The 52,886-nt window shown below is 70.0% G+C and carries 59 protein-coding genes and 5 pseudogenes (2 of these 64 only partly in view); 35 read left to right on the top strand and 29 right to left on the bottom strand.

Annotation, left to right across the window (positions count from 1 at the left end; translation table 11 throughout):
- The 5 genes from ACIOHP_RS30380 to ACIOHP_RS30360 all read right to left on the bottom strand — a co-directional run.
- Positions 1–358, bottom strand: partial view of a RidA family protein gene (locus ACIOHP_RS30380; RefSeq protein WP_401892395.1) — the 5' portion only. It extends 23 nt beyond the left edge of the window; 358 of the gene's 381 nt are visible here — the first part of the coding sequence; its start codon is at positions 356–358; the stop codon falls past the left edge of the window.
- A 545-nt stretch (positions 359–903) separates the two neighbouring features.
- Positions 904–1,950 carry a LacI family DNA-binding transcriptional regulator gene (locus tag ACIOHP_RS30375; protein ID WP_401892393.1) on the bottom strand — a complete coding sequence of 349 codons (1,047 nt, stop codon included), beginning with the start codon at positions 1,948–1,950 and terminating at the stop codon, positions 904–906.
- Positions 1,951–2,013: 63 nt separating this feature from the next.
- Positions 2,014–2,850 carry an ATP-binding cassette domain-containing protein gene (locus ACIOHP_RS30370; RefSeq protein ID WP_361546331.1) on the bottom strand — a complete coding sequence of 279 codons (837 nt, stop codon included), beginning with the start codon at positions 2,848–2,850 and terminating at the stop codon, positions 2,014–2,016.
- Entirely contained in the window at positions 2,847–3,860 is a 1,014-nt protein-coding gene (locus tag ACIOHP_RS30365) for an ABC transporter permease (protein WP_401892390.1), read from the bottom strand. Before ACIOHP_RS30365 ends, ACIOHP_RS30370 begins: the two co-directional genes overlap by 4 nt.
- Before the next feature lie 146 nt (positions 3,861–4,006).
- Positions 4,007–5,023, bottom strand: a complete 1,017-nt coding sequence (locus ACIOHP_RS30360) for a sugar ABC transporter substrate-binding protein (protein ID WP_361546336.1) — start codon at positions 5,021–5,023, stop codon at positions 4,007–4,009.
- A gap of 255 nt (positions 5,024–5,278) precedes the next feature.
- Between ACIOHP_RS30360 and ACIOHP_RS30355 the strand changes: the two genes are divergently transcribed.
- From ACIOHP_RS30355 to ACIOHP_RS30340, 4 genes are all read left to right on the top strand, one after another.
- Positions 5,279–6,241, top strand: a complete 963-nt coding sequence (locus tag ACIOHP_RS30355) for a carbohydrate kinase (protein WP_401892388.1) — start codon at positions 5,279–5,281, stop codon at positions 6,239–6,241.
- Between the two features lie 222 nt (positions 6,242–6,463).
- Positions 6,464–9,025: a GH32 C-terminal domain-containing protein gene (locus ACIOHP_RS30350; protein ID WP_401892385.1), complete on the top strand. Its 2,562-nt coding sequence runs from the start codon at positions 6,464–6,466 to the stop codon at positions 9,023–9,025.
- Positions 9,026–9,089: 64 nt separating this feature from the next.
- On the top strand, positions 9,090–9,383 hold the full coding sequence (locus ACIOHP_RS30345; RefSeq protein WP_401892383.1) for a putative quinol monooxygenase: 294 nt from the start codon (positions 9,090–9,092) through the stop codon (positions 9,381–9,383).
- A 64-nt stretch (positions 9,384–9,447) separates the two neighbouring features.
- The gene (locus ACIOHP_RS30340; protein ID WP_401892382.1) at positions 9,448–10,209 is read left to right on the top strand and encodes a PIG-L deacetylase family protein; all 762 of its coding nucleotides are present in this window, start codon (positions 9,448–9,450) and stop codon (positions 10,207–10,209) included.
- A 41-nt stretch (positions 10,210–10,250) separates the two neighbouring features.
- Here ACIOHP_RS30340 and ACIOHP_RS30335 read toward each other — a convergent pair whose 3' ends face one another.
- Both ACIOHP_RS30335 and ACIOHP_RS30330 read right to left on the bottom strand, forming a co-directional pair.
- The gene (locus ACIOHP_RS30335) at positions 10,251–10,703 is read right to left on the bottom strand and encodes a nitroreductase family deazaflavin-dependent oxidoreductase (protein ID WP_401892380.1); all 453 of its coding nucleotides are present in this window, start codon (positions 10,701–10,703) and stop codon (positions 10,251–10,253) included.
- Positions 10,704–10,904: 201 nt separating this feature from the next.
- Positions 10,905–11,159 carry a hypothetical protein gene (locus tag ACIOHP_RS30330; RefSeq protein WP_401892378.1) on the bottom strand — a complete coding sequence of 85 codons (255 nt, stop codon included), beginning with the start codon at positions 11,157–11,159 and terminating at the stop codon, positions 10,905–10,907.
- 149 nt (positions 11,160–11,308) lie between these two features.
- On the opposite strand from ACIOHP_RS30330, the gene ACIOHP_RS30325 reads away from it, so the two are divergent.
- A complete protein-coding gene (locus ACIOHP_RS30325; RefSeq protein ID WP_401892420.1) occupies positions 11,309–11,602 on the top strand; it encodes a hypothetical protein in 294 nt (97 codons plus the stop codon).
- A 180-nt stretch (positions 11,603–11,782) separates the two neighbouring features.
- On the opposite strand, the gene ACIOHP_RS30320 is transcribed toward ACIOHP_RS30325, so the two are convergent.
- Positions 11,783–12,460, bottom strand: a complete 678-nt coding sequence (locus ACIOHP_RS30320) for a type III effector protein (protein ID WP_401892377.1) — start codon at positions 12,458–12,460, stop codon at positions 11,783–11,785.
- A 127-nt stretch (positions 12,461–12,587) separates the two neighbouring features.
- Here ACIOHP_RS30320 and ACIOHP_RS30315 point away from each other — a divergent pair, with 127 nt between their 5' ends.
- From ACIOHP_RS30315 to ACIOHP_RS30305, 3 genes are all read left to right on the top strand, one after another.
- Positions 12,588–13,022, top strand: a complete 435-nt coding sequence (locus ACIOHP_RS30315) for an Hsp20/alpha crystallin family protein (protein ID WP_401892375.1) — start codon at positions 12,588–12,590, stop codon at positions 13,020–13,022.
- A gap of 91 nt (positions 13,023–13,113) precedes the next feature.
- A complete protein-coding gene (locus ACIOHP_RS30310; RefSeq protein ID WP_361492023.1) occupies positions 13,114–13,509 on the top strand; it encodes a DUF2267 domain-containing protein in 396 nt (131 codons plus the stop codon).
- Positions 13,510–13,621: 112 nt separating this feature from the next.
- The gene (locus ACIOHP_RS30305) at positions 13,622–14,074 is read left to right on the top strand and encodes a DUF2267 domain-containing protein (RefSeq protein WP_401892373.1); all 453 of its coding nucleotides are present in this window, start codon (positions 13,622–13,624) and stop codon (positions 14,072–14,074) included.
- A 509-nt stretch (positions 14,075–14,583) separates the two neighbouring features.
- On the opposite strand, the gene ACIOHP_RS30300 is transcribed toward ACIOHP_RS30305, so the two are convergent.
- The 3 genes from ACIOHP_RS30300 to ACIOHP_RS30290 all read right to left on the bottom strand — a co-directional run bounded on the left by ACIOHP_RS30300 (position 14,584) and on the right by ACIOHP_RS30290 (position 16,494).
- Positions 14,584–15,369, bottom strand: coding sequence for a sulfite exporter TauE/SafE family protein (locus ACIOHP_RS30300; RefSeq protein WP_401892371.1), 786 nt, complete (start codon positions 15,367–15,369; stop codon positions 14,584–14,586).
- Between the two features lie 76 nt (positions 15,370–15,445).
- Complete coding sequence (locus ACIOHP_RS30295) at positions 15,446–16,159, bottom strand: cation transporter (RefSeq protein ID WP_401892370.1); 714 nt, start codon at positions 16,157–16,159, stop codon at positions 15,446–15,448.
- Positions 16,159–16,494, bottom strand: coding sequence for a metalloregulator ArsR/SmtB family transcription factor (locus ACIOHP_RS30290; RefSeq protein ID WP_361546504.1), 336 nt, complete (start codon positions 16,492–16,494; stop codon positions 16,159–16,161). Before ACIOHP_RS30290 ends, ACIOHP_RS30295 begins: the two co-directional genes overlap by 1 nt.
- 109 nt (positions 16,495–16,603) lie before the next feature.
- Between ACIOHP_RS30290 and ACIOHP_RS30285 the strand changes: the two are divergent.
- A pseudogene (locus ACIOHP_RS30285) lies at positions 16,604–16,942 on the top strand (aromatic acid exporter family protein); the annotation flags it as partial.
- Between the two features lie 126 nt (positions 16,943–17,068).
- Here ACIOHP_RS30285 and ACIOHP_RS30280 read toward each other — a convergent pair.
- A pseudogene (locus ACIOHP_RS30280) lies at positions 17,069–17,467 on the bottom strand (beta-galactosidase trimerization domain-containing protein); the annotation flags it as partial.
- Positions 17,468–17,473: 6 nt separating this feature from the next.
- Here ACIOHP_RS30280 and ACIOHP_RS30275 point away from each other — a divergent pair.
- The 5 genes and pseudogenes from ACIOHP_RS30275 to ACIOHP_RS30255 all read left to right on the top strand — a co-directional run.
- Positions 17,474–17,896: pseudogene (locus ACIOHP_RS30275) on the top strand (MarR family winged helix-turn-helix transcriptional regulator); the annotation flags it as partial.
- Between the two features lie 152 nt (positions 17,897–18,048).
- Positions 18,049–18,657 carry a DsbA family protein gene (locus ACIOHP_RS30270; RefSeq protein ID WP_401892368.1) on the top strand — a complete coding sequence of 203 codons (609 nt, stop codon included), beginning with the start codon at positions 18,049–18,051 and terminating at the stop codon, positions 18,655–18,657.
- Between the two features lie 48 nt (positions 18,658–18,705).
- Positions 18,706–19,512 carry an MBL fold metallo-hydrolase gene (locus ACIOHP_RS30265; protein WP_401892367.1) on the top strand — a complete coding sequence of 269 codons (807 nt, stop codon included), beginning with the start codon at positions 18,706–18,708 and terminating at the stop codon, positions 19,510–19,512.
- A 2-nt stretch (positions 19,513–19,514) separates the two neighbouring features.
- Positions 19,515–19,925 carry a nuclear transport factor 2 family protein gene (locus ACIOHP_RS30260; protein WP_401892366.1) on the top strand — a complete coding sequence of 137 codons (411 nt, stop codon included), beginning with the start codon at positions 19,515–19,517 and terminating at the stop codon, positions 19,923–19,925.
- Between the two features lie 227 nt (positions 19,926–20,152).
- A pseudogene (locus ACIOHP_RS30255) lies at positions 20,153–20,270 on the top strand (ABC transporter substrate-binding protein); the annotation flags it as partial.
- A 163-nt stretch (positions 20,271–20,433) separates the two neighbouring features.
- On the opposite strand, the gene ACIOHP_RS30250 reads toward ACIOHP_RS30255, so the two are convergent.
- Complete coding sequence (locus ACIOHP_RS30250) at positions 20,434–21,150, bottom strand: TetR/AcrR family transcriptional regulator (RefSeq protein WP_361546525.1); 717 nt, start codon at positions 21,148–21,150, stop codon at positions 20,434–20,436.
- A gap of 101 nt (positions 21,151–21,251) precedes the next feature.
- Between ACIOHP_RS30250 and ACIOHP_RS30245 the strand changes: the two genes are divergently transcribed.
- The 5 genes from ACIOHP_RS30245 to ACIOHP_RS30225 all read left to right on the top strand — a co-directional run bounded on the left by ACIOHP_RS30245 (position 21,252) and on the right by ACIOHP_RS30225 (position 24,953).
- Positions 21,252–22,187 carry an NADP-dependent oxidoreductase gene (locus ACIOHP_RS30245; protein ID WP_401892365.1) on the top strand — a complete coding sequence of 312 codons (936 nt, stop codon included), beginning with the start codon at positions 21,252–21,254 and terminating at the stop codon, positions 22,185–22,187.
- A gap of 27 nt (positions 22,188–22,214) precedes the next feature.
- Entirely contained in the window at positions 22,215–22,895 is a 681-nt protein-coding gene (locus tag ACIOHP_RS30240) for an SDR family NAD(P)-dependent oxidoreductase (protein WP_401892363.1), read from the top strand.
- Between the two features lie 81 nt (positions 22,896–22,976).
- Complete coding sequence (locus ACIOHP_RS30235; protein WP_401892362.1) at positions 22,977–23,207, top strand: DoxX family protein; 231 nt, start codon at positions 22,977–22,979, stop codon at positions 23,205–23,207.
- 51 nt (positions 23,208–23,258) lie between these two features.
- Complete coding sequence (locus ACIOHP_RS30230) at positions 23,259–23,897, top strand: NAD(P)-dependent oxidoreductase (RefSeq protein ID WP_401892361.1); 639 nt, start codon at positions 23,259–23,261, stop codon at positions 23,895–23,897.
- Positions 23,898–23,912: 15 nt separating this feature from the next.
- Complete coding sequence (locus tag ACIOHP_RS30225; RefSeq protein ID WP_401892360.1) at positions 23,913–24,953, top strand: LLM class flavin-dependent oxidoreductase; 1,041 nt, start codon at positions 23,913–23,915, stop codon at positions 24,951–24,953.
- 119 nt (positions 24,954–25,072) lie between these two features.
- Here ACIOHP_RS30225 and ACIOHP_RS30220 read toward each other — a convergent pair whose 3' ends face one another.
- Entirely contained in the window at positions 25,073–25,972 is a 900-nt protein-coding gene (locus tag ACIOHP_RS30220) for an aminoglycoside phosphotransferase family protein (RefSeq protein ID WP_401892358.1), read from the bottom strand.
- A 183-nt stretch (positions 25,973–26,155) separates the two neighbouring features.
- Between ACIOHP_RS30220 and ACIOHP_RS30215 the strand changes: the two genes are divergently transcribed.
- Positions 26,156–26,809, top strand: coding sequence for a class I SAM-dependent methyltransferase (locus ACIOHP_RS30215; protein WP_401892357.1), 654 nt, complete (start codon positions 26,156–26,158; stop codon positions 26,807–26,809).
- 434 nt (positions 26,810–27,243) lie between these two features.
- On the opposite strand, the gene ACIOHP_RS30210 is transcribed toward ACIOHP_RS30215, so the two are convergent.
- Entirely contained in the window at positions 27,244–27,921 is a 678-nt protein-coding gene (locus tag ACIOHP_RS30210) for an SDR family NAD(P)-dependent oxidoreductase (protein WP_401892356.1), read from the bottom strand.
- Between the two features lie 142 nt (positions 27,922–28,063).
- On the opposite strand from ACIOHP_RS30210, the gene ACIOHP_RS30205 reads away from it, so the two are divergent.
- The 4 genes from ACIOHP_RS30205 (at position 28,064) to ACIOHP_RS30190 (ending at position 31,982) form a co-directional block, all read left to right on the top strand.
- The gene (locus tag ACIOHP_RS30205) at positions 28,064–28,765 is read left to right on the top strand and encodes a helix-turn-helix domain-containing protein (protein ID WP_361546552.1); all 702 of its coding nucleotides are present in this window, start codon (positions 28,064–28,066) and stop codon (positions 28,763–28,765) included.
- A 173-nt stretch (positions 28,766–28,938) separates the two neighbouring features.
- On the top strand, positions 28,939–29,685 hold the full coding sequence (locus tag ACIOHP_RS30200; protein ID WP_401892354.1) for an IclR family transcriptional regulator: 747 nt from the start codon (positions 28,939–28,941) through the stop codon (positions 29,683–29,685).
- Between the two features lie 82 nt (positions 29,686–29,767).
- On the top strand, positions 29,768–30,727 hold the full coding sequence (locus tag ACIOHP_RS30195) for a PDR/VanB family oxidoreductase (protein WP_401892353.1): 960 nt from the start codon (positions 29,768–29,770) through the stop codon (positions 30,725–30,727).
- A gap of 34 nt (positions 30,728–30,761) precedes the next feature.
- Entirely contained in the window at positions 30,762–31,982 is a 1,221-nt protein-coding gene (locus tag ACIOHP_RS30190; RefSeq protein WP_401892352.1) for a cytochrome P450, read from the top strand.
- On the opposite strand, the gene ACIOHP_RS30185 is transcribed toward ACIOHP_RS30190, so the two are convergent.
- The 4 genes from ACIOHP_RS30185 to ACIOHP_RS30170 form a co-directional block, all read right to left on the bottom strand.
- A complete protein-coding gene (locus ACIOHP_RS30185) occupies positions 31,949–32,197 on the bottom strand; it encodes a CocE/NonD family hydrolase C-terminal non-catalytic domain-containing protein (RefSeq protein WP_401892350.1) in 249 nt (82 codons plus the stop codon). The two genes, ACIOHP_RS30190 and ACIOHP_RS30185, sit on opposite strands and share 34 nt — an antisense overlap.
- 34 nt (positions 32,198–32,231) lie before the next feature.
- Positions 32,232–32,924, bottom strand: a complete 693-nt coding sequence (locus ACIOHP_RS30180) for a DedA family protein (RefSeq protein ID WP_401892349.1) — start codon at positions 32,922–32,924, stop codon at positions 32,232–32,234.
- A 5-nt stretch (positions 32,925–32,929) separates the two neighbouring features.
- Positions 32,930–33,625, bottom strand: a complete 696-nt coding sequence (locus ACIOHP_RS30175; protein WP_401892347.1) for a hypothetical protein — start codon at positions 33,623–33,625, stop codon at positions 32,930–32,932.
- Positions 33,626–34,080: 455 nt separating this feature from the next.
- Complete coding sequence (locus ACIOHP_RS30170) at positions 34,081–34,539, bottom strand: SRPBCC family protein (protein ID WP_401892345.1); 459 nt, start codon at positions 34,537–34,539, stop codon at positions 34,081–34,083.
- A 309-nt stretch (positions 34,540–34,848) separates the two neighbouring features.
- Here ACIOHP_RS30170 and ACIOHP_RS30165 point away from each other — a divergent pair, with 309 nt between their 5' ends.
- Complete coding sequence (locus ACIOHP_RS30165) at positions 34,849–37,782, top strand: AAA family ATPase (protein WP_401892343.1); 2,934 nt, start codon at positions 34,849–34,851, stop codon at positions 37,780–37,782.
- 98 nt (positions 37,783–37,880) lie between these two features.
- Here the strand turns inward: ACIOHP_RS30165 and ACIOHP_RS30160 are convergent, their stop codons facing one another.
- From ACIOHP_RS30160 to ACIOHP_RS30150, 3 genes are all read right to left on the bottom strand, one after another.
- Complete coding sequence (locus ACIOHP_RS30160) at positions 37,881–38,738, bottom strand: hypothetical protein (RefSeq protein WP_401892341.1); 858 nt, start codon at positions 38,736–38,738, stop codon at positions 37,881–37,883.
- Between the two features lie 109 nt (positions 38,739–38,847).
- A complete protein-coding gene (locus tag ACIOHP_RS30155) occupies positions 38,848–39,678 on the bottom strand; it encodes a hypothetical protein (RefSeq protein ID WP_401892340.1) in 831 nt (276 codons plus the stop codon).
- Positions 39,679–39,719: 41 nt separating this feature from the next.
- Positions 39,720–39,848 carry a hypothetical protein gene (locus tag ACIOHP_RS30150; protein ID WP_401892339.1) on the bottom strand — a complete coding sequence of 43 codons (129 nt, stop codon included), beginning with the start codon at positions 39,846–39,848 and terminating at the stop codon, positions 39,720–39,722.
- Positions 39,849–40,108: 260 nt separating this feature from the next.
- Between ACIOHP_RS30150 and ACIOHP_RS30145 the strand changes: the two genes are divergently transcribed.
- The 5 genes and pseudogenes from ACIOHP_RS30145 (at position 40,109) to ACIOHP_RS30125 (ending at position 44,696) form a co-directional block, all read left to right on the top strand.
- The gene (locus tag ACIOHP_RS30145; RefSeq protein WP_401892338.1) at positions 40,109–40,858 is read left to right on the top strand and encodes an SDR family oxidoreductase; all 750 of its coding nucleotides are present in this window, start codon (positions 40,109–40,111) and stop codon (positions 40,856–40,858) included.
- Positions 40,859–41,159: 301 nt separating this feature from the next.
- Positions 41,160–42,000: pseudogene (locus ACIOHP_RS30140) on the top strand (helix-turn-helix transcriptional regulator).
- A 294-nt stretch (positions 42,001–42,294) separates the two neighbouring features.
- Positions 42,295–42,888 (top strand): TetR/AcrR family transcriptional regulator, encoded by a 594-nt coding sequence (locus tag ACIOHP_RS30135; RefSeq protein ID WP_401892336.1) that lies wholly within the window; start codon positions 42,295–42,297, stop codon positions 42,886–42,888.
- Positions 42,889–42,994: 106 nt separating this feature from the next.
- Positions 42,995–43,732 carry an NADPH-dependent F420 reductase gene (locus ACIOHP_RS30130; protein WP_401892335.1) on the top strand — a complete coding sequence of 246 codons (738 nt, stop codon included), beginning with the start codon at positions 42,995–42,997 and terminating at the stop codon, positions 43,730–43,732.
- A 262-nt stretch (positions 43,733–43,994) separates the two neighbouring features.
- Positions 43,995–44,696: a nitroreductase gene (locus ACIOHP_RS30125; protein ID WP_401892333.1), complete on the top strand. Its 702-nt coding sequence runs from the start codon at positions 43,995–43,997 to the stop codon at positions 44,694–44,696.
- An 84-nt stretch (positions 44,697–44,780) separates the two neighbouring features.
- Here the strand turns inward: ACIOHP_RS30125 and ACIOHP_RS30120 are convergent, their stop codons facing one another.
- From ACIOHP_RS30120 to ACIOHP_RS30100, 5 genes are all read right to left on the bottom strand, one after another.
- Complete coding sequence (locus ACIOHP_RS30120) at positions 44,781–45,386, bottom strand: dihydrofolate reductase family protein (RefSeq protein WP_401892331.1); 606 nt, start codon at positions 45,384–45,386, stop codon at positions 44,781–44,783.
- An 87-nt stretch (positions 45,387–45,473) separates the two neighbouring features.
- Positions 45,474–45,914, bottom strand: coding sequence for an META domain-containing protein (locus tag ACIOHP_RS30115; RefSeq protein WP_401892329.1), 441 nt, complete (start codon positions 45,912–45,914; stop codon positions 45,474–45,476).
- A gap of 154 nt (positions 45,915–46,068) precedes the next feature.
- Positions 46,069–47,046, bottom strand: a complete 978-nt coding sequence (trxB, locus tag ACIOHP_RS30110) for a thioredoxin-disulfide reductase (protein WP_401892328.1) — start codon at positions 47,044–47,046, stop codon at positions 46,069–46,071.
- A 5-nt stretch (positions 47,047–47,051) separates the two neighbouring features.
- Entirely contained in the window at positions 47,052–47,471 is a 420-nt protein-coding gene (locus ACIOHP_RS30105) for an arsenate reductase ArsC (protein ID WP_401892326.1), read from the bottom strand.
- 10 nt (positions 47,472–47,481) lie between these two features.
- Positions 47,482–47,895 (bottom strand): low molecular weight phosphatase family protein, encoded by a 414-nt coding sequence (locus ACIOHP_RS30100; protein ID WP_401892325.1) that lies wholly within the window; start codon positions 47,893–47,895, stop codon positions 47,482–47,484.
- 102 nt (positions 47,896–47,997) lie between these two features.
- Between ACIOHP_RS30100 and ACIOHP_RS30095 the strand changes: the two genes are divergently transcribed.
- Genes ACIOHP_RS30095 through ACIOHP_RS30085 form a run of 3 tightly spaced genes read left to right on the top strand, consistent with a single transcriptional unit; the run spans position 47,998 to position 50,193 of the window.
- Entirely contained in the window at positions 47,998–48,312 is a 315-nt protein-coding gene (locus ACIOHP_RS30095) for an ArsR/SmtB family transcription factor (RefSeq protein WP_401892323.1), read from the top strand.
- A gap of 37 nt (positions 48,313–48,349) precedes the next feature.
- Positions 48,350–49,126, top strand: coding sequence for an aquaporin (locus ACIOHP_RS30090; protein WP_401892321.1), 777 nt, complete (start codon positions 48,350–48,352; stop codon positions 49,124–49,126).
- Entirely contained in the window at positions 49,123–50,193 is a 1,071-nt protein-coding gene (locus ACIOHP_RS30085; protein ID WP_401892319.1) for an ArsO family NAD(P)H-dependent flavin-containing monooxygenase, read from the top strand. Before ACIOHP_RS30090 ends, ACIOHP_RS30085 begins: the two co-directional genes overlap by 4 nt.
- Here the strand turns inward: ACIOHP_RS30085 and ACIOHP_RS30080 are convergent.
- Positions 50,159–50,707 (bottom strand): DinB family protein, encoded by a 549-nt coding sequence (locus ACIOHP_RS30080; RefSeq protein ID WP_401892317.1) that lies wholly within the window; start codon positions 50,705–50,707, stop codon positions 50,159–50,161. The two genes, ACIOHP_RS30085 and ACIOHP_RS30080, sit on opposite strands and share 35 nt — an antisense overlap.
- 29 nt (positions 50,708–50,736) lie before the next feature.
- Complete coding sequence (locus tag ACIOHP_RS30075; protein WP_351687039.1) at positions 50,737–51,096, bottom strand: metalloregulator ArsR/SmtB family transcription factor; 360 nt, start codon at positions 51,094–51,096, stop codon at positions 50,737–50,739.
- A gap of 83 nt (positions 51,097–51,179) precedes the next feature.
- Between ACIOHP_RS30075 and ACIOHP_RS30070 the strand changes: the two genes are divergently transcribed.
- Entirely contained in the window at positions 51,180–51,536 is a 357-nt protein-coding gene (locus tag ACIOHP_RS30070; RefSeq protein WP_401892315.1) for an ArsR/SmtB family transcription factor, read from the top strand.
- Between the two features lie 123 nt (positions 51,537–51,659).
- On the top strand, positions 51,660–52,886 hold the 5' portion of the coding sequence (locus ACIOHP_RS30065; RefSeq protein ID WP_401892313.1) for an NAD(P)-binding domain-containing protein. 153 nt of this gene lie beyond the right edge of the window; only the first 1,227 of its 1,380 coding nucleotides appear in the window; the start codon lies at positions 51,660–51,662; its stop codon lies beyond the right edge, outside the window.

Below are 52,886 nucleotides of genomic sequence, written 5' to 3'. Positions count from 1 at the left end.
CGATCGACACCAGGATCCCTGGCCGGTCGACACCCAGCTTGCTCACGCAGCGCGGCGGCCGTACGTCAGGGAAGAACTCGTCGAAGACCTCCATGACGCCGTCGGCGTCCTCGGGGTGCATGAGCAGGGTGTGAACCATGACGGCGTCGCTCAGCTCGGCGCGGCCGGCGCGCAGGATGGCCTGGCAGTTGAGCAACGACTGGCGGGTCTGCTCATGGATCGTGGGTCCCGCGAGTTCACCGGTCGCCACGTCGACTCCGACTGTTCCCGCGACGTAGATCGTGTCGCCGACCTTGACCGCCTGGCTGTAGCCGGAGAATTCCGGCGCTTCAGGGGTGGAGATGATCTCTCGGGGCATCGCATGGGCTCCTGCCTGGAAGGCTTCTGTTCGCTGAGTACAGATCGACCTTGGACTTCGGTGGGGCCATCGCACCCTCATCGCGCAGGGCGCCCTCAGGCTCCCACCGCAGGACCCTCGGTGTTGCCAGAACCGAGATGACGGCACGTGTCCGGCGGCGCGCCGTGTCAGGACCTGTTGCGTGCCGTGTCCAGGGCGGTACGAATCTCCTGGGCATCGGCCGGCTTTCCCGGGTCCCGGGGTCAGGGCAGTCGGGGGTCGGACAGGCAAGGGAGGACGTAGGCGGGGCTGCCGTCCTGGACGCGCCAACTCTGCGCGGTGGTGCCTGCGTCGACGGTGTCGTAGCCGAGACGGTCGAGCAGCGCGGTGACGGACTTTTTGGCCGCGTCGTCGTCGCCGGAGGCGGGCAGCGCGCTGCGGCTGTTCTTCCTGATTAGTGAGGGCCTCGATGCGCTTCACAAGTCGGCGGCCAGGATCCACGGCCGAGAGCTCAGAGAATCCCGAGCGGTCTGTTCGCCACGTCGGTCATGCCCGACCAGGGCATCTCAACGAGATCCTGTGACGAACTCTGCTCGCTTGGGCGCGGGTTGCTCTCCCGAGCCTCGGATGATCAGCCGGGTGGGGACGGAGATGGTGCGAGCGCGGGAGCGGTCGCCGTCGAGGCGGGCCAGGGCGGTGGCCGCGGCGCTGCGGCCGAGTGCCTCGGGGTCCTGCGCTACGACGGTCAGGGCCGGTTCGAGGGCCTCGGCGAGTGACAGGTCGTCGAAGGCGACGACCGCCACGTCCTTGCGCTTGCTGCGTGCGAGTTCGGCGACGATGCCGAGCGCCATGATGTTGTTGCCGGCGAACAGGGCGGTGGGGGGATCGGCCAGGTCGAGGAGTTGGGCGGTCGCGGCCTGGGCGCCGGGCTGGTCGTGGGCGTTGGCGACGAGCGAGCGGTCGTAGGGGATGTCGGCTTCCTGCAGGGCTGCGCGGTATCCGGCGAGGCGTTCGCGGCGGGTGTACAGCTTTACGGGCAGGTCGCCGACGAAGCCGACGCGGTGGTGCCCGTGGGAGATGAGGTGGGCGACGCCGTCCTGGGCCCCGGCGCGGTTGGAGCTGACGATGCTGTCGGCGGGCAGGCCGACTCCGGGGCGGTCGAGGAAGATGATGGGCAGTCCTGCCGTGCGGTGCGACTTGAGGTGGGAGTGGTCGGCGCCGACGGACGGTACGACGATGAGGATGCTGACGCGCCGGGCGAGGAACTTGTCCGTCAGGGCACGTTCGCGTTCGGGGTCGTCCGCGGAGGAGCCCATGAGCAGGGTCAGTCCGCGTTCGCCGACGACATCCTCGATGGCGCGGGCCACGGCTCCGAAGAAGGGGTTGGCGAGGTCGGGGATGACCAGGCCGACGGTGGTGTCCGGGCCGCCGACGCGGATGTTGCGGGCCATGAGGTTCGGCTGGAAGCCGAGCTTGGCGACGGCGGCGAGTACCTGTTCCCTGGTCTCGGCGGAGGCGGGCCCGTCCTCGTTGAGGACGCGGGAGACGGTCTTGGCGCTGACGCCCACTTCTCGGGCGACGTCTGCCAGGGTCGGGCGGCGGTTCGCTGCCATGGAGGAAACAGTCTCCTGTGCTCGTCGGTCCGGCCGCGGCCTCGGCCGGAACCTGTGAGTGCTTCAGTTGGCCTGGACTCCCGCGGCCTTCGCGGCCTTGGAATCCGCCACGACAGTACCTCCGGCCTCGTCCACCGTGAGCGCGCCGGTCATGATGGCGACGACCTCCGCCATGGAGTAGTCGGAGGGCTTGATCACGGCGGCGCGCCTGCCCAGGCGGTGGACGTGGATCCGGTCGGCGATCTCGAAGACGTGGGGCATGTTGTGGCTGATCAGGACGACCGGCATGCCCTTGTCGCGAACCCGGCGGATGAGGTCGAGGACCTGGCCGGACTCCTTGACGCCGAGGGCGGCGGTGGGTTCGTCCATGACGACGACGGAGCGGGCCCAGGCGACGGCGCGGGCGACCGCGACGGCCTGCCGCTGTCCGCCGGAGAGGGTCTCGACCGACTGCGTGAGGGAGCGCAGGCCGATCTTCAGGTCGGCCATGTGCTCGGCGGCCTCCTGACGCATCCGCTTCTTGTCGAGCATGCGGAAGGTAGTGCCGAGGATGCCGGGGCGGCGCAGTTCGCGGCCGAGGAACACATTCGACGCGATGTCCATGGAGGCCGCCACCGCGAGGTCCTGATACACCGTCTCGATGCCGTGGGCGCGGGCGCTCTGCGGGCCGGAGAAGCTGATGGGTTCGCCGTTGAGCCGTATCTCGCCCGCGTCAGGGGTCACCGCGCCGGTGAGGGCCTTGATGAGGCTGGTCTTGCCGGCGCCGTTGTCGCCGATGACGGCGAGGACCTCGCCGGGCAGCAGGTCGAAGTCGGCGCCGTCGATGGCGGTGACGTGGCCGTAGCGCTTGACCAGGCCGCGGGCCTGAAGCACGGGGGTGGGGGAGGACGTGGCGGTCATCGGGCCTTCTTCCGGGAGATCTGGTCGACGGTCACCGCGAGGATCACGAGGACGCCGGTGATCAGGGTCTGGTAGATGGAGGCGACGCCCATCAACTGCAGGCCGTTGCGGAAGACGCCGACGATGAGGACGCCGATGAACGTGCCCAGGACCGAGCCGCGGCCCCCGAAGAGGCTGGTGCCGCCGAGGACCACGGCGGTGATGCTGTCGAGGTTGTCGGTCTGTCCGGCCTGCGGGTCGCCGACGCCGGTGCGGGAGATGAGCAGCAGGGCGGCGATGCCGTAGAGGATGCCCGCGACGGTGTAGACGCCGATGGTCAGCCGGGAGGTGCGGATGCCGTTCAGCCGGGCCGCTTCCGGGCTGTTGCCCAGGGCGTAGACGTGCCTGCCCCAGCCGGTGTTGCTCAACGCGTAGGCGAGGAGGAGGAACAGGGCGATGGTGACCAGGGAGCCGTAGGTGATGTCGGTGTGGCCGAGCGGGAAGGTCTCACCGAGGGCCGTCAGCGGTCCCGGCAGATTGGTGACCGTCTGCTCTTCGGAGTAGATGTGCGTCAGCGCGAACGCCACGTTGAGCATGCCGAGGGTGACGATGAACGGCGGCAGCGGGATCTTCTGCACCAGGGTCCCGTTGAGCAGGCCGAAGCCGCCGCAGACGACCAGGCCCAGCGCGATCGCGACCAGCGGGGGCAGGGAGCCCTCGGCCGCCATCTTCGCGATCACGATGCTGCCGAACGCCATCACCGCACCGCAGGACAGGTCGATACCCGCGGTGAGGATGATCAGGGTCTGGCCGATGGCGAGGGTGCCGACCACCATGACCTGCTGCACGATCAGGGAGAAGTTCCCGCCGGTGAGGAACTGGTCGGTCGAGAAGGAGAAGAAGACACAGGCCAGAAGGAGGGCGGCCAGCGGGCCGGTGGTCGGTGCCGTGAGCAGTCGGCGGGCCGTGGTCGGTGCTTTGAGGTCGGCGTACGGCGAGGACGTGTCCGGGGGTGTGGTCGTGGCTGTCATGGGAAGTCCTTGTCGGAAGACAGAAGTCGTTGTCCGCTCTGGCCGCGGGAGAAGCGGACAAGCGGGCGGCCGTCCCCTGGTCAGGGAGGAAGGGACGGCCGCCCCGCTGAGGGACGGGCTGAGTCGTGGGGTCCTCAGGGGTCGGCTCAGCCCCAGCAGTTCTCCAGGCCGTAGCCGGTGTCCTTGGACGTGACCCCGTCCTGTGCCTTGTCGGTGATCAGGGTGACGCCGGTGTCGGTGTAACCGGACGCCTTCTTGCCGTCCTTGGCGTACGTGGCGACCGCCTTGACGCCCTCGGCGGCCATCTTCAGCGGATACTGCTGCGAGGTCGCGGCGATCTTGCCGTCCTTGACGGCCTGCGTGCCGGTGCAGCCGCCGTCGACGGAGACGATGAGCACGTCCTTCTCCCGGCCCTTGGCCTTGAGCGCGGTGTACGCGCCCAGCGCGGCCGGCTCGTTGATCGTGTAGACGACGTTGATGCCCGGCTCCTTCTGGAGGCAGTTCTCCATCGCCGTCTGGCCCTTGGCCTGGTCGCCGCCGGTGTCCTGGGCGCAGGCGACGTCCTTGTCGGTGGCGCCGAAGCCCTTCAGGAAGCCCTCGTGCCGCTGGACGCCGACGGAGACGCCCGGCGCGAGGTCGAGGGCGGCTATCTTCGCCGTCTTGCCCTTCATGGCGGCCTTGGCGTACTCGCCGATCAGCTCGCCCGCTTTGACGTTGTCGGTGGCGAACAGGGCGTCGACGGCGCTCTCCGGCTCGGTCGGGGTGTCCAGGGCGATGACCAGAACGCCCTTGGCCTTGGCCTTCTCGATCGCCGGCACGATCGCCTTGGAGTCGCTCGGCGTGATCAGAATGCCCTTCACCCCGGCGGCGACCATGTTCTCGATGGCGGTGACCTGACCGGCGTTGTCCCCGTCGAACTTGCCCGCCGCGGTGGACAGTTCGACGCCGTTCTCCTTGGCGGCCTTCTCCGCGCCCTCCTTCATCTTCACGAAGAACGGGTTGGTGTCGGTCTTCGTGATCAGTCCGACCTTGACGGTGCCCGAACCGGAGCTCGCGGAGTCCGATCCGGATCCGGAACCGCAGGCGGTCAGGGTGAGGGCCGCGACACCCGTGCAAGCGGCGACTCTGAACAAGGAGGAGGGCAGACGAGAGATGCGTGACATGAACAACTCCTGCGGGATTGCGGGCGGGCGGCCGGCATCGGGGGCATGCCGTCCCGGGGTGTCATCGTTGACTTATGTCATCGTTGACACTGCTTGGCCAGGATGATGGACTCCGCTTCCGGGCAACGTCAATGCCTTGTGCCCGTCACAAATCGGCAACGCTCGTGGCCGTCGCCGCCCGAAGCGGTTCGGCGAACGCCCGCGACGTGCCCGTTTCTGTCCGCGCGTTCCCAGAGTTCCGAGAGTGAGCAGCCCATGAGCCCGCGCCAGATCACCGTCCTGGGCGAGTGCGTCGCCGACGCGTTCACCGAACCCGCAGCCTCCCGGAACGAACTCGCCCTGCGGGTGCTGCCGGGCGGCGGACCCGCCAACACGGCGGTGGCCCTGGCCCGGCTGGGAACCCCGGCCCGCTTCCTCGCACGGCTGTCCGGCGACGTGTTCGGCCGCCTGTTCCGGGCCCACCTGGAGGCGTCCGGGGTCGACCTCTCGTGTGCCGTGGACGCCGCCGAGCCCAGCACGCTGGCCGTGGCCGAGCTGGACGCCCAGGGGCAGGCCACGTTCTCCTTCCATGCGCAGGCCACCGCGGACTGGCAGTGGACGGGTGCGGAACTGGCCGGGGTGGACCTGGCCGACACCGCCTGCGTGCACACCGGATCACTGGCCCTGGTCAAGGACCCCGGGGCGGCGGTGGTGGAGGACTTCCTGGCCGCGGCCGCCTCCCGGGCCACCGTCAGCATCGACCCCAACGTCCGCCCGCTTCTGGTGCGCCCCGAGGTCTACCGCGCTCGGCTGGCGCACTGGTGCGGCCTCGCGGACGTGCTGCGGCTGAGCGAGGACGACCTGGAGCTCCTGCTGCCCGGAACTCCGCCCGAGCAGGCGTGCGACACCTGGCATGCGGCAGGGGCGCGGCTCGTCGTGATCACGCGCGGTGCCGACGGCGCCCTGGCCTCACTCGACGGGGAACGGGTGACGGTGCCCGCGGTGGCCACGCAGGTCGTCGACACGGTCGGTGCCGGGGACTCCTTCACCGCAGGCCTGCTCCACCACCTCGGCGCCCGTGGGCTTCTGGGCGGCCGGCTGACGGACCTGCGTCTCGGCGATGTCGAGGCGGCCTGCCGCTTCGGCACCCGCGTCGCGGCCCTGACCTGCTCGGTCGCCGGCCCCAACCCGCCGTGGCAGAACCAACTGACCCAGACCGCCACGGCCGACCGCGCATGACGGGCGGGCATGCCGCTCAACAGGACATCGCGGCCGCACCGTTGACGCACCGGACGCATTGCCCCCATCATCGGGCCACCCGCTGTCATCGATGACACAAGTCAACGATGACACCCCTTGCCAGTGCCGTGGACGACGGCGCCGACAAGGGCGTCACTTTTCGCCGGACCCGCGCCGGGCAGCAGGCGTCATTGCGCGGACGGCCGCACCACAGGAGACACTTTGAGCTCTGGACGTGTACCCCGGCATGCCCGCATACGGATGATCGCGGCGGTGGCGACCGTCTGCGCCCTGTCGGCGGCCCCGCTCGCCCCCCAGGCCGTCGCCGCCGACACCCCGTCGCACTCCGAGGCCTACCGCCCCCAGTTCCACTTCACGCCCGACAAGAACTGGATGAACGACCCCAACGGTCTCGTGTACTTCAAGGGCGAGTACCACCTCTTCTACCAGTACAACCCGGGCGGCAACTCGTGGGGCGACATGTCCTGGGGGCACGCGGTGAGCAAGGACCTCGTGCGCTGGAAGGAACTGCCGCTCGCCCTGTCGCACGACGACAACGAGATGGTGTTCTCCGGCAGCGCCGTCGTCGACCGGGACAACGCCACCGGCTTCGGTACGAAGAAGAACCCGGCCATGGTGGCGATCTACACCAGCTCGAACAAGGCCACGGGCGTCCAGGCGCAGTCGCTCGCCTACAGCACCGACCGCGGCCGTACCTGGACGAAGTACCAGGGCAACCCCGTCATCGACATCGGTTCCAAGGACTTCCGCGATCCCAAGGTCCAGTGGTACGCCCCCACGAAGAGCTGGCTGATGACGGTGTCGATGTCCGCCGAGCACAAGGTGCGCTTCTACTCGTCCAAGAACCTCAAGGACTGGAAGCTGCAGAGCGAGTTCGGGCCGGCTGGCGCGACGGGCGGGGTGTGGGAGTGCCCGGATCTGTTCCCTCTCGCGGTCGACGGTGACAAGAAGAAGATCAAGTGGGTCTTGGTCGTCAACATCAACCCCGGTGGTATCGCGGGCGGTTCGGCCGCCCAGTACTTCGTCGGCGACTTCGACGGCAAGAAGTTCACCGCCGACGACAAGGGCACGTACACCCCGCCCCCCGGCACGGTGACGCAGGACTTCGAGGGCAGCGACTTCGGTACGTGGACGACCACGGGCACCGCGTTCGGCCAGGCACCGGCGGCCGGGGCGGTGTCCGGTCAGGGCACAGTCGACGGCTTCGACGGCAAGGGCCTCGCCAACAGCTTCCACTCGGGTGACGCCACCACCGGCACCCTGACCTCGCCCTCCTTCACCGTCGACAGCAAGTACCTGAACTTCAAGGTCGGCGGCGGTCGCCATCCGCACGTGGACGGCACCGTCATGGAGCAGGGCGATCCGCCCGCGGGCACGGTCCTCGCCGACTTCGAGGGCGGCACCTACGGCGACTGGACGACGACCGGGGACGCCTTCGGTACCGCACCGGCCACCGGCACTCTCGGCAACCAGCAGGAGGTATCCGGGTTCCTGGGCGACGGCCTGGTCAACAGCTTCCTGGACGGCGACACCACCACCGGCACCCTCACCTCGCCCGAGTTCACCATCGACAAGGACTACGTCAACTTCCTTGTGGGCGGCGGCAACCACCCGGCCGGCTCCGACAACCCGACCGCGATCGAACTGCTCGTCGACGGCAAGGTGGTCCGCAGCGCCACCGGACGCGATGGCGAGGCACTCAACTGGGCCTCCTGGGACGTCAAGGACCTCGCCGGCAAGAAGGCGCAGATCAAGATCGTCGACGACAACAGCGGCGGCTGGGGTCACCTCAACGTCGACCACATCATGCTCTCCGACACCCAGGCCCAGCCCGTCTCGCAGGAGACGTCCGTCAACCTGATCGTCGACGGAAAGGTCGTCCAAAGCGCCACCGGCTCCAACAGCGAGACCCTGGACTGGGCCTCCTTCGACATGCGCCCCTACGCCGGCAAGCAGGCGCGGATCCAGCTCGTCGACATGAACACCGCCGGCTGGGGCCATCTCCTCGCCGACCAGTTCACCACCGCCGACACCGCCGCGAAGTCCGTCGTCCAGCGCGCCGACTGGGCCGACTACGGCAAGGACTACTACGCGGCGGTGTCCTGGGAGGGCGCGCCGGACGGCAAGCGGTACATGATCGGCTGGATGAACAACTGGGACTACGCTGGCGCGGTCCCCACCTCGCCCTGGCGCGGTGCGCAGAGCATCCCCCGGGAGATGACCCTGCGTACGGTCGACGGCCGCATCCGCCTGACCAGCCGGCCGGTGGACAGCGTGACGTCCCTGCGGCACGGGCGTCCGGCGACCGCGGCGGGCGTCACCGTGAAGAACACCGCCAAGACCCTGATCGGCCCCGCGGCCCAGGGCAAGGCCCTCGACATCGAGGCAACCTTCTCCCTCAAGGACGCCACCCGGTTCGGCCTGAAGGTGCGCACCGGCGCCGGGGGAGAGGAGACCGTCATCGGCTACGACTCCACGACCCAGGAGCTGTACGTCGACCGCACCCACTCCGGCGCCGTTGACTTCAACAGCACCTTCCCCGGCGTCCAGACCGCGCCTCTGAAGGCAAAGAACGGCAAGGTGAAGCTGCGGATCCTCGTCGACTGGTCGTCCGTCGAGGTCTTCGGCGGCAGCGGCGAGGCCGTCATCACCGACCAGATCTTCCCCGACCCCGCCAGCCAGGGAGTGCGGGTCTTCGCCGAGAACGGCTCGGTGAAGCTGGACCGGGCCGCCGTCTGGCACCTCGGCTCCTACCGCGACTGACGCCGACGGATCACCCTCTTTCCCGACTTTCCCGACCGACTACGACCACCGAGGACACCACACCGTGAACAAGACCCTGCTCGCCGAGTTCACCGCCCGCGAGGGAACGCAGGACGAGGTATCCCGCCTGATCCTGGAGTACGCCAAGAAGGTACGAGAGGAAGAAGGCAACCTCGCCTTCGACGTCTACACCAAGGCGGCCGCTCCACGCGCCTTCTGGATCTTCGAGGTGTACCGCGACGAGGACGCCTTCCAGGCGCACTTGAAGGCACCGTACGGCGGTCCGCTCAACGCGGCGCTCGTCCCGCTGATCGAGGAGGACGCCTCGGTTCTGACGTTCCTCGATCCGGTGACCTGACACGCTGACCGCCACCGCGCCCTCACCCCTTGGACTCATGCACATGAAGGGGAAGGATGGTCACATGACATTGCCTGCGCTACCCGAGGAGTCCTTCCAGCGCGTGCTCTGCGTCGTCGCGCACCCGGACGACATGGAGTACGGCGTGTCCGCGGCCGTCGCGCGCTGGACCGCGCGCGGCATCGAGGTCGGCTATCTCCTGCTCACCCGCGGTGAGGCCGGCATGCCGAATCCGCCCGAGGAGACGGCACGCCTGCGTGTCGCCGAGCAGCAGGCCGCCTGCGCCGTCGTCGGTGTCAAGCACCTGACCGTCCTCGAGCATCCGGACGGTGTGCTCGAGTACGGCCTCGACCTGCGCCGGGACATCTGTCGGGAGATCCGCCGGTTCAAGCCCGATGTCGTGCTCGGCAGCGGTTACGACATCGAGACGCCCTTTGGCTTCGACCAGGCCGACCACCGCGCGGCGGGGCTCGCGACGCTCGACGCGGTGCGTGACGCGGGCAACCGGTGGGTTTTCCCGGACCAGGTCGACGACGAGGGCCTTGAACCGCACTCCGTGCGCTGGCTCATCGTCCCCGGCTTTCCCGGCTCCGGTGCGACCCACGGCGTCGAGGTGACGGGTGAGCCGCTGCGCCGCGGCGTCGCCTCGCTCGAGGCGCACGCCGCGTACCTGGCAGCGCTCCCGGACCACCCGGCACCCGCGGACTTCATCCCGAAGTTCGCCGCGCTGAGCGGCAAGGCCATGGGCGTCGAGCACGCCGTCCTGTTCCGCGCCCACGACCTGCAGGCGCCACCGGAGGTCTTCACCGAAGCCATGCAGGACTGACCCGGGGGCCTCCCGGTGGAGATGTGCCCGTCCCATCTCTGTCAGGGTCGGTCCCGCGGAGTGAGCAGGACGATCGGGATTTCGCGGCTCGTCTTCTGCGCGTACTCGTCGTACAGCGGGAAGATGCGCGCCATCTGGGGCCAGAGGAGCTCGCGTTCGGCGGGGGACGCGACCCTGGCGCGCGCGGTGAAACGCCGGCCGCCGACCTGTACCCCGACGCTCGGGTCCGCCTGGAGGTTCTTGCACCACGCCGGATCGTGGTCGGCACCGCCTTTGGAGGCGACGACGACGAAGTCCTCGCCCGCGGTGCCGTAGATCAGGCACGTGCGGCGCGGGATACCGGTCCTGTGTCCGGTGGTGGCGAGCAGGAGCGTGTATACGCCGTTCGACTCGTGTCCCTCGGTGCCGCCCGAGGCCAGATACGTACGAGTCTGCTCAGCGACCCAGTCCCACTGCGAGTCGGTGGCGTGGTCGAGGTCATCTGCGACAGCCATGACGACGGTCCCTTCTGATGGCACGCGGCCCGTCGTGGCCGCTCGTGTCCCTGGGACGGAGCCGGCACCGTGTTCTCGACACACTTGGCAGCAGCCGGGTGAACTCGGTGTCCAAGGCCGTCAAGGGACTGGTGTCAACTGCACCGTCTCATCGCGGTGATCATGCTCGGCATGATCCTGGCGGGCCGGTGGGCTTCCGCCTCACCCCCGCCCCAGCATGGTGAGCCACTGGGCCACGACGGCGTCGATGAACGCGTCGGTGACCTGGCCGCGGTCGAGGAAGAGGCGGGCGAGGACGGGTCCGTACAGCAGGGTGAACTCGTCGTCGCTGATCTGGACGCCCGAAGGCTCCAGCAGCTTGTTGAAGCCGGCGTAGCGGTCCTCGCCGATGCGGACGAGTGCCCGGGCGCTGTCGGGGTCGTGGTCCGCCTGGGCCGAAACTCGGGGACGCCCCATGTGCCCCGACGACGAAATCCTCGTCGTCGACGACTCCGGCCACCCGTACCCCCTGGAGGCATGGGCGCCCTCCTCACCCGCGGCCCGTACACCCCACGCGGCTACTACCGGGCTGGCGAGCACAACGCCCGCGCCTTCACCCCTGACGGCTGGTCGAGAACCTCGTCTACCGCCTGCCGGGTGTCGCCCGCGTCGCCGCTGTCGCCAAGCCCGACCCGGACCTGGGGGAGCGGGTGTGCGTGATCGTCGTCGCCCAACCGGGTGCTGATCTGTCCCTCGCAGGGGTCCGCGCCGCCCTCTCCGCGATGCAGGTGGCCCGGTACAAGCTCCCCGAAGACCTACGGATCGTGGACGAGCTACCGCTGACGAAGGTCGGCAAGATCGACAAGAAGAGATTGCGGGACATTGTCGGAAGCGACGCCGGCTCGGCCGAGGTGGTCTGACGCGGAGCAGCCGGGCCGAGGACATCGGCGGCGGTCCGACTCCACCCAGGGGGTGGGCCGGCGGCCCGAGCCAGGACCGGTAGTAGTTCTGGGGCCTGTTGGTGAAGTCCCGGATCCCGGGCCGCCGTCGCGACTGGGCTGTCCATGCCTCACGCCCGTCCGTCACGAGGTCGCTGCGGGTCAGGCGCGGTTACGCCGCTGGTCTTCGCTGCGTCGCCGGAGTCGGCCGGTGTGGTGGGTGAGGTCGTCGACACGTGCGGCGAGGCCGGGGTGGCCTGCCAGGTAGGGGTGCGCGTCCGTCAGAGGGGCGACGAGGGCAGCCGGATCGTTGTCGGCGAGGGCCGCGTTGAGTGCGGCCAGCGGGGTCCGGGCGGAGGCGGGGAGGTCGGTGAGCGCCGTGATCTGGCCGGCGAGCTGGCGCAGGGTGGCGGCGTTGGCGCGGGCCCAGGCGGTGACGGTGCGGTCGGCGGCGCGGCGGTCGCGGGTGGCGGTCACCCGCTGTTCGCCTGTGGACCCCGGCGTTCCTGGGCGGACGCGCAGGTAGCGGCGTTCGGCGGCCTGGCGGCTGGAGACGCCGAGAGGGTGGGCGAGGTCGGCCCAGCTGGCGCCGGCCTCCCGTGCGGCTTCGATCAGGCCCGGCTCCCACTCGGCGAGTTGCTCGCGTGCTTCGCGCAGCAGCAGGAGCACGGCGAGGGCCCGCTCGGAACTGCTCTGATCGGACTCAGGGGGCGTGCCGTCCTGTGTGGTCTGTGCGGTGGTGAGAGCCTCGTGGATCGTGTCCAGCGCTGTTGCGGCGGCGAGAAACGATGTCGGCGAGAGGCCGTGGGCACGGGGGGCGGGCTCATCATCCCTGGTCATCGGGCCTCCATAGTGATGTCATCCTTTCGATGACGTACAACTTGTCATCGCTTGGATGACATGTTACAACGATGGCAGGTGAACGCATTGGCACAGTGCCCGATTCGAACGCTGGAGGTGTTTGACGATGTTGATGCGTACCGACCCTTTCCGTGAGCTCGACCGGCTCACCCAGCAGCTCCTGAACACGAGCGGCACCTGGTCGCGGCCGTCGGCGATGCCGATGGACGCCTACCGCGAGGGCGAGGAGTACGTGATCGCCTTCGACCTGCCCGGTGTGGCCTCGGACGCGATCGACATCGACGTCGAGCGGAACATGCTGACCGTCAAGGCCGAGCGTCGTCCCGTCACCAAGGCGGACGACGTACAGATGGAGCTCTCCGAGCGGCCGCTGGGCGTCTTCTCCCGCCAGGTCGTACTCGCCGACAGCCTGGACACCGAGCACATCAAGGCGGATTACGACGCGGGGGTGCTGACCCTGCGTATCCCGATCGCCGAGCGCGCCAAGCCCCGCAAGATCGCCATCGGTAGCGGGTCAGCGCGCAAGCAGATCAGCGGCTGAACCCCTTCCGGCCGCGCCGCAGGACGGGGCCGGCCTCCCCATCGGCGGCCCCGTCCTCCGCTCGCCACCCCACACAGGCACGGGAGCAGCAATGGTGATGCGATGGGAGGCGTTCCTTGACCACGTCAAGGAACGCGGCGGATACGAGAGCACCGAGGAAGCCGCGCGAGCGGCCCGCACGGTGTTGGCTCTGCTGGGTGCGCACGTGGTGGGCGAAGTGAGGGCGGAACTGGCCGCCCGGCTGCCGGAGGAGCTGGCGCTCGTCCTGGTGAACCCGCTCCAGGCGCGCGAGCCGCTGTCCCCCGAGCGGTTCGTGAGAGCCACCGCGGCATGGATCGAGGGAGCGACCGAACAGACCGCCGCCTGGGACGTGAGCGCCGTGCTCAGCGTGGCCGCCGATGCGGCGGGCGAGGAACTGACTCGCCGCCTACTGCTCCAACTCCCTGCGGGCTATGACCTGCTGTTCGGCCACCCTCAGCGCGTCTAGCCCCACGGGCAGCCACACTCCTCCGCCCCGGGCGTCCCCGTGGCCCGGGGCGGAGGCTTTCGCGCCGGTCACCGGCGAAACATCTTCGACGAGAAAGGCAACCGCGTCAGCGATGATCGACCAGCAACTACCGGGCATCACGGGTGTCACGTTCGAGCAGATGCTGGAACAAGTGCGCTACGAAGGCGCCTACGCCACCCGCGCCCAGGCCGAACAGGCCGTGCGCGCCGTGCTGGACGCCTTCGGACGTCAGCTCACGGGCGATGAGCGAGTAGAACTCGCGGGCCGACTGCCGTACGAGGCCGCCGTCACCTTCACCTCCCAGATCCCCGCCACCGAACCCCTCACGGGCTGGGGCTTCGTCAAGGAGCTGGCCTCACGCACCGACGGCAGCCTGGCCACCACACGCTGGGACACCGGCACCGTCCTGCGCATCGTGGCCCAGCTCGCCGGCGAGGAACTCCTCAACCGCATCCTCGCCCAACTCCCCTCCGGCTACGCCCTGTTGTTCGGCCGTGCAGAGCTGACCGCCTGCGTCCCGTCCCGCAGTGCTGTGGGCACGTGACCGGCTGACCGATCGGGCAGTGCGTGTTGGGGTGTCCGTCAAACGTGGGCTATGGGGCGATCTGCCTGCGCATGGCCGCCCGGGTGGTGGACGAGGTGGAGCCCCGATCGCCAGGGTGACCAATACCGGCGCGGTCGCCGCTGGTGTGCCGCCTTCTTCCTGGCCCGATCCCTGAGCGGGCCGGGGGCGGGCTGGAGGGAGCCGGATCCGGTTTTCCGGCATGGCAGACATGGCGCGGCCGTAGTGGGAGGCTTTCGGTATCCGGCCGCCGTCGCTTCTGAGGCGGCCGAAGTGCGAGGACCGAGCTCCCCTCGCAAAGGTCCTCGCGCGGGATGCCATCCGGGAGCGGCGCTGTGAGAGTCGCGCCGCGCCGGAGGGCAGAGGCTGGAGCCGCGTTGTCGGCGATGCGGCTCCAGCTGTCCCTCGGCGTGAGCTGGTCTCCCGCGAGGAAGAACCCCGCTCGCGGCGCAAGTTCGGAGATGGCGGGCGGATCGACCCCTGGACCGGCGTCAGTTCAGGGTCTGGGCGGCGTACAGGGCGCCGAGGCCTGCGGCGAGGGCGCCGAGCAGGAGCCGTAGGGCTTGTTCGGGCAGACGGGGTTGGAGGCGGGCGCCGAAGTAGCCGCCGATCAGTCCGCCGGTGCCGCAGGCGAGTCCGAGCCACCAGTCGGGGGCGACGTCTCCGGAGCTGACGAGGGAGAGCAGCGCGTAGGCGGTGGCGCCTACGAGGGAGGTGGCGAACGTGGCGGCGAGTGCGGCCGGGGCGACGCGGGCGACCGGCAGGCCGCGTCCGACGAGGATCGGTCCGAGGAGGGAGCCGCCGCCGATGCCGTAGATGCCGCCGACCACTCCGACCGCCAGGGCGAGGCCGGTGAGTGCGCGTGGGCTCAACTCGCCTGCGGGCGGGGGCCGGTGACGAGCCGGGGTGAGGGCGCGCAGGCACAGCCACAGGCCGAGCGGCAGCAGCAGGGCGGCGATCAGGAGCCGGAAGACGCTCGGGCCGGGGAGGGCGAAGACGCGGATGGCCGCGCCGAGGACGACACCGGGCAGGGTGCCCAGCACCAGGCGCCGGGCGAGGTCGCCGCGCAGGCCCCCGTCGCGGCGGTAGCGCCACAGGGCTCCTGGTCCGGCGACGACGTTGTACAGCAGGTTGGTCGGGGTGACCGCGGGATTGGGGACGCCGAAGACGCTCAGCTGGAGGGGGAGGAGGAACACGGCTCCGGACACACCGACCGGGGCGGTCACGGTCGCGATCAGCAGGCCGGCGGCCAGCCCTCCCGCCCATGTCCAGTCCACCGTGGCCCCTGTTGATCGATTGCCTGGCCAGTATCAGTGCCCCGGAAGGTGCCGAGGGCGGTCCGCAACGAGATGTTCATGAACAGCATGCACAGTCGGCCCTGCAGCCGCACGCGTCCGCGTCGTCGCTCGGCGTGGCGGCCGCGGATGCGGTTGCCGGGGCGCAACAGCCTTTGCCCTGCCAGGCGTCGCGGCCTTCCTTGACGGCGAGGGCGGCGATGGCGAGGGCGGCTACGGGGTCGGCCCAGGACCAGCCGAGAGCGGCGTTGAGGACCAGGCCGGCGAGGAGCACCGCCGAGAGGTAGGTGCACAGCAGGGTCTGCTTGGAGTCGGCGACGGCGGAGGCGGAGCCGAGTTCCCGTCCGGCGCGCCGCTGCGCGGCGGACAGGAACGGCATCACCGCCAGAGAGAGGGCGGCGAGCACGATGCCCGGCAGGGAACGCTCTGCCTCGCCGGTGCCGGTCAGCGCGCGGACGGCGTCGACGGTCACGTATGCGGCGAGCACGAAGAAGGAGACCGCGATGATCCGCAGCGTCGTGTGTTCCCGGGCTTCCCGGACCGCGTGGTCACGGGCGGAGAACTGCCAGGCGACCGCGGCGGCGGAGGAGACCTCGATGACGGAGTCCAGGCCGAAGCCGATCAGTGCGGTGGACGAGGCGATCGTGCCCGCCGTCAGGGCCGCGACGGCCTCGATGACGTTGTAGACGATCGTCGCGGTGACCAGCAGCCGTATCCGCCGGGCGAGCGTCTCTCGGCGGGCCGGGGAGGGACCGAGGGATATCGCGGTCATCAGCAGCAGCCGTTCGTGTCCGCGTCGGGGCAGGTCTTGTCCGCCTCCACCGCGACGACCGCGGCGCGCAGGTCGTCCAGGGCGTGGCCGAGGCGTTCGTCGGCGAGTTCGTAGCGGGTGCGCCGGCCGTCGGGCGCGGTGACGACCAGGCCGCAGTCGCGCAGACAGGCCAGGTGGTTGGAGAGCCGGGTGCGGGAGATGCCGAGCTGGTCGGCGAGGTCGGCCGGGTAGGCCGGTGCCTGGCGCAGCGAGAGCAGGATCCGGCAGCGGATGGGATCGGCGAGCGCGCGGCCGAAGCGGGCCAGCACGTCGATGTCGGAGGCAACGGTCAGCACACCACGACAGTACAGAGAATCCTGAATTCAGGAAAGCCTGGATGATTGGTGGCGCTCATCCTTCCGGTCGGCGGGTGCGTTTCCTTCCTGGTGTGGCACTTGCTGTGTCATGGAGTGGACGCGAAGGGCAGGTCAGGCGGGCCGCCGCGGTGCGGGGGCCGCCGTAGCGGCGGTGCGGCGGGCGTGGACGGGTCCGGGCCGTGAGCGGGATCTGGCGGTGCAGGCCGCCTGGGTGGCCTGGGCGGTCGTGGGCTGGTGGCTCGAGGCGCCGATGGCGTTCGTGGCACCGTGGGTCGCGGTCGTGCTCGTCGAGTCGACGGTCTACCGGTCGGTCGCGCACGGGCTCCAGCAGGTCGCGGCGATCGCGGTGGGTACGGCGCTTGCGACAGCGGTGGCGCTGCTGCTGAACAATGCGATGGCCACGATGGCTCTGGTCCTCCGCCTCGTCAGCCGGAGTGGGATTGGCCCCGGTAGGCAGGTCTTCATGCCTCCATGTCGCTGTGGAAGCCGGCGGCCAGCGTGACCCGTGTTCAGCGAACCGGGCGAGGTTGGCCGCCTCCGCGACCAGGTACAGCGAGGGCGCCAGGATGAGTTTGTAGCGGTCGAGTCCGGGGTCGTCGGGGCGTACGAAGTCGACGGCGACCCCCGCCTGCCACAGGGGGGCGTACCAGTCCCGGACCAGGTCCTGGTAGCGCAGCTCGCCGCTGGGCTGGGAGGGGAGTTCCAGTGCCCAGCGGGCGTGCCAGTCCCACACGATCGCCACCTGTGCCGTGCTGGTGGAGTCCCACACCTCGGCCAACGCCCGCAGGTCCACGCCGAGGTGGACGACGTCGTGCCATATCTGGCTGTCGGTGCCGGCGTGCGGCGGCATCGCCGAGTGCCACAGCTCGGCGCCGGCCTTGGCCGCCCGCCACTGGAAGAACGCGATGCCGTCGGCACCGTGGGCCAGGTGCGCGAGCGCGTTGCGGGGCATCTCCCCGGGAGCTTGGCGCGGTTGACGGGTACTCCCTTGGCCGGGCGCTCGAGGTGGCAGCGGCATCAGTCATCTGGTCTTCGAGGTCCTGTGCTGCTGATCCTGGGGCGGGTGGGCGAGCCGGGGCTTTCCATGCGGGCTGTCGCGCAAGGGCAGGTCCTGACCACCGGCGGCGCCACCCGGCTGGTGGATCGCATGGAGGCGGCTGGTCTTGTGACGCGTGCGGAGTCGCCGGGCGACAGGCGCGGCAAGCTGGTGCGGCTGACGGCGCTGGGCGAGGAGACGGCCGTACGCGCTGCGCGGGTGCACTTGGACAACATCAAGCGGCACTTCATGGAGCCCTTGCCGGAGGCGGACCGTGCGCGGTTCGCGGAGGATCTGCGGATCCTCGGTCACACGGCCCGGGATGTGCTGCCTCGACTGCCCTGACCTGCGCGGCGGTGGGAGAGCGGGTCTAATGACAGTGGCCTCGCTTGCGTGTCCCAGTTCACACGGGCCGAGGAATGTCTGACGAGTCAGTTACTGTTTAATCAGATGAACCGCTCGCAACCGGCGGGCGATCCTCTTTACCGAGGTCTTCGATGAAGCTCGTCTATGTCTTCGACGCCTACTGCGGCTGGTCCCACGGCTTCTCCGGGACGCTCCGCGAGGCTTCCTCCCGCCACCCCGAACTGCCGGTGGAGGTGGTCTCCGGCGGCCTGTTCGCCGGTCCGCGCCGGGTCCCGATCCGGCAGTTCGGCTACGTCCAGGGCGCGAATGCCAAGATCGCCGAGCTGACCGGTGCCGAGTTCGGCGAGGGCTACGAGCGGCTGATCGCCGACGGCTCGTTCGTCATGGACTCCGAGGCCGCCGCCCGTGGCGTCGCCGCCCTGCGCCAGGTGGCCCCCGACCGCGCGGCGGAACTGGCCGCGGCCCTCCAGAACGCCTTCTACGTCGACGGCCTGAGCCTGTCCGACGCGGCCACCTACCGCACGGTGGCCCAGGCGGCCGGACTCGACGCGGATGCCGTCGTCGCCGCCTTCGAGACGCCGGGAGTGCGGGCCGCCGCCGAGGCCGACTTCCGTCGCGCGGCGCACCTCGGCGTCACCGGCTTCCCCACCCTCCTGGCCGTCGACGGCGACACCGTCACCCCGCTGGCCCACGGCCACGCCACCGCCGACGAGATCGACGAACGCCTCGCCGCGCACTGAGCTTCCCCGTCCCCACCCCACCCCGTCCCTCGCGCAAAGGAGCCATCGATGAGCACGCTCGACTTCAAGGTCCTCGACCTGGACTTTCCGGCCGGCAGCAAGAACAAGACCGCCACTCTCGTCACCGGCGAGACCGAGGCGCTGCTGATCGACGCCGCCTTCACCCGCGCCGACGGTCACCGCCTGGCCGCCGAGATCCTCGACTCCGGCAAGCAGCTCACCACCGTGTTCGTCTCCCACGCCGACCCCGACTTCTACTTCGGCGCCGAAGTCATCGCCGACGCCTTCCCCGAGGCGAAGTTCGTCGCCACCCCCATCGTCATCGAGCACATCCAGCACTCCTACGAGGGCAAGCTCAAGGCCTGGGCGGCACTCGGCCCGAACCTGCCCACCCGACTGGTCGACCTGGAGCCGCTGACCGGCGACCTCACCCTGGAGGGCCACCGCTTCGAGCTCAAGGGCGGCACCCCCGAGCTGTCCGACCGGCACTACCTGTGGCAGGCCGAGCACCGCGCCCTGCTCGGCGGCGTCCTGCTTTTCCAGCAGGAGCACGTCTGGGTCGCCGACACCGCCACCCCCGCTTCCCGCACCGCCTGGATCAAGCTCCTCGACGAAATGGCCGCTCTCGACCCGCAGCTGGTCGTCCCGGGCCACCGCCTGCCCGGCACCGCCGCCGACGCGTCCGCCATCACGGCCACCCGCGACTACCTCGTCGCCTTCGAGGAGGAGCTCGACAAGGCGGCCGACGGTGCCGCGCTGACCGAGGCGCTCGTCGCGCGCTACCCCGACAACGGCATGCTGATCGCCGCCCAGATCGGTGCGAAGGTCGCCAAGGGCGAGATGAAGTGGGGCTGACCATGACCGAGTTCGCCACCTCCGCCGCACCCGCGGATGTCGTACGCCGCCAGTACCTGGCCTCCGCGGCCGGTGATCTGGAAGCGCTGCGCGCCACCCTCGCCCCCGACGTGGAGTGGACCGAGATGGCCGGCTTCCCTCTCGCCGGCACCTACCGCACCCCCGACGGCGTCACCGCCAACGTCATGGAAAAGCTCGGCCAGGACTGGGACGGCTGGGCCGCCCACGACGACACCTATGTCGTCGACGGCGAGAACGTCGTCGTGCTGGCCCGCTACACCGCGGCCAACAAGGCCACCGGCAAGCCGATCGACGTCCGGGTCGCCCACCACTTCGTCGTACGCGGCGGACTCATCGTGCGGTTCGAGCAGTTCGTCGACACCGCCCTCGTCCGCGACGCCATGACCGACTGACGCGTTCCGTGCCACCGCATGGCAGGAGATCCGCGGCTGACGACAACAAGGCGCTCGTGGTCGCCTTCTACGAGCAGGCGTTCAACGACTACCAGCCCGAGCAGGCCGCCGAGGCCCACCTCGGCGAGAGCTACATTCAGCAACATCCGCGCCGTAACCGGGTGCGGATGCCATGTGGTGCAACGGGCCGTCGTCAGCCGATCGGGACCGCTGCGGAAGCGGCTCACCCCCGCTTCATGGCCGACCGCGCCGTCGTCGAGCGCTGGAAGCAGACCTGCGCCCTGTACTTCGGCGAGGTCAAGGGTGGCCCGTCGCCGCGCTCTGCTCGGGCTGCACCCCGGGGCCTGGCACGGATCTCGGCGAGCGAGAAGCCAGCGCCGGTCCGTGGCCCGAGCCGGCACCCTCCTCGCCGCACAGGAACCTCTCCGAGTCATGGGTTGTCGCGAGCCTGCCGTGGCGGCCCATGAGTGGTCCCGTGGGCGACAGACGTCCGTCATGGAGCGAACGCCTACCGCGTGCCAAGGCCGCCGTCCTGGATGGAGCACGGGTCGGCTCGTGACAGGCGGACCATGGCGCGGTAGAGGGCGGAGGGCCTCGGGGCCTCGGGCAGCGGGGGGATCGGTGCGCCGGGCGTGGCGTAGGAGCGGATCATGTGGCCGACGAGGCGGCGCCAGGTGTCGGGGGCATCGTCGCCGGTGGCGGTGACGACTCCGGCGTTGGCGATGAGCAGGATGACGACGTCCTGGTGGGTGAAGTCGTCGCGCAGGTGCCCGGTGTCCTTGGCGTGGGTGATGAGTTCCAGCAGCCGGTTGTACGCCTCGGTGCGGCGGGCCTCCAGGGCCTTGGCGGCGGGGAAGGCCATGGTCAGGACGTCGGCGAAACCACGGTCGGCGGCCTGCATGGCGCAGATGGCGTGGAGGTAGCCGATGAAGCCGTGCCAGGGGTCGGGATCGGCGAGTGCCTCGGTGACGGCCTCGGCGTAGGCGTCCATGCGGTCGGCGAAGACCGCGTTGACGAGTTCTTCCCGGGTGGCGAAGCGTCGGCCGAGCGTGGCCTTGCCGACGCCTGCCTCGCGGGCGACGGAGGCCATGGAGACGCCGAGCCCTTCGGTGGCGTAGAGGCGGCGGGCGGCGGCCAGGATGCGGTCGCGGTTGCGTTCGGCGTCGGCGCGCAGTCCCGTACCGGGCTGCGGGCACGGCGTCTGGTCCGAAGGTGGCGAGGTCATACCCCCACTCTATCGAAGTGGAACGGGCGGCCCGCTTCTCGTGTACGGTGGGCCGCAATGAAAATGGGCCAGGCGGCCCACTTAATCGAGAGGTCGTTTTCATGCGCGCTGTCACGCTCGAATCCGTCCCCTCCGCCCCGGCCGTGGCCGAGGTGGACACTCCTCGCCCGGAGGCCGGGGAACTGCTGGTCAAGGTGGCTGCCGCCTCGCTGAACGGCATCGACATCGCCACCGCCGCCGGCTACACGCAGGCGTTCATGGAGCACCGGTTCCCGCTGGTCCTCGGCCAGGATTTCGCCGGCACCGTCGAGGCTCTGGGGGAGGGCGTGGAGGGGTTCGCCGTCGGTGACGTCGTCTTCGGTGTCGTGATGAAGCCCTTCCTGGGCGCCGGGTCGCTGGCCCAGTACGTCACCGTGCCCGCCGGACACGGCGTCGCCCACATCCCCGCAGGCGTCACGACGGGGGACGCGGGCGCGCTGGGCGTCGCCGGGGCGACCGCCCAGGTGAGCCTGGACGCGGTGGCTCTGGCCGAGGGCGAGACCGTGCTGATCTCGGGTGCCTCCGGTGGGGTGGGCGCGCTGGCGGTGCAGCTCGCCGCCGCCCGTGGCGCGACGGTGATCGCGACCGCCCGGCCCGGCGCCCAGACCGACTTCGTCACCGGCCTGACCGACGCCGCGGTCCACGTCGTCGACTTCACCGGTGACCTTCAGGCCCAGGTCCGCACGATCGCCCCTGACGGTGTGGACGCGGTGCTGCACCTGGCGGGCGACGGCGCGGCGCTGGCCGCTCTGCTGCGGCCGGGCGGCCGGCTCGCCTCCGCCACCGGACTGAGCCAGGACGACGTCAAGGACCACGACGTCACCGTCCACACGATCATGAGCGCCCCCGATGCCAAGATCCTGACCTCCCTGGCCGAGCAGGTCGCCGCCGGTGCGCTGCGAGTACCGGTCACCGCCACCTACCCGCTGGAGCAGGCCACGCAGGCGTTCGCCGCCTTCGCCGGCACCCCGGGCAAGATCACCGTCTCCTGCTCCTGACCACGGCCAACGGAAAGAGGAACCACCGTGCCCACCATTGCCATCGTCGGCGCCGGCCCCGGCATGGGCCTGGCCATCGCCCGCACCTTCGGCACCCGCGGCTTCGACATCGCCCTGATCGCCCGCACCAAGGAGAAGCTGCAGACCCTGGTCGAGCAGCTCGGCAAGGAAGGCATCACCGCCGAGGCGTTCCCCGCCGACGTCCTGGACCGGCCCTCCTTGACCTCCGCCCTGGACGCCGTGAAGGCCCGCTTCGGCAGCATCGACGTACTGGAATACTCGCCGGCCCCGCACTCCCCGGTGCCCGGTCACGCCCTGGCCGCCCCCTCGGACGTCACGGTGGACAATCTGCAGCCGCAGATCGAGTACCTCTTCTATGGCGCTCTCACCGCCGCCCAGGCGGTGCTGCCCGCGATGCGGGAGGCCGGCGCCGGGACCCTGCTGTTCACCACCGGCGGCGGTTCGGTGGATCCCAGTCCCATGTTCGGCAACGTCAACGCGGCCTCGGCAGCCCTGCGCAACTGGGTCCTCAACCTGGACAAGGAGCTGTCCGGCAGCGGTGTGCACGCCGCCCATGTGGCGATCAGCGTGTGGATCGGCGATGGCGGCCCGGAGGGCTTCCCGACGGCCGCGCCTGAGCAGATCGCCCCCCTGTACTGGGACCTGCACGAAAACCGCGACTGCTCCGAGGTCGTCTTCACCGCCTGACCGGCCGACCCGCACTCCGCTCCCGGGACGCGGGGTAGCTGCCCGCTCCCCACCCCGTCCCCTCCCCGAAGGAAGGAGAACGTGAACGTCTTCTTGTGGATAGTCCAGGCCGTGCTGGCCGCCATGTTCGCCGTGGGCGGCGGGATGAAGTCCACCCAGCCCAAGGGGAAGCTGGTCGGCCGGCTGCCCTGGACGGCCGACTTCTCCCAGGGCACCGTCCGCTTCATCGGGATCGTGGAGTTCGCCGCCGCCCTCGGCCTGATCCTGGCCGCGCTGGTGGCCCGGGGCCGCTTCGGGCCGTACAGCTTCTGACCCTCTCCCTCCCGCTCCCCGCTTCTGAACGCCACCACGAGGAACCCCCTGATGCGTGTCACCGTCTTCGGCGCGACCGGCGGCATCGGCCGCCTTGTCGTCCAGCAGCTCCTGGACGGCGGCCACCAGGTCACCGCCCTGGTACGCACCCCGGCCAAGCTCGACCTGACCCACTCCCAACTCGCGCTCTTCATCCGGCAGTTGTCCGACCATGAGGCCGTCGAGCAGGCCGTCAGTGATGCCGACGCGGTCATCAGCGCGCTCGGCCCGTCCCTGAAACGGTCCACGACCGGCACCCAGGTGACCGACGGCACCCGCACCATCGTGCGGGCCATGCAGGCGCAGAAGGTCGACCGGTTCATCGGCCTGGCCACGCCCTCACTGGCCGATCCGCGGGACAAGCCGCACTGGAAGCACAAGGTGCTGCCCGTCGCGGCCGGGCTGATGTTCCCCAACGCGCTGGCCGAGTTGAAGGGCATGACCGAGGCCGTCACCGGCTCGGACCTCGACTACACCATCGCCCGCATCACCAACCCCACCGACAAGCCCGCCACCGGCCGCATCCGCTCGGGTTTCCTCGGCCACGACAAGGTCGCCTCCGCCATGAGCCGCGCCGACATCGCCGCGTTCCTCGTCTCCCAGCTCACCGACGACCGCTACCGACGGGCCATGCCCGCCATCAGCAACTGAGGCCAGGACCCCACCATGACCTTCGAACTCGGCGTCTACTCCTTCGGCAACACCCCGTGCCTCGATGACGGCAGCCGCGGCCCCACCGCCCAAGCCCTGCGCGATGTGCTGGAGGCCATCAAGCTCGCCGACGAGGTGGGTCTGGACTTCTTCGGGGTGGGCGAGCACCACACGCGCGCGATGCCGCTGTCCTCACCCACATCCGTGGTCAACGCCGCCGCGGCCGCCACCCACCGGATCAAGCTCGGTACCGCGGTCACCGTACTGTCGACCGATGACCCGATCCGGGTGTTCCAACAGCTCGCCACCGCCGCGTCCCTGGCTCCCGGACGCATCGAACTGGTCGCCGGACGCGGCTCGTCGACGATCACGTTCCCGCTGTTCGACCACGACGAGCGCGACTACGACACGCTGTACGCGTCCAAGCTCGCCCTGCTGATGGCGGTCAACGCGGGGGAGAACGTCACCTGGAACGGCCCCCACCGCAGACGGCCGTTGGAGGGTGTCACTGTCTTCCCCCGCCCCGAGGAGCCGTTGACGATCTGGCTGGGCACCGGAGGCAGCCCGGACTCGGTGTACCGCGCCGTCGAGTTGGGGCTGCCGATGTTCCTCGGCATCCTCGGCGGCACTCCCGAGCACTGGGCACGATACGGGCACGCCTACCGCGCCGCCTGGGCCGAGGCCGGCCACCCCGCCGAGCGGGCCGACATCGCGGTCGCCGTCCACGGGTTCGTCGCCGAGCCGGGCGCTCAGGCTCGCTCGACGTACCTGGAGTACGAACACCGCATGATGGCCGAGGGCATGGCCGAACTGGGTCGCCCCGCCCCCTCACGCGCCGACCGGGCCGCGGCCATCGAACCCGGCGGCATGGTCTTCGTCGGCAGCCCCGACGAGATCGCCGACCGCATCCTCCACCTGCACGGACTGCTCGGGCACACCCGCCAGATCCTCCAGATGGACGTCGGCGGCATGCCCCAGCGCGACTTCCTGCGCGCCATCGAACTCCTCGGCACGAAGGTGCTCCCTCAGATCCGGGCCGAGCTGGCGAAACCATGAGCTGGAGTCATCCCCGCGGCGCGGCCACCTGCCGCGTCGCAGTCCCGGCGTGGTCTGCGCACCCGACGGGTGAGGCAGGCGAAGGGTGTCCCGTCTCGCCCTACGATCGGGGCGGGACATCACACCATCGACTCCATCGAAAACAGAATGCGGTCGAGTGTGCGGCGCCCCATTCTGCTCATCGTCGGGTTGGTCTCGACGTAGTACCAGACCAGCCCCATCGCCTGTTCGAACGCCCAGGCCTTGCCGCGCTCCCACTCCAGATCGTCACAGTCCAGTGCCCGCCGGAGCACCTCCCGCGGGCCCGGCCGCAACAGGTGCCAGGCGCTGACCAGATCCAGCGCGGGGTCGGCCGGGCCGAAGCCGCCGGTGTCGAGTACGCCGCTGAGGCGGTCTCCCTCGACGAGTACATTGCCGGAAATCAAGTCACCGTGGCTCATCACGTCGGCACCCGTGCGCGGCAACTCACGAAAGTGGCTCCACAGTTGGCGCAGCCTGGGCACGTCGAGGAGCCCCTTGCTCTCCTCGAAGCACTCCGTCATCCAATCGTCGTGGTGAGCGAGAACGCCGCCACGATTGTCGCCGTTGAACAGCCGCCCCCGCGTGTCAGCGCCCCGAAGCCCTGCGATGAACGCTGCGAGGTCCTCGGCGAAGGCGTCCGATCCACTCGGGTCGGCGTCAGAGGCGACCGTTCCCGGCAGCCATGTCTGGACCGACCACGGCATGGGGTAACCGGCACCAGGCTTTCCCAGGGCGACGGGTTCCGGGGCGGGAATCCGAGACACCTGTGCCAGCTCCGCGCTCGCCTGGGCTTCCTGTTCCAGAGCCGCCAGCGCTTCGGCAGCATCGGCCAGGCGCAGGGGGAAACGCGCAGAGAGGTCGTCCCCGATGCGGAAGATGGCGTTGACCGTGCCGGTCGAGGGCAGGTGTCGGATCGCCTTGCCGCTCCACCGAGGGAACTGTTCTTGGATCAGGGCCGCAACGATTTCGGTGGTCACGTCCACTTGGTCATCGTGCATGGTAATTCGCGCAGGCCTTTCCCCTAGTCCAACGCGAAACGCCGGAAGCAGACCACAACTACTGAGACAACAGCCAGTATTCATACGCCTGGGTCCGGATCAACTGAGATTTCCCGAAGCCTCGCGGTCAAGGGGTGGCAGATTCCCGTGTGCCCTCGATGAACCGGCCACTAGGTTTGCGGGGTGACTGACACCGTCTACCTCGCCGCGGTCCGGGAGTCGTACGACACCGTGGCCGCCGACTACGCAGCAAGCGTCAAAACCCCCGCCGAACTGGATCCGCTGTCGCGCGCGATGCTGGCCGCGTTCGCCGAACTCGTACGGGCAACAGGGGGCGGGACGGTCGCGGACGTGGGGTGCGGTCCCGGGAAGGTGACAGCGCACCTGACTGAACTGGGGCTGTCGGCATTCGGTATCGATGTGTCCCCGAAGATGATCGAACTGGCCCGGGAGGCCTATCCGGAGCTGCGGTTTGCCGTGGGCTCCATGACCGCGTTGGAGATCGGCGACCACGATCTCGGCGGCATTCTGGCCTACTACTCCACCCACCACACGCCGCCGGAGTTGTTGCCGGTCGTGTTCGCCGAGTTCCACCGCACCTTGGCGCCGGGTGGCCACCTGATGCTCGTCTGCCGGGTGGGGGAGGGTGAGCACCTGCGTCGGACCGTTGCCTATGGCGACCGGTCGGCGCCCTTCGAGTCCTATCGGCTGCCGGCGGATGGTATCTCCGAACTGCTGGAACAGGCTGGGCTCGTTGTCACCGCGCGACTGGTGCAAGCGCTCGACGAAGGGGTGAAGGGCACGGTCGGCAGCTTCATGGTCCGCAAACCGGAGTAGCCCGTGGCTGTCGGATCTGCAGAGGCGTGGGCTCACCCCGCAGGAGGCTCCCTTTGAGGACCCTGCCGCCCACCGTGAGGACTTCGCGCTCGAGTCGATGCAGGCCGAGGAGGGGGTGATCCGCATCGTGAACACCGGTGGAGGCTGGCGCGTCGGCTCCCTCTTCACGCCGGACTTCTGGACGTCCCCCGTGACTTGGGATGTCTTGTGGAGGCGATCAGACATCTCCTCCTTTCCTTCCGGAGCCCTGAGGGCGTTTGTGCCGTACTTCATCGGCGCTCATCGCGGCGCTGCCCGATCGCCAACCTGACGCTGCGTCGGCTTTCGGCGGGGCCCTCCCTTGGATCGCGCCGCCGCGGCAGGGCGGCAAGAAGCGGTGGCGCGATCCGGCTCCGACAAGGAGGGGGCTGTGCTGCGGTTCCAGGGGGTGAAGTTCAGCCCCTGTAGACGATCTCGCCCTGGTCGCGCTTGGTGGTGTGCAGCTCCCAGTAGACGGAGGAAACCTCCTCGGGCGTGGCCGTCTTGAGTGTGGGGTCGATCGAGCCGCCGCCGAGCGCCACGTCGATGGCGATGTGAGCGGCCTGGATTCCGGTGCCGTCGAGCTCCTTGTGCAGGTTGACCACCCAGTTGCGCAACGCCGCCGCGGCGGCGTTGACGTTGCCGACCATCGGCAGCGGGTCGAGGGAGCCGGCGCCGGTGGTGTAGAGCAGGGTGCCCGCGCCGGCCTCGCGCATCGCGGGCAGGACCGCCTTGGTCGCGGCCATGGCCCCGTACAGCTGGACCTCGATCTCGTGCTGGATGTGGGAGGGGTCGCTCTCGGCCGGAGTGGCCAGCACGGTGGATTCGATGGCGAGTGGGGAGTACTCCAGGACGTCGATGCCACCGAACCCGGCGGCGGCGTCCTTGAGTGCCTGGCTGAGCGCGTCATGGTCGAGTACGTCCGCGGGGAACGCGGCGGCCGTGATGCCCTCGGCGGCGAGGGTGGCGACGAGGCCGTCGAGCTTGGCGCGGTTGCGGGAGATGAGGGCGACGTCGAAGCCCTGGGAACCGAAGGTGCGGGCGATGGCCATGCCCATCTGAGGGTCGGCTCCGATGATGGCGATGCTGGTCACAGCGATCCTTTCGTAAGGCTGGTCGAAGCGAGCAAGTATTCGGATAGCCCTATCCGAATCGATATCCGGATAGGGCTATCCGGTTCGGCGCAACCGTATCACCAAAAATGGATAGGGCAATCCGGTTGCTACGATGACCGGTATGAACCCAGGCGCCCAGCACTCCGACGTCCCCGCTGCTCAACCGCTGCGCAGCGACGCCGAGCGGAACCGGGAGCGAATCATCGCGGCGGCGCGTGTGGTGTTCGCGCGTGACGGTCTGGGTGCCTCGATGGCCTCGGTGGCCCGTGAGGCGGGGGTGGGGATCGCCACGATGTTCCGCCGTTTTCCCACGAAGGCCGAGCTGGTCGACGCCGTCTTCTTCGACCGCATGGACGCCTACGCCAACGCGGTCGCCGCCGGGCTGGACGACCCCGATCCCTGGCACGGATTCGTCGGCTACATCGAAACCGCCTGTGCGATGCAGGCCGCCGACTCCGGCTTCGCCGACGTCCTGACCACGACCTTCCCCACGGCCAAGGCCCTGGAGCGACGCCGCAACGAGGCCTACGAGGGGATGGTCGAGCTCATCGGCCGGGCCAAGGCGGCGGGCCGGCTGCGCGAGGACTTCGATTCCTCGGACCTGGTGCTGCTGCACATGGCCAACGCCGGCGTGGTCAACGCCACCAGCGGCGCCGCCCCCGACGCATGGCGCCGCGTCGTCGCCCTGTTCGTCCAGTCCTTCGAGGCCCCGGCCCGCGGCCCCCTGCCCGCCTCGCCTGAGCATGACGCCCTCTACAAGGCCATGCTCCGTGCCGGTCCGGCGGGCGATGAGGCCCCGGAGTCGAGCACGGGCAACGACTGACCTGGGGGCTGGAGCCCGCCTGCGGTGCTCGATTCAGGGTCAGGGCGACGCCGTGGACAAAGCGGCCGTCGAAGCTCCCCGCGGTGAGGTGCGAGATCGTCACCGTCCATGTGTCTGCGGACATGGACCTGCACGGTCCCTGAGCCGATCATGTCTGAGGGAGGACACCACAGATGGGTGAGTCAGTTCTGTCGCGGGCGGTGCGGATCCTCGAAGTGTTCACACCCGAGGAGCCGGCTCTCACCGTCTCCGAGATCTCCCGTCGCACGGGACTGCACCTGGCGACCGCGTCGCGGTTGGTGGCCGAACTGGTCACGCACGGCTTCCTGGCACGAGACACCGACCGCCGGGTGCGGGCCGGCATGCGGCTGTGGGAGCTGGGGACGCGGGCCTCGCCCACCCTGTCGCTGCGGGACACGGCGATGCCGTTCCTGGAGGGCGTGCACGACGTGGTGGGGCACCATGTCCAACTCGCCGTGCTGGAGGGCGAGGAGGTGCTGTTCCTCGAACGGCTCTCGGCACCGGGAGCCATCATCAACTACACCCGGATCGCGGGCCGGCTGCCGCTGCATGTGTCATCCAGCGGCCTGGTACTGCTCGCCAACGGTCCCGTCGCACTCCAGGAACGCATCCTCACCGGAACCATGAAGGCGTACACACCACACACGATCACCACTCCCACCGCGCTGCGCTCCACCCTGGCGGCCGTCCGACGCCAGGGTTACGCGTACTGCCCGGGATATGTGCACGAGGACGCCCTCGGCGTCGCCGCCCCGGTCCGTGGACGGCAGGGCGAGGTGGTGGCCGCGTTGTCGGTGATCGTCCCCAACGAGACAGGGGCGGCCTCCGTCGTACCCGTGGTGCGGACCGCGGCGCGCGGCGTCTCCCGGGCCCTGACGGCTCGCGGCCTGCCCGGCTGAGGAGTCCCGCAGCTTCGTCTCTCATTGGATGAGAGTCCCCTCGCGCCTCCCGCTCACCTCCGCACATGCTTCCCGAAATCCGATGACGGGAGGCGACGACGTGGTCGTGACTCTGGAGATCTCCGCCAAGGAGACCGTGGCCGAAGGCGTGGTCGCACTGGCCCTCGCCCATCCCGCGGGCGCGCGGCTGCCGGACTGGACTCCCGGCTCCCACATCGAAGTCGTGCTGCCCGGCGGGACGATGAGGCACTACTCGCTGTGCGGGAACCGATGGGACGCCTACACCTACCGGATCGCCGTGCTGCGCGAGCCGCACGGACGCGGCGGATCGGCGTTCGTCCACGACACGCTGCGCCCGGGCGACCGGATCGGTGTCGGCGGACCGCACAACCACTTCCCGCTGGCACCCTCGGAGAGGTACCTGTTCATCGCGGGCGGCGTCGGCATCACCCCGCTGCTGTCGATGATCCAGCAGGCCGAACTACTGGGCGCGGAATGGCAGTTGCTCTATGGCGGACGAACCCGGGCCTCCATGGCCTTCCACGAAGAGCTGACGGCCGCCCATGGCGAGCGGGTGCACATCGCCCCCCAGGACGAGGTGGGACTGCTCGACCTCGCGTCCTGGCTCGGCACCTCGCACCCGGGCACCAAGGTCTACTGCTGCGGTCCCGCTCCGCTGCTCGCCGCGGTGGAGGCCGCCTGCGCCCACTGGCCGCCGTACACCCTGCGCACCGAGCGCTTCACCGCCGCCGAACAGAGCGCGCCGGTGCGGGACCTGCCCTTCGACGTCGAGCTGCGGCGGACGGGACGCACCGTCACCGTCACTGCGGACATCTCGGTGCTGGACGCGGTGCGCCGAGCGGGAGCGGACGTGCTGTCCTCCTGCGAACAGGGCACCTGCGGCACCTGTCTCACGCCCGTCCTGGAAGGCAGGCCCGACCACCGCGACTCGATCCTCGCCGAGTACGAACGGGCGGCCAACACCTGCATGTTCCCGTGCGTGTCCCGTTCCTGCGACGACCGCCTGGTCCTCGATCTGTGACCTGCTCCCCGTAGCCTCGAAGCAAGGACCCGCCATGCCTGAAACCGCCGTGCTGCCCGTCTGTGACGCCGACGTCTTCTCACCCGCCGTCCTCCGGGAGCCCGAAGAACTCCATCACGTCCTGCGGTCCGCCGGACCCGTGGTGCACCTCTCCCGGTACGACGTGCACGCCCTGGCGCGCTATCAGGAGGTGCACGCCGCCCTGGTGGACTGGCAGCACTTCGAGTCGGGAGCGGGGGTGGGCCTGGCCAACTTCCGGCACGAGAAGCCGTGGCGCCCGCCGAGCCTGCTGCTGGAGGCCGACCCGCCCCGGCACGACGCACCTCGACGCGTGCTGCGGGAGATCCTGGCGCCGCCCGCGCTGCGTCTGCTGCGCGAGGCCTGGCAGCAGACGGCCGAGGAACTGGTCGAGCACGTTCTCGCCGACGCGACGCAGTTCGACGCGTTCACCGAGCTGGCTCGCGCGTTCCCGCTCAAGGTGTTCCCCGACGCCGTGGGCCTTGGCCCGGACGGCCGGGAGAACCTCCTGCCGTACGGCAACATGGCCTTCAATTCCTTCGGCCCCGTCAACGACCTGGTGAAGGCCGACGCCCACCGAGTGGCCGAACTGTCGGCATGGGTGAGGGCCCAGTGCGCCCGCGAGGCACTGGCCGAGGACGGGTTCGGCGCGAGGATCTGGGCCGCCGCCGACCGCGGGGACCTGACTCCCGCGCAGGCGCCCCTGGTGGTGCGCTCCCTGCTCACCGCCGGCGTCGACACCACCGTGCACGGGCTGGCAGCCTGCCTGTACGCCTTCGCCACCCATCCCGAACAGTGGCAACGGCTGCGCGAGCGACCGGAGTTGGCACGGGTCGCTTTCGACGAGGCGGTGCGCTGGCAGTCGCCGGTGCAGACGTTCTTCCGTACCGCCACCACCGATGTGACCATCGCCGGCACAGTCGTCCCGGAGGGCACGAAGATCCTGATGTTCCTCGGCGCGGCCAACCGCGACCCCGACCGCTGGGACGATCCCGACCGCTTCGACCTCACCCGCGACCCCTCCGGGCATGTCGGCTTCGGCATGGGCATCCACCAGTGCGTCGGCCAGCACGTCGCCCGTCTGGAGGCCGAGGCCCTGCTGACCGCCCTCGCCCGTCGCGTCGAGCACATCGAACTCACCGCGAGCCCGCGCCGACACCTCAACAACACCCTGCGCTCCTGGGCGTCCCTGCCCGTCCGCGTTCATCCGGGGCACAGCCAGGCGCGGTTCAGGTGACCGGGGGCGAGGCGGTAGCCGATGTGGCCCAGGTCGATGGTCACCTCGTCGTGTGGATCGGGCGCGGCGATGTGCGCCTGGCACTGGGGGATCATGAAGGCCGGGCCCGCAGGGTCGACGTCGTAGAGCTTGGCGAAGACGTCGCTGGACGGTCGCGTGGTGTCGGCCCGGACGGTGAGGGTGACCGGACCGGCGCGTTCGGCGTCCAACGGCACGACCGCCGGTTCCGCACCCTCGAATCCCCTGTGCCTACTTCTTCGAAGAGGTGATGAGGTGGCTCGGCTCCTGTTCAGGGCGCCGAAGGACCGCGCCGGAGGCCACCACCGCAGACGGCGCCGACGCGCTGCCACGCCGACGCCTGAGCAGCCACACGAGACCGAGCAACGCCAACGCCACGGCGGCGACCACGGCCGCGCCGATCAGCCCGCCCGAGTGCAGGAAGTCGGTGGCGGCGGCGCCGGCGAAGTAGCCGAGGAGCACGTTTCCGATGCCCCAGATCAGCGAGGCGAGCGTGCTGAAAACGAAGAAGCGGCGGTACGGCATGCCGGACGCCCCGGCGGCGAAGGGCAGGAAGGTCCGTACGAACCCGATGAACCGGCCCGTGACGACCGACGCCCCGCCATGACGCGTCAGGAACTCATGGGCCTGGCCGATCCGGCTGCCGGGGCGTACCCAGCGGGCCAGCAGGGTGTTTGGGCGTCGCCCGTACCAGTGCCCCAGGGCGTAACCGAGACTGTCGCCGGTCATGCCACCGGTCACGACGAGGGTGGCGAGGAGCACCGGGTTGAGGTCGCCTCGGCCCGCGATCGCCGACGCGAGGAGGATGACGGTCTCGCCGGGCAGCAGCACACCGATGAAGGCGCTGGTCTCGCCCGCCGTCAGGGCGAACACGACGATGTACGACCACCATCCGGCCGCCTCGATCAGGGCGCTGACGTCCATGCCGCTCAGCCCGCCTGCCGCAGCGGGGCGGCCTCCGGGGTGTCCGCCTGCTCCGACGCCCGCGCAGGGGGCCGGAACGACAGGACCCGTGCCCGCGCATCCCCGGCGGGCGAGGCGTTCGCGCCCCGGCGTGCATGCGTCACTTTCCCCTGCGGAAGGTGTCCTGCGGCGAACCACGCCAGAAGGGGTACGACCACGGGCGGCACCGCTGCGAGCCAGAGGCTGCCCCCGGTCGATGCTCCCGCAGCGGTCGCGGTCAGCGCGGTCAGGAGTACGGTCACCCGCGGCCAGGTCTTCGTGGTGGTGGTCACCGCGAGCGCCATCAGCACGTACCAGCCCGCGGTTACGCCGGGCAGCGCCAGGTCGTCACCGAACAGGGACGCCTCGCGCACCGGCCAGCCCCGCACCACGGCGAGGGCACCGAGCCCGGCCGTGCCGGACAACATCAACGCGATGGCGAGGCGCAGATAGGCCTGCTGATTGCGCCGGGCCAGCCAGAGCAGGCTCAGCACCGCCAGGGGCAGTGGGGCGAAGGTGAGGACCCAGGTCAGCGCCTGTGCCACATCGCGGAGGAACTCCGCTCCGCCATCCACCGCGGCGGTCCTGTAGGGGCGGAGACCTTCGGCGGCGGATGACGTCCAGCCGGCTTTGACGAAGGGTTCCTCCTGGCGGACGGACATGGCGAGGAGGCCGGAATACACGAGTAGCGTCCCCGCCAGGCCCGCCATCGCGCGCCGCAGGCTCCGTCGTACGTGCGCCTGCTTCGACGAGGTCTGGCTGAGAAGAGGAGCGCGCCGGGAGCCGCGGCTGCGAAGACCGCAAGCGGCGGCGCAACTCACCGGGTCGCCCCGGCATCGTGCGCGATGCTCCGCGGGCGCCGCGTCCTGGCCGCCTCCCACAGCGGCACGACGGGTTCGGTCTTCTTCCTCGACGCGCTCGACTGCGGGGATATGCCGTCCCGAGGCGGTACGGACTGAGCCACGGCAGCCTCCTGATCAGTCAGGGGCGCGTCATCCGGAGGCGCGCCGGGTGTTCCTGCTCATTGATCAAATAAGTGGGAACCCCGGTCCATTTATTTCTCATGTTGAGTGTGACGTGCATCACTATGGGGAATGGGTGCCCGCGGGCCGTGGAGGTGACGCATCAAATCCCGGCGTCAGCGTGGCGCGATAGCCGCCTCGGCCGCCGTCTTGATCCGGGTGCCGAACGCATCCGCGTCCTTCCTGGCGGCGACGAGGGCCAGGCCGACGAGGAGTTTGCCGAGCCCGTGGCCCTCCAGGACGTTGAAGATGCGTACCCGGGTCCTGCCGTCGGGCAAGCCCTCGAGGTCGTAGCCGCCTTCGAGGACCGCCACGCTGTTCTTGGACACCTCTGCCCAGCGGATCCGCACCGGGGCTTCGAGTTCGGTGATGCGGAACTGCCTGGCGCTCTTCATGCCGGCGTCCTTGACCGTGCTCTTGAAGACCGTTCCCACGGTGGTCGGGGTTTCGGGAATCCGTTCGATCTTCAGTACCCGGGGGCTGAACTGGGGATCGTTGCGCCCGTCGGCGAGATAGGCGAACACCTCCTCGACGGACCGGTCGACCTCAACCACCGCTTCGAACTGTCCTGACATGGGGCACTCCTGACCGGTTGAGCCGTGAGGACCGCGCTGCCTCCGTATCGACGGAGGCACCGCGACCTTATGGGACCTTCGGGCCTCGTGCGAGACGAACTGGTGCATCAGGCGTCGGCCCTGTCGCCCTGTGCGGATGTAGTTCTCGTCGGAGCGATGCGCCAAGTCTCGGAGCTCCGTCGTGCCGGTTCGTCGGCGCGGCGGTTACGGCGATCACGAGGAGAGAATGATGCGTGAGGGGAATGTGAAGGCAAGGGGGCGCGGGTGGGGGCGGACGGGGTGGTTGGGGGCAGCGGATACAGGGCGCCGTTGCTGGGTCGGTCCGTCGAACTGGCCCGATGCGAAGCCCTGTTGGACCGCGCGGCAGGCGACGCGCGCGGCATGGCCAGGGAGACGGAGTTCCGTGACGGCGGCCGTTCCCGGCTCGTCGACATCACCGGTGAGGCCGGCATCGGCAAGAGCCGCCTGCTGGGCGAGGTGTGCGCGGGGGCGCGTCGACGCGGAATGCTGGTCCTGCGCGGCAGGGCCACGGAGTACGAGCGGCAGATGCCGTTCCAGGTGTTCACCGACGCGCTCGCCCACCTCGACCCGCACGCCCTGGACGGCTTCCAGGAGACCGACGCGGTGGCGACCCTCCTTCAGCGGGGCGGCGCACTCGACCGTTTCGGACTGCACCGGTCCATGGCCGTCCTGCTCGCCCGGCTCGCCGCCTCGTCCGGCCTGCTGCTGGCCCTCGACGACCTGCACTGGGCGGATTCCGCGTCACTGGAGCTGCTGGACCACCTCGTACGCCATCCCCTGCACGCCCCCGTCGTCCTGGCGGTGACACGCCGTGACCGCCAGAGTCCCGAGTCACTCGCCGCCCGGCTCACCCGGGGAGTCGACACCGGCTCCGTCGTCAGACTCGGGCTGAGACCGCTGAGCGAACGCGACTGCGCCGAACTGGCCGGGCCCGGCCTGCCGTTGACCGAGACCACCGCGCTGTACGCCGCGAGCGAGGGCAACCCGTTCTATTTCCTGACCCTCCTTCAGGCCCACCGTGGGGGTATGACGCCCGAGTCGTCGACGCCGCCCGGGCTCGGCACCCTGCTGCTGGACGAACTCCGTGTGCTCGCCCCCTCCCGGCGCGGCATCGTCGAGGCCGTGGCGGTACTGGGCGAGCACGCCACCCCGGCGATGGTGAGCCGGGTGACCGACCGCTCCGGTACCGCGTTCACCGACGATGTGCACGCTCTCACCCGCCGCGACCTGCTGCGTGCCACGCCGCAAGGCCTGCTGACCCTGCGGCATCCGGTCGTGCGAACCCTCGTCCACGAAAGCACGCCCCTTTTGAGGCGCGTCGAGATCCACCGGCTCGCCGCGCAGGAACTGGCCCGCGTCGGCGCCTCGGCCGCCGAGCGAGCCCACCATGTGGAGCAGTCGCTGACCTCCTGGGATCCGGCAGCCGTGGCCGTGCTCGACGAGGCCGCCGCACGAACCGCCCGGACAGCCCCAAAGAGCTGCGCCCACTGGCTCGAGGTGGCACTGCGCCACCTTCCGGTCACTCCCGAACACGCCGCCCGCCGAGGCGAGTTGACCCTGCGGCGGGCCCGCGCACTGGCCGTGTGCGGTGGCCTGCGCGAGAGCCGCGACCTGCTCCAAGATCTGATCGTTACCCCGCACCGATCACCCGGCGGTCCGACCGCCGACCAGGACCAGGACCAGGACCAGGACCAGGACCTCAGAATACGCGCGGTCGTGCTGTGCGCCCTGGTGGAGCGTCATCTGGGGCGCTCCACCGAAGCCGTCGCGTTGTTACGCCGTGAGCTGGCCCGCGGCCCCGCACCGGCTCACGTCGTCCGGCTCGGCCTGGAGCTCGGTTCGGCCGCGCCCCAGGACAGCGACACCTCGTACGCCCAGGTGCGCACCGAGGTCGAAGCGGCCCTCGCGGCGGCCCGGTCCACGGGCGACGAAGTCGGGGAGGCGGGCGTCCTCGCCGTCGCCGCCCTGGGAGAGGCGTACGAGGGCAACATGGCCGCGGCGCACCGGCTCGCCCGGCAGGCGGCCGCCCTGGTCGACTCATTGCCCGACAACGACCTCACCCCACTGTGCGAACCACTGGCCCGGCTCGGCTGGGCGGAGGCCTTCCTGGAGCACTACCCGGACGCGGAGCGGCACGCCGAGCGCGGCCTCGACATCGCCCGCCGTAGCGGACAGGTCTATGTCGTGCCCCATCTGCTGCTGTGCCTGTCCCATATCCGGTTGCAGACCTGCCGGATCCCCTCCGCCCTGGAACTCGCCGACCAGGCCGAGGACATCGCCCGCGGAATCGGCAGCGACCAACTCCTCGCGTTCGTTCTGGCGAGCAGGGCCGCGGCGCTCGTCGCCGGCTGCCCGCCGGGGGATCCGCGCCCCCTCGCCGTCGCCGAGGAGGCTGTGGCAGCGGCCGGAACCGGGGTCAACTGGTGGGCTTCCACAGCCTGGTGCATCTTCGGGTGGGCCGCGCTGATGGCCGGCGATCCGGTCCGCGCCCGGGAGGCGATATTCCGGGCGGGCGGCCCCGAACTGCAACGGATCCAGCCCTCGATGCGGCCGCTGTACCTGGAGATCCTGGTCACGTCCGCACTGGTGACAGGGAAGTTCGAGGAGGCCCGCGGCTGGGCCGAGCGGGCCCGCAAGGAGGCGGAACAACTGGGGCTGCCCATGCAGCGGGCCTCCGCGCTGCGCAGCGCGGCTCACCTGCCGCTCGCGCAGGCGGACACGGCAGCGGCCGCGGACCTGTTCGCTGAGGCCGCTGCGGAAAGCGCCCGTTGCGGGGCGCTCTTCTGGGAGGCCCACTCCCTGCTGCTCGGCGCCCCGCTGGAAGCGGCGGCGGGCCGCGGCCGGGACGGCACGCACGCCTGGCTCAAGGGGCGCCGACTCGCCGAGACGGGCGGCAGCGGAATGCTGGTCGGCCTCGCCGACGTCACCCGTCCGCCCGGCGGCGACTCCGAGGCGTTGTACGACTCTCCGGGACGTGCCCAACTCACCGAACGGCTGGCCACCCTGACCGTCCGGGAGCTGGAGATAGCCGAGCTGGTCGCGCAGGGGCTCACCAGCCAGGCCATCGCGGACCGGCTCTACGTCAGCCGGCGTACCGTCGAGACCCATGTCTCCCGAGCCTTCCGCAAGACCGGGGTCTCCTCACGTACCGCCCTGGCCACGCTGATGGCCCGCCGCCGCACGGGGAGCCGTTTCGGGGACGCCCGCGCGGAGCGGGAGTGAGCCCGGCCCGGGTGCCCCTCGGCGGTGATCAGTGAGGCTGTCCGGGCCGGTCACCGTGCTCTTGGCCAGGACGCGGCCTACTTGACGTCGACGACGGCCTATTTGACGTCGATGAAGTCCCCGGTCGCCTTGGCGGTGCCGGTCGTGGTGGTGCCGGCGAAGGCGAAGCGGTAGTAGCCGTCGCTGCCGGCCTTGGTCGTGGTGCTCAGGGCGCCGGTGCTGCTGGACTTGACCGTCTTGAGGGTGGTGTAGGTGCTGCTGCCCTTCTTGCGGAACTGCAACTGCACCGGCTGGGCCGCGTATCCGGCGTACTTGCCCGTGGCCCAGTTCGCGCGGCTCAGCTTGCCGGTGACCGTGACGGTCTTGCCCTTCTTCACCGGCTCCGGGGAGGCGTTGGCGGTCAGCTTGGCCGCGCGCTTGATCTTGGTTCTGGTGACGTCGTCGTCGTAACTGGCGTTCGCGTAGAGGTCGTAGGCGCCCAGGAAGAGCTTCCAGGTTCCCGCCGTGCCGTTGCCGTCCTTGAAGGCGACCGCGGGGTCGATGGTGAAGACCGTCTTGCAGCTGTAGCTGTAGCCGCCCTCGACCGGCGTCTCCGTGCAGGTGGGGTAGTCGTCCGACTCCAGGCCACCGGTGATGGTGTCCGTGCTCGAACTGTCGGTGCCCTGCCACAGGAACGCCTGGGTGATGGCCACGCCTTCCACGTCGAAGGCGGTGAACGTGACGGGAACGGCCTTTTTGCCGGTGACGCCGAGAACGATGTCCTTGCCGGTGTTGACGACCCCGTTCGTGAAGGTGGTGCCGCCCAGCGCGTCCTGCGGCTGGACGCTCGGCGAGGCGAAGGCGAGGAGATCCGTCGCCGCACCGGGATGCTCCGCTGCCTGGGCGGCACTCGGAAGAACAAGCGCCGAGAGTACGACGGCACCGGAAAGGACGGTGGCAGCAGCGCGTATGCGCATGTGATTCCCCAAGGTGAGGTCGGGCGGCCCTGCCGAACTGTCTTTGTTGCAGGGCCTGTTGATGTGATGGTGAAGAGGTCGGAGCCCGCCGGCTCCCTGCGGAGGAGGTTCAGGGCGTGGGGGAGCGCAGGACGTCGTCGATGTCGAAGCTGGTGTCGGGTGTGGGGTAGAGGTCCGTCGGGTAGAGGTCCGTCGGCTGGGAGCCCGGTGTGGGTACGTCGGCCGGGTCGGCGGTGGGCTTGCCGTCCGGGCTGCACACCCGCGGTGCCGACGGCTGGAACAGCTCGTAGTCGGCGACCCGCTTCGACCGGAAGTCCACCGGAGCGCTGTCCCAGCGGCTCTCGTCGCCGCCGACCTCGATCTCCTCGGGAAGTTCCTTGCTCGTCAGCGGCTTGCCCACGGTGATCGACAGGAGGGCGCCTTCGCAGGCGCTGCGGTTATTCGCGTAGAGGGACTTGGGCAGGTCGATCTTCCGCTCGTCGCTCGCGTCTGTACGGAGTTCGACGCGTTTCACCCGGCGGATGTCGAAGTAGTAGACGGGTTTCGTTCCGTCCGAGAGGCGTTCCCCGCCGACGCCGTCCGCGACGCCGTACACGAGCTTCCAGAACTCGACCTGCACGGTGATCTTGCGGCAGAGCGGGCCGTTGTACCCCGGCAGGCTGACCACCTGCACCTGGTCGTCCTCGTAGTTCTCCTTGGGCGTGTTGACGACGAGCCCAACCCAGTCCCTGGACTCCTGGGCCGTCCACCCCTTGTTGTCGTGGCAGCCGGACGCCCCGGTCGGATACGGGGGAGTGAGGGACGGGGTCGGCGAAGGGCTCGGCGACCCGGACGCCGCCGTCGCGCTCTCGGACGGGTCCCCGGAAAGAGAGGTGTCCTGGCTGCCGGAACAACCCCCGGTGAACAGGACGGCCACGGAGAGGAGGGCGACGACAGGCACGACGGAGGCTTTCCGCTCGGATATGCGCCTTGGGATGTACCTCACCGGCCGCTCACCACGGTCAGCAACAAGGCGCCCGCCGTCAGGTTCGGCACGGCGTCGACCCGTCGCCCCACCACCGTCGGCTGGACGTTCCTCGGCATCGGCGCCTTCACGCTCGGTGTCGTCATAAGCGCAAGGAAACGCCACAGATGTCTGGGACACATCGGTAGGAGTACGTAATCCATTACGTATGTGCCATCGCCGCCTGTCCGCCGAGTTCTCAGGTGCCCGCCATGTGGATGGGGCCGGGCGGCTGTGGCCTCCTCTTCGGCTCAGCCAGAGACCGGCGATCCATGGATAAACCGTCCTCTCCCGCCCCTGCGCGGGCGCTTCTACGGTCGAGGCTGCGGACGCTCAATGGCCCGCCGTACCGAAGGAGCAACACCCCATGAAGATGACCGGCAACACGATCCTGATAACTGGCGGAACCTCGGGCATCGGCCTCGGGCTGGCCCTGCGTCTGCACGAGGTCGGCAACAAGGTGGTTGTCGCCGGCCGGCGCAAGGAACTCCTCGACGAGATCACGGCCGAGCACCCGGGCATCGACGCTCTCGTCCTCGATGTTGCGGACCCCGACTCGATCGCCCGGGCCCGTGAGACCGTGGCGGCGACCTATCCGGAGCTGAACGTCCTGGTCAACAACGCCGGCATCATGCTCCTGGAGAGCGTCCTCGACCCGGCCGGACTCACGGTCGCCGAGGATCACGTCACGGTCAATCTGCTCGGCACGATCCGGATGACGTACGCCTTCCTGCCGCTGCTGGTGGGCAAGGACGACGCCGTCGTCGTGAACGTCACCTCCGCGCTGGCGTTCGTCCCGTACCAGAGCACGCCGACCTACAGCGCGACCAAGGCCGCGCTGCATTCCTTCTCCGAGAGCCTGCGCATCCAGCTCGCCGGTGCCGAGGCCGGCGTCCAGGTGATCGAGGTGGTCCCGCCGGGCGTGCGCACGACTCTGCTGGATCAGCAGGACAGCGACCAGTCCATGCCGTTGGACGACTTCCTCAGCGAGACCCTCGACCTGCTGCGCGAGAAGCCGGATGCGAAGGAGCTGGTCGTCGAGCGCGCCAGGTTCATCCGCGACGCGGTGGCCAACGGCTCCTACGACGACGTCCTGGCCATGGTCAGCGGCAGCTGACCGTCCTGTCGTGACCGCGGCCCGGCGTCGTCACCACCGAAGGTAAGCGTCTTCCGCTTCGCCCGGGCCCTCGCACTGGAGGCGACCGGCTCGGTCCCGAGTGACGAGTGGCGCGAGCGCCCGGCCGACACGGCGAACACCGTCGCCTCGGCAGCCGTCTCCCAGCGGCCGAGTGATCGCCGGGTCGGCCGGCTGCGGGGCCTTCCGCCCCATGAGCAGCTTCACGCGGGCCGGAGAGCAGCGCTCATCCATGGATCGGCGGTCCCTGGATAGCCGGGGAGGACGAGGCGAGGATGGGGGGATGGACAAGAAGGAACTGGCGGCATTCCTGCGCCACCGGCGTGAGACCTTGCGCCCCCGCGACGTCGGGCTGGCCGAGGGCCCGCGCAGACGTACACAGGGGTTGCGCCGAGAGGAGGTCGCGCAGCTCGCCGGAATGTCCACCGACTACTACGCCCGGCTGGAACAGCAGCGTGCTCCGCAGCCTTCCGTCCAGATCACCGCGGCTCTCGCCCGTGCACTGCGGCTGTCCCTGGACGAACGCGACCATCTCTTCGTCCTCATCGGCCACAACGCCCCGGCCCGCTTCCATCGCTCCGAACACGTCAACCCGCCGCTGATGCGGGTCCTGGACCGTCTGGACGACTCCCCGGCCATGGTGCAGACCGACCTGCTCGACACCCTCGCGATGAACCCCTTGGCCGTCGCGCTGCTCGGCGACCAGACCCGCCACACCGGTCTGGCCGGCAGCGGCTACTACCGCTGGTTCATGGACCCGGCCGACCGTCTGATGGTTCCCGAGGAGAACCGCGAACGCCACGGCCGCGCCCAGGCAGCCCGCTTGCGGGCCGCGCTGACATCCGGCAGCGACACCCCCCCGAGCAGCCCGGATACTCGCCGAACTCCAGGAGCACAGCCCCGAGTTCGTCCGCATGTGGGAACTTCAAGAAGTCGCGCAACGCTACGAAGACTGCAAGACCATCCTCCATCCCGAACTCGGCCGCATCGATGTCGACGCCCAGCTCCTGTTCACCGAGAACCGCGCCCAGACTCTGGTGGTGCTGACCACGCGCCCCGGCACGGAGAGTCACAGCAAACTCGAACTGCTCTCCGTCATCGGACACCAGCAGCTCACCCCCTGACGTCCTGGGCCGGGGGACGGGTTCGCGGGCGGCGGCTTGGCCGTCGAGGCGCTTCTCGCGGATGTACTCGCATTCGGAGTCGGCCTTGCCTGCGAAGAACGCGAGGAGCACGGTGCCGTGTCCGGGCGGTGCCCGGGGACGGCCAGGGCCTCAGCGCCGCCGCGGCCTGGCCGCTTCTCCTGAGTGATCGGGCCGCCGGTTTGACCGGATGCCGCCTCCGTTTTACTCTCGAATGCATACGGAGGCAGCATCCGCTTTGCTGCGGCCGCCAGATCACGACAGGCAGGAGGGCGCATGAGCGCCGACGAACAGCGAGGACGCAAGCCCCGCGCGGACGTCCAGCGCAACCGCGCGGCCCTCCTGGAGACCGCGCAGCGTCACTTCCTGCAGCACGGGGTCGGGACCTCCCTGGAAGCGGTGGCCAAGGAGGCGGGCGTCGGGCCCGGCACCCTGTACCGGCACTTCCCCACCCGGGAAGCGCTGCTGGCGGCCGTACTGCAGACACGCTCCGAGGAGCTGGTCGCCCGCCAGGCCGACATCGACCAGCTCGGCGACCCGGCCGAGGCGCTGGAGCAGTGGCTGCGGGCGATGGAGGAGTACTTCAGCGCCTTCAGCGGGCTGCCGGACCCGCTCATGGCCGCGGCCCGGGCGCAGGAGCCGGACAACCCGCTCACGATTCCCTGCCACATCCTCATCTCCGCCACCGATCAGTACGTGCGGACCGCGCAGCTCGCGGGGCGCGTGCGCGCCTCGGTGCGCGGAGAGGACCTGTTCCTCGCCGCCTGTTCCGTCGCCTGGATCAAGGGCGCCGGCGCCGAGGAGGAGTCACTCGACCGGCTCCGCACCCTCATCGCGAGCGGCTACCGCGAGCAAGGCACCCAGGCGTAAACCGCCGGGCACTCCGTCCCGACCCCCGCCGCGCCAGGCGGCATCACCCCACAGCCATCACCTCGCGCCGCCCTGAGGGATGGCGCAACCTTGCAAGGAACAAATCATGAAAATTACTGTCATAGGCGCCGGTGCCATCGGCGGGAACCTCGCCGCCAAGCTCAGCACGGCGGGCCACGATGTCCAGGTGGCCGACGCCCGCGGCCCCGAAGCCGTCCGGGCGGAGGTGCTGGAGTCCGGGGCCCGCGCGGTGGACCTTGCCGACGCCGTCCAGGGCCGGGACGTCATCGTCCTGTCGATCCCCTTCGGAGTGGCGGGCCGGCTGGCCGACGTGTTCGCGTCGGTGCCCGAGGAGACGGTGGTCATCGACACCGCGAACTACTACCCCGGCATGCTCAGCGAGCCGATCGAGGCGGTGGACAACGGCCAGGTCGAGAGCGTGTACACCGCCGGGCAGCTCGGCCGCCCGGTGGTCAAGGCGTGGAACGCCGCGCTGGCCGAGACCCAGCGGACCAAGGGCGTCCCGCCCGGAACGCCCGGCCGCCTCGCCATCCCCGTCTCAGGCGACAGCGATCAGGCGCGGAAGGTGGCCATGAGCCTGGTCGACGACACCGGCTTCGACCCCTACGACGCCGGCCCCCTGGCCGACTCCTGGCGCCAGCAGCCCAACAGCCCCGCCTACTGCACCGAACTCACCCTCGACGAACTGCCGGCAGCCCTGGCCGCAGCCGACCGCGCCAAGGACGCGGCCGTGCGTGACAGCCTCCCGCAACGCTTCGCCGCCCTCGGCGCCAACCCCACCGTCGACGACGTCGTCGAGATGAACCGCGCCGCCCACCGCTGAACCACCCGACACCGCTCTCATACACGCGATCGAACGAGAGCGGCACACAAGACGAACACGAAGAGCGCACAGTCCCCGCTGCAGCCTGCAAGCCCGCAATCTCGGCACGCCGCTGCCTGCGAGCAGCCGCATGCCCGCCGGCGCTCCCGCAGAGTGCGTCCGCGGCCGGCCCCCCGCACCGCCTGCCCCGCGCCTGGCCCGCCGTACTGCACTGCGCCGTGGCCGCCGCGGCGGTGACTGCGCGCCATGGAGAGGAACCGCCGTGCCCGGCACCGCATCACCCTTCACCGACATCGCACGCTCCCGACGCTCCCCCCGAAGGTTCCTGCCCGCCGCCCTGTCCTCTTCGGACATCCGCGGCGTGCTGGAAGACGCACAGACCGCCCCCTCGAACAGCAACACCCAGCCCTGGACGGTGCACGTCGTCTCGGGTGCGGCCCGCGACGCCCTGGCCCAAGACCTGCTCCGGGCCGAGGAGGAGGGACGGACCTCCCAGGATTTCACCGACGGCTACGGCGAGGAGGGCATCTACGTCGAGCGGTCGCGGGCCCTGGGCGCGAGTGTCTACCGGGCGCGGGGCGTCGAGCGCTCGGACCGGGGCGGCAGGAGGGCGGCGGTCCGCGAGAACCTGGAGTTCTACGGTGCTCCCCATGCCGCCTTCCTGTTCATGCCGGCCCTCGGCGACGGGGTACGGACGGCCGGCGACATCGGCATGTACGCGCAGAACTTCCTGCTCTCGCTGGCGGCCCGGGGGCTGGCCGGCATCCCGCAGACCGTACTCGGCGTCTACGCCGACACCGTCCGAGAGTTCCTGGGTGTCCCCGTGGAGCTCAAGCTGCTGTTCGGCATCTCCTTCGGCATGGCTGACCCGTCGGCGCCGGTGAACACACTTCGCACCGAGCGGGTTCCACTGCGGCGGAGCGTGGTCCTGCATGACACCCCGGGAGTCCTCGACAGGCCGTAGGTCCTGCTACCGCACGCTGGGGTGAGCCGTGCCCTCCCGGTCCGGGAAGGCGGCTCCGAGCGGCAGGCCGTCACGGCGTCGATCCTAGTAACTGTCGTAACTGGGCTTGCCGTTCGGCCGGTAGACGCCGACGACGGTGCCCCCCTTCGTCGTCGAGACGCTGACCGGCTCCAGCGCCGTGGGGATCGCTCCGTCGGCGAACAGCCGCTTGCCGGTGCCGATGATCACCGGATGGATGGTCAGCCGGAACTCGTCGACCAGCCCATGCCGCATGAGGGTCTGGGCGAGGTCGCCGCTGCCGACGACGTTGATGTTGCCGCCGTCGGACGCTTTCAGGTCGCGTACGGCGTCGGCGATGTCGCCCTCCAGCAGTGTGGAGTTCTGCCACTCGACGGACGTCAGGGTCCGAGACGCCACGTACTTGTGCATGCTGTTCATCCGAGCGGTGAACGGGTTGCCGGGATCGGCGGTCGGCCAGTACGAGGCGAAGATGTCGTACGTCTTGCGGCCGAGCAGCATCGCGTCGGCGGGCTCGTACCAACCGGCGATGGCCGCGCCGACCTCGTCGTCGTCCACCGGCTTCTGCCAGCCGCCGTGCTCGAAGCCGCTCTCAGCGTCCTCGTCCGGACCGCCCGGCGCCTGCATGACGCCGTCCAGCGTCAGGAACGTGCAAACGATGATCTCGCGCATGGTGCGCTCCCTTCGTCGACGGGTAGACCGCACAGCCGCCGAAAACTCATCGGCTGAAGCCCCGTGGGGCAGCACAAGGGCGAAGTCTCACCGCCTCAGGGTGATGACGTGGCCTTCCGGGCCCGCGAGGGTGAGTGTGCGGGCGGTTACTCGGGCCTCGTAGGTGCCGGCGGGGGGTACGACGTCGACGTGGTCGGCCGGGTAGCAGGCGACCAACGTCGTCCCGTAGTTGCCGTCGAAGGTGACCGCGGACTGGTCGGCATTCACGACCACGTTGCCCCTGAGGCTGTTGCATCCGTCGTAGCCGGTGAAGGAGTGCTTGTCGTCGTTGAACGTCAGCCCCGCTCGGGAACCCTTCGGCACGGGGTGAGTGACGCCGTCGGCGGTGATGGTGTGGGCGTGCCATGTGACACCGGTGAGGGCGGGCGGCGCGGTGCGTGAGCCGTCAGCGCCGGATTGAGCGAAGGACGTGGTCGTGAGGGCGACGGTCGCAAGGACGGTGGCGGAGAGGAGCAAGGTCCGCTTCATGCCCTTGTGACGCGGCGGCAGAGAGTACGGTTCCGGTGCCACGTGAGCGAACTGCGCAGCGTCGTCATGGTCGCGCACGTCGCGAGGTGTAAGCCTTCGCGTTCGCCTTCATTGCGGGCTACGGGACTGGCCAACGACCACGTTGCCACGTGCCTCATCCGCCCTCGAGGTAGCGCTCGGCGTCGAGGGCGGCCTGGCAGCCGCTGGCGGCGGCGGTGATGGCCTGGCGGTAGGTGTGGTCGACGACGTCGCCGGCGCCGAAGACGCCCGGGATGTTCGTGCGGGTCGACGGCGACTGGACCTTGAGGTAGCCGGCGTCGTCCAACTCCAGCCGGCCTGTGAAGAGTTCGGTACGAGGGTAGTGGCCGATCGCGATGAACAGGCCGGTCACGTCCAGGTGGCGGGTCTTGCCGGTGAGGACGTCGCGCAGCACGACCCCGGCGAGTTTGCCGTCCGCTTCCTTGATCTCCGAGATCTCGCTGTCGAAGGCGAAGGAGATCTTGTCGTCGGCGAAGGCGCGGTTCTGCATGACCTGGGAGGCGCGCAGGATGGAGCGGCGGTGGACGACGGTCACGGAGCGGGCGAAGCGGGTGAGGAAGGTGGCCTCCTCCATGGCGGTGTCGCCGCCGCCGACGACCACGATGTCGCGGTCGCGGAAGAAGAAGCCGTCGCAGGTGGCGCACCAGGAGACGCCTCGGCCGGAGAGCTCGTCCTCCTTCGGGAGGCCCAGTTTGCGGTAGCCGGAGCCGGTCGCGACGATCACGGTCTTCGCGCGGTGCACCGTGCCCGCGGTGTCGGTGACGGTCTTGACGTCGCCGCGCAGATCGACCTCGACGATGTCGTCGTCGACCATCTCGGCCCCGAAGCGCACCGCCTGGGCGCGCATGTTCTCCATGAGGACCGGGCCGTCGATGCCCTCGGGGAAGCCGGGGAAGTTCTCGACCTCGGTGGTCGTGGTGAGCGCGCCGCCTACGAAGATCGCGCCGCCGAAGACGAGGGGCTTGAGGTCGGCGCGGGCGGTGTAGAGGGCCGCGGTGTATCCGGCGGGGCCGGAGCCGATGACGATGACCTCGCGTGTGCCGTCACTACCGGTCGCGCACCTCGCGCCGGTCGTGTCGGTTCCGTTGGTCACTGAGGTCACGCCTCCCGCTTCGCGTCGATCTCGGCGATCAGCGCCTCGATGCGCGTCTTGATCTCGTCCCGGATCGGGCGGACGGCCTGGACGCCCTTGCCCGCCGGGTCCTCGAGGGCCCAGTCGAGGTACGTCTTGCCGGGGAAGATCGGGCAGGCGTCGCCGCAGCCCATGGTGATGACGTAGTCGGACGCCTGGACGGCCTCGGTGGTCAGGATCTTCGGCTCGGCCGCGGAGATGTCGACCCCGACCTCCTGCATGGCCTCGACCGCGGACGGGTTGACCTGGTCGCCGGGGATGGAGCCGGCGGAGCGGACCTCGATCCGGTCGCCTGCGAGGTGGGTCAGGAAACCGGCGGCCATCTGGGAGCGCCCGGCGTTGTGGACGCAGACGAAGAGCACGGAGGCGAGCGGGCTGGAGGACATGGGTGCTTCCTTAGTACGAGGAGTGCGAGGTGTACGGGGTCCAGGCGCTCGGCAGCGAGTCGAGCAGTTCGGCGATGCGGGCGTAGATCTCGTCGTGGATGCGGCGCATGACGGCGATCGGGGCGCCCTCGGGGACGGTGACCGGCCAGTCCGGGTAGCGGCGGCCGGGCACGATCGGGCAGGCATCCCCACGGCCCATCGTGTTGACGATGCCGGCGGCCTGCACCAGCTCTTCGGTCAGCGGCTTCGGGGAGGAGCCCGCGCGATTCCCACCGGCCTCGGTGCGCACGTGCGCGACGACCGGCTCGACTTCGGCGGCAGGGTGCGTGCCGGGGGAGGAGGCGGTGATGTGGCTACGGACGCGGACGCTTACGTGCTTGGCGAGGCGTTCGTCGGGCGGGACGGGGGGTGGGGATGCGGTCATGGGAAACCCCTTCGGGGCGTGGGCCCCACGGGTGTGGGGATGCGGGCCCCAGGGTTCAGCCCGGGCTGGTATCAGCTCGGAGTGATGTGACAGTATCAGCCCATGATGACGTCAGTCGACACTGATCTGATGCGGGTTCTCGCGGACCCGCTCCGCCTCCAGATCGTCACCCTGCTCGCCAGGGAGACGCTCTGCAGCACGCACCTGATCGAGGAGACGGGGGCCAAGCAGACCAACCTCTCCAACCATCTGAAGGTGCTGCGCGAGGCCGGGGTCGTGGAGACCGAGCCCTGCGGCCGGTTCACCTACTACCGGCTCAAGCCCGACGTCATCGCCACCCTCGCGAGCCAGTTCGCCGACCTGGCGGAGACCGCGCGCGCCACCGCCGAGAACAACGTCAAGCGGTCCTGCCCCTGATCACCGTCGCTGCGGCGACCGCAATGAAGGAGTCCTGTTGACCGCCACCGAGGCCGCCGAGCACGACAGAACCGGTGAGGCCGCCATGGCCGGCGAACCGCAGCCCGCGCCGGGCACCACGCCACCCCGTACCCCGCTGACGTCCCGGGCCGCGGCCGAACTGCTCGGTACCGCACTCCTCGTCGCCATCGTGATCGGCTCCGGCATCCAGGCGACCGAACTCACGCAAGACGTCGGCGTCCAGTTGCTGGCGAACTCGATCGCCACCGTCTTCGGCCTCGGCATTCTGATCCTGCTGCTCGGCCCGGTGTCGGGCGCGCACTTCAACCCCGTCGTCACGCTGGCCGAGTGGTGGACCGCGCGACGCGGCGGCGACGGTGTCACGGCCCGCGAGGTCGCGGCGTACGTCCCCGCGCAGATCGTCGGCGCGATCGCGGGCGCCGTCCTGGCGGACGCGATGTTCGACAAGCCCTTGGTGGAGTGGTCCACGCACGACCGCTCAGCCGGCCATCTGCTGCTGGGCGAGGTGGTGGCGACCGCCGGGCTCGTCCTGCTGATCTTCGGCCTCGCCCGCACGAACCAGCTCCGGTTCGCACCGGTGGCCGTGGCCTCGTACATCGGTGCCGCCTACTGGTTCACGTCGTCCACGTCCTTCGCGAACCCGGCGGTGACGATCGGCCGGACCTTCAGCGACACGTTCGCGGGCATCGCGCCGGGCTCGCTGCCGGGCTTCATCGGCGCCCAACTCGTGGGCGGGGTCGTCGGTCTGGCACTGGTGGCGCTCGTCTTCGCGCGTGGCCGGTCCGCTGCATGACCCGTCGAACGCAGGTGGTGGTGATCGGGGGCGGACAGTCCGGCCTGGCCGCCGGTTACCATCTGCGCCGCCTCGGCGTGGACTTCGTCATCCTCGACGCCCAGGCGACGGCCGGCGGTGCCTGGCAGCACATGTGGGACTCGCTTCACCTCTTCTCTCCGGCGGGCTTCTCCTCGCTGCCCGGCCGGCTCATGCCGCAGCAGGCGGGGCAGGAGTACCCGGACGCAGAGCATGTGGTGGCGTATCTGCGGGACTACGAGAAGCGTTACGAGCTGCCGATCGAACGGCCGGTGCGGGTGGCGGGCGTGCATCGGGACGGTGAACTCCTGCGTGTGGAGACCGACTCCGGGACCTGGCACGCCCGGGCGGTGATCAGCGCGACGGGCACGTGGTGGCGGCCCTTTCTCCCCGCTGTCCCAGGCAGGTCGCACTTCCAGGGGCGGCAGCTGCACACGGTGGAGTACCGCGGCCCGTACGACTTCGCCGGGCAGCGCGTCGTGGTCGTCGGGGGTGGCAACTCCGGCGCCCAGATCGCCGCCGACCTGGCCTACGACACCGAGCTGACCTGGGTCACCCCACGCCGGCCCCGCTACCTGGCCGACGACATCGACGGCCGCGCCCTCTTCGACGCGGCCACCGCCCGCCGCCGCGCCCTGGACGAGGGCCGCACGGACACGGGCGGCGTCGCGTCACTGGGCGACATCGTCGCCGTACCGCCTGTGCGCGAGGCCCGCGATCGGGGCCTGCTCAAGGCGAGCCCGATGTTCACCAGGCTCCTGCCCGGCGGAGTCGAGTGGTCCGACGGCACCCGTGCCGACGCCGATGCGATCATCTGGTGCACGGGATTCCGCCCCGCCCTCTCTCACCTGGCCCCGCTCCAACTCCGAGGCAGGCGCGGGCACATCGCCACCGAGGGCACCCAGGCTGTCGACGAGCCGCGCCTGCACCTGCTCGGCTACGGCGACTGGACCGGGCCTGCCTCGGCCACCCTCATCGGCGTCGGCCGCCCAGCCCGCGAAGCGGCCCGTGAGATCAGCGTGCTGCTTGCGGACCGGCAGGCAAGGTGAGTTGGCGACGGTGGAACTCGAAGTGCCGGGTCGGGTACCGGTACAGGTCCGCGATCGTCATGACGTCCTGGAAGAACGGGTCCCAGCGCGTCGGGTAGTGCATGGCCAGCGAGAAGTGGGCTTCCTGCTCGGCGTCGAGGCGCCGGTGCAGCCCGGCGATCACGCGGTCGAATGCCGCGCCCAGGCCGCGGCGTCCGAGCATCCTCGCGCCACCGAGCGGGCCGAGGTAGTTCACGACGTGGAAGGGCCGAGTGCCTGCGTCGAGGACGCGGGCGAAGGCCCGGCTCGCACCGCGCGGCAGCCGTCCGAAGAATCGCATCAGGACGAGCAGCGGCCTCATGAGGATGTATCCGAAGAGCATGTGGAACAGCAGTTGCCCGTTGGTCCACCGGGTGCCGTCGGTGGGCCTGCGCAGGTCGGCGTCGGTGGCGGCGTCGAGAAGCTCGTGGAATGCCGCACGGGCCTCTTCCAGTTCGTCGTGGACTGCCTGCCGGTCCGCCGACGGTCCGTCCATCGCTTTCACCCGCTTCCCGTCCGGTGGGCTCAGCCCAGGGAGCTGAGCATCCGCCCCATCGCGGCCACGACTGACGGCTCGACGCGGTAGTACACCCACGTACCGCGCCGCTCGGAGGTGAGCAGGCCGGCCTCCTTGAGCTTCTTCAAGTGATGGGAGACGGTCGGCTGGGAGACCCCGACGTCGGAGATGTCGCACACGCACGCCTCGCCGCCCTCATGTGAGGCCACCGCGGAGAACAGCCGCAGCCGCACCGGGTCTCCGAGCGCCTTGAACATCAGGGCTGTCTTCTCGGCCTCGTCGGCGGTCAGAGGCCGCTCGGTGAGCGGCGGGCAGCACGGGGCCACGGCCTCGGGTTCCAGCAGCGGCAGCACCTTCGTATTCGACATGCATCTATGTTGACACATGTCGAACCAGTCGGCGAGGAGTGGAGGTGTCTCATGCCCCTCATATCGACTATCGTCGATTATCGATGAAAGAATTTCTGGAACGTTCCGAGGCCGAGCGCTACGCGAGCTGGTTCAAGGCGCTGGCGGACCCCACCCGCATTCAGATCATGACCCTGCTGGCGCGCAGCGGTGAGCCCATGACCGTGGGGCGGATCGTCGAGGCCGTGGCGGTGGGGCAGTCGACGGTCTCGCATCACCTCAAGGGGCTGGCGGAGGTGGGCTTCGTCCTGGTGGAGCGAAAGGGTGCCTCCAGCTGGTACCGGCTGAACGAGGAGTGCGTCCACGCCTTCCCCTCGGCGGCCGATGTCGTCATGGGGCGCCCCGCACCGGCCCGCAGTGCAAGCAGTGCGTCGCGAGGGCGCCCCCGCGGCGAACCATGAGCATCGGCGCGTTCCGTGCGCCAGCATCCAGATTCGACAAGTGTCTATGTTGACGTCTATCGATACAGGTGCCATCCTTGGCGGCATAAGAGATCGACGGATGTCGAAACAAAGGGGAATCCAGTGGCTGAGTCCATCAACGGCGTGCCCACCACCGACCAGCTGCCCGTCGTGGTCATCGGAGCCGGCCCCATCGGCCTGGCCGCTGCCGCTCATCTCGTCGAGCGTGGCCTCGAACCACTGGTCCTGGAGGTAGGCCCGGCTGCGGGCGCCGCCGTGCGCGAGTGGTCGCACGTCCGTCTGTTCTCCACCTGGGGAGAGGTCATCGACCCGGCCGCGGAGAAGCTGCTGGCCCCGACCGGCTGGGTCCGCCCCGACGCCTCGACCTACCCGACCGGCGGCGAGTGGGCCGAGTACTACCTCCAGCCGCTCGCCGAAGTCCTCGGTGACAAGGTCCGCTACGGCACGGCGGTCACCGGTGTCGCCCGCGCCGGCCGCGACCGCATCGTCGATGCCGGCCGTGAGGAGCAGCCCTTCACCGTGCACATCGAGACCTCGGACGGCCGCGAGGAACGCCTCACCGCCCGCGCCGTCATCGACGCCTCCGGCACCTGGACCACGCCCTCCCCGATGGGCGCCGACGGCCTGCCCGCCCTCGGCGAGAAGGCCGCCGCCGGCCGCATCTCCTACCGCGTCCCGGACCTCGACGACCCGGCCGTACGCGCCCGTTACGCGGGCAGGCGCACCGCCGTCATCGGCTCAGGAGCCTCCGCTTTCACCGCCCTCGCTCTCCTCGCCGACCTCGCGAAGAAGGAGGACGGGACGCACGCGGTGTGGATCCTGCGGCGCGGCATCGGCTCGAACACCTACGGCGGCGGCGAGGCAGACCAACTCCCCGCACGCGGCGCCCTGGGCCTGCGTGCGAAGGCGGCCGTCGAGGCCGGTCACGCGAGCGCGGTCACCGGCTTCCGTACCCAGGCCGTCGAACGCGACGGCAACCGGCTCGTCCTCATCGCCGAGAGTGGTCGCCGCCTCGACCCGGTCGACGAGGTCATCGTCCTCACCGGCTTCCGCCCGGACCTCTCCTTCCTCTCCGAGCTCCGTCTCGGCCTCGACGAACGCCTCCAGGCCCCGACGGCCCTGGCCCCGTTGATCGACCCCAACGTCCACTCCTGCGGCACGGTCTACCCGCACGGCGTCAACGAGCTCTCCCACCCCGAGCGGGACGTCTACCTGGTCGGCATGAAGTCCTACGGCCGCGCCCCCACCTTCCTCGCCATGACCGGCTACGAGCAGGTCCGTTCCGTCACCGCCGCGATCGCCGGGGACCAAGAGGCCGCCGAGCGCGTC

The sequence above is a fragment of the Streptomyces sp. NPDC087859 genome (genome assembly GCF_044742595.1).
In the GTDB taxonomy this organism is placed as follows: Bacteria; Actinomycetota; Actinomycetes; order Streptomycetales; family Streptomycetaceae; genus Streptomyces; species Streptomyces canus_F.
The sequence above is the reverse complement of the archived record's forward strand: the minus strand, read 5'-3'. Positions and strand labels throughout refer to the sequence as shown.

Coding starts and splice junctions, on each gene's coding strand:
- ACIOHP_RS30375 (WP_401892393.1), bottom strand. CDS start 1,950: ATGGCAGCGAACCGCCGCCCGACCCTGGCAGACGTCGCCCGAGAAGTG.
- ACIOHP_RS30370 (WP_361546331.1), bottom strand. CDS start 2,850: ATGACCGCCACGTCCTCCCCCACCCCCGTGCTTCAGGCCCGCGGCCTG.
- ACIOHP_RS30365 (WP_401892390.1), bottom strand. CDS start 3,860: ATGACAGCCACGACCACACCCCCGGACACGTCCTCGCCGTACGCCGAC.
- ACIOHP_RS30360 (WP_361546336.1), bottom strand. CDS start 5,023: ATGTCACGCATCTCTCGTCTGCCCTCCTCCTTGTTCAGAGTCGCCGCT.
- ACIOHP_RS30355 (WP_401892388.1), top strand. CDS start 5,279: ATGAGCCCGCGCCAGATCACCGTCCTGGGCGAGTGCGTCGCCGACGCG.
- ACIOHP_RS30340 (WP_401892382.1), top strand. CDS start 9,448: ATGACATTGCCTGCGCTACCCGAGGAGTCCTTCCAGCGCGTGCTCTGC.
- ACIOHP_RS30335 (WP_401892380.1), bottom strand. CDS start 10,703: ATGGCTGTCGCAGATGACCTCGACCACGCCACCGACTCGCAGTGGGAC.
- ACIOHP_RS30330 (WP_401892378.1), bottom strand. CDS start 11,159: ATGGGGCGTCCCCGAGTTTCGGCCCAGGCGGACCACGACCCCGACAGC.
- ACIOHP_RS30320 (WP_401892377.1), bottom strand. CDS start 12,460: ATGACCAGGGATGATGAGCCCGCCCCCCGTGCCCACGGCCTCTCGCCG.
- ACIOHP_RS30315 (WP_401892375.1), top strand. CDS start 12,588: ATGTTGATGCGTACCGACCCTTTCCGTGAGCTCGACCGGCTCACCCAG.
- ACIOHP_RS30310 (WP_361492023.1), top strand. CDS start 13,114: ATGGTGATGCGATGGGAGGCGTTCCTTGACCACGTCAAGGAACGCGGC.
- ACIOHP_RS30305 (WP_401892373.1), top strand. CDS start 13,622: ATGATCGACCAGCAACTACCGGGCATCACGGGTGTCACGTTCGAGCAG.
- ACIOHP_RS30295 (WP_401892370.1), bottom strand. CDS start 16,159: ATGACCGCGATATCCCTCGGTCCCTCCCCGGCCCGCCGAGAGACGCTC.
- ACIOHP_RS30270 (WP_401892368.1), top strand. CDS start 18,049: ATGAAGCTCGTCTATGTCTTCGACGCCTACTGCGGCTGGTCCCACGGC.
- ACIOHP_RS30265 (WP_401892367.1), top strand. CDS start 18,706: ATGAGCACGCTCGACTTCAAGGTCCTCGACCTGGACTTTCCGGCCGGC.
- ACIOHP_RS30260 (WP_401892366.1), top strand. CDS start 19,515: ATGACCGAGTTCGCCACCTCCGCCGCACCCGCGGATGTCGTACGCCGC.
- ACIOHP_RS30250 (WP_361546525.1), bottom strand. CDS start 21,150: ATGACCTCGCCACCTTCGGACCAGACGCCGTGCCCGCAGCCCGGTACG.
- ACIOHP_RS30245 (WP_401892365.1), top strand. CDS start 21,252: ATGCGCGCTGTCACGCTCGAATCCGTCCCCTCCGCCCCGGCCGTGGCC.
- ACIOHP_RS30230 (WP_401892361.1), top strand. CDS start 23,259: ATGCGTGTCACCGTCTTCGGCGCGACCGGCGGCATCGGCCGCCTTGTC.
- ACIOHP_RS30225 (WP_401892360.1), top strand. CDS start 23,913: ATGACCTTCGAACTCGGCGTCTACTCCTTCGGCAACACCCCGTGCCTC.
- ACIOHP_RS30220 (WP_401892358.1), bottom strand. CDS start 25,972: ATGCACGATGACCAAGTGGACGTGACCACCGAAATCGTTGCGGCCCTG.
- ACIOHP_RS30205 (WP_361546552.1), top strand. CDS start 28,064: ATGAACCCAGGCGCCCAGCACTCCGACGTCCCCGCTGCTCAACCGCTG.
- ACIOHP_RS30200 (WP_401892354.1), top strand. CDS start 28,939: ATGGGTGAGTCAGTTCTGTCGCGGGCGGTGCGGATCCTCGAAGTGTTC.
- ACIOHP_RS30195 (WP_401892353.1), top strand. CDS start 29,768: ATGACGGGAGGCGACGACGTGGTCGTGACTCTGGAGATCTCCGCCAAG.
- ACIOHP_RS30190 (WP_401892352.1), top strand. CDS start 30,762: ATGCCTGAAACCGCCGTGCTGCCCGTCTGTGACGCCGACGTCTTCTCA.
- ACIOHP_RS30180 (WP_401892349.1), bottom strand. CDS start 32,924: ATGGACGTCAGCGCCCTGATCGAGGCGGCCGGATGGTGGTCGTACATC.
- ACIOHP_RS30170 (WP_401892345.1), bottom strand. CDS start 34,539: ATGTCAGGACAGTTCGAAGCGGTGGTTGAGGTCGACCGGTCCGTCGAG.
- ACIOHP_RS30160 (WP_401892341.1), bottom strand. CDS start 38,738: ATGCGCATACGCGCTGCTGCCACCGTCCTTTCCGGTGCCGTCGTACTC.
- ACIOHP_RS30150 (WP_401892339.1), bottom strand. CDS start 39,848: ATGACGACACCGAGCGTGAAGGCGCCGATGCCGAGGAACGTCCAGCCG.
- ACIOHP_RS30145 (WP_401892338.1), top strand. CDS start 40,109: ATGAAGATGACCGGCAACACGATCCTGATAACTGGCGGAACCTCGGGC.
- ACIOHP_RS30135 (WP_401892336.1), top strand. CDS start 42,295: ATGAGCGCCGACGAACAGCGAGGACGCAAGCCCCGCGCGGACGTCCAG.
- ACIOHP_RS30130 (WP_401892335.1), top strand. CDS start 42,995: ATGAAAATTACTGTCATAGGCGCCGGTGCCATCGGCGGGAACCTCGCC.
- ACIOHP_RS30120 (WP_401892331.1), bottom strand. CDS start 45,386: ATGCGCGAGATCATCGTTTGCACGTTCCTGACGCTGGACGGCGTCATG.
- ACIOHP_RS30115 (WP_401892329.1), bottom strand. CDS start 45,914: ATGAAGCGGACCTTGCTCCTCTCCGCCACCGTCCTTGCGACCGTCGCC.
- ACIOHP_RS30105 (WP_401892326.1), bottom strand. CDS start 47,471: ATGTCCTCCAGCCCGCTCGCCTCCGTGCTCTTCGTCTGCGTCCACAAC.
- ACIOHP_RS30100 (WP_401892325.1), bottom strand. CDS start 47,895: ATGACCGCATCCCCACCCCCCGTCCCGCCCGACGAACGCCTCGCCAAG.
- ACIOHP_RS30095 (WP_401892323.1), top strand. CDS start 47,998: ATGATGACGTCAGTCGACACTGATCTGATGCGGGTTCTCGCGGACCCG.
- ACIOHP_RS30085 (WP_401892319.1), top strand. CDS start 49,123: ATGACCCGTCGAACGCAGGTGGTGGTGATCGGGGGCGGACAGTCCGGC.
- ACIOHP_RS30080 (WP_401892317.1), bottom strand. CDS start 50,707: ATGGACGGACCGTCGGCGGACCGGCAGGCAGTCCACGACGAACTGGAA.
- ACIOHP_RS30075 (WP_351687039.1), bottom strand. CDS start 51,096: ATGTCGAATACGAAGGTGCTGCCGCTGCTGGAACCCGAGGCCGTGGCC.
- ACIOHP_RS30070 (WP_401892315.1), top strand. CDS start 51,180: ATGAAAGAATTTCTGGAACGTTCCGAGGCCGAGCGCTACGCGAGCTGG.